This is a genomic window from Duganella sp. GW821-FHT07G03, assembly GCF_059418605.1.
Genome location: NZ_JBWKQE010000020.1, coordinates 56,643 through 111,894 on the forward strand (window position 1 = coordinate 56,643; position 55,252 = coordinate 111,894).

The window sequence follows — 55,252 nt, forward strand, 5'->3', positions numbered from 1 at the left end:
CGCGGCGGCGAATTCCCATTCCGCTTCGGTCGGCAAACGGGCGCCGGCCCAATGGGCGTAAGCATCCGCTTCAAACAGCGACAGATGCGTCACGGGCCGCGACAAGTCCAGCGGCTGCGCGCCATGCAGCGTGAATTCCCGCCACTGGCCCTGCTCGTCCTGCTGCCAGTAGATCGGACCATTCAGGTTCTGGCCGCGCACCCAATCCCAGCCCTCGGCCAGCCACAGCGCCGCGTTGAAGTAGCCGCCGGCGGCGACAAACTCGAGGTATTCGCCATTCGTCACCAGCCGCGACGCCAGCTCGAACGGCGCCACGTACTGCTTGTGGCGCGGCAGTTCGTTGTCGAAGCAAAAACCGCTGCCGTGGTGGCCGATGTCCGTCAACCCGCCCGCGAACGGCAGCCAGGCCATCACCGGTGCGGTCTTGGCCCGCGCCAGCGGCACGCCCATGTATTCGGGCAGCAGCGCGCTTTGCGCCAGCAGGTGCTTGACGTCGGTGAGCATCAGCTCCTGGTGCTGCTGCTCGTGTTCCAACCCGAGCGTGACCAGCATCGTCAGCTGCGCGCACCGTTCCGCATCAAGATCGCTGGCCAGCAGGCGGGCCACGCGGGCGTCGACGTCGGCGCGATAGGCGCGTACCTGCGCCATGGCCGGCCGGGTCAACAGGCCGCGCTGCGCGCGCGGATGCTTCTCGCCGATGCCGTTGTAGTAGGAGTTGAACAGCACCCGGAACGCCGGATGGAATGGCGCGAACCCTGCCTCCATGCGCTCCAGGATGAAGGTCTCGAAGAACCACGTGGTATGCGCCAGATGCCACTTGATCGGACTGGCGTCCGGCATCGACTGCGCGCCGCAATCCTCGTCGGTCAGCGGCTCGGCCAGCGCCAGCGAGCGGCGGCGCACCTTGTCATAGCGGGCGTGGAGGTCTTGCTGCGGCGGGCGCATGTCCATAGGCGTGATCGGCTTTCAGAGAGGTGCGACCCGGGCGTGGATGACGGCGAACCAGTTCGACGGATCGGTCCAGACCTGGGCCGTGTCGAAGCCGGCGCGTTCCAGCAGGCTGACGAAGGACTGCCGCGTGTACTTGTAGCTGTCCTCGGTGTGGATGCGCTCACCGCGCGCAAAATCGCGTTCGCCATCGGCCCAGCGCACGGTCAGCGCGGCGCGCGCTTCCAGGTGCATTTCGATGCGGCTGTCGGCCTCGTTGAAGAAGGCGCGGTGCTGCCACTGGGCGACATCGAAGTCGGCGCCGATCAGATGGTTCAGATGGCGCAGCATGTTCAGGTTGAAGGCCGCCGTGACGCCCAGCGCATCGTCGTAGGCCGCGTCCAGCACGGCGCTGTCCTTGACCAGGTCCACGCCGATCAGCAGGCCGCCGTCCGCGCCCGCGTTGGCGCGCAGGCCGCGCAGGAAGGCGACCGCCTGCTCCGGCGAGAAATTACCGATCGACGAACCAGGATAGAAGAACAGGCGGCGGCCTGGCCGCACGCTGTCCGGCAGCTCGAAGCCGTGGGAAAAGTCCAGCCCCAGCGCCGTCATCTCGATGTCCGGAAAGCGCTGCTGCAGGCGGCTCACCGCCTCGGTGAGGAAATCGCGCGAGATATCGACCGGCACGTACTGCGCCGGTTGCAGCAGCGGGAACAGGCTGGCGGCCTTGGCGCAATTGCCGGCGCCCAGGTCGATCAACGTGGCGCCGGCGCCGATCGCGCCCGCCATCTCCGCGCCGTGTTCGGCGAAGATGCCGGCCTCGGTGCGGGTCGGATAATATTCGGGCAGCTCGCAAATGGCCTCGAACAGCTTGGAACCGAGGCCGTCGTACAGGTATTTGGGCGATATGTGCGGCCGCGCGGCCAGCAAGCCGGCACTGATCTCGGCGACCACCCCGGCACTGCCGTGCACGCGCGGCCCCTGCGTCAGTTGCTGCTGCAGTTGCTGCTGCGGCGGCGTGTTGCTTGCATCGGTCGAAACAACACGGATCGCCGAGGAGCGGGACATCTGCATAGTTGCTCTGCCTTTAAAGGAGGTCATCCCATTCGCGGATAACATTTTTGTTATGATAGCCGAATATCCATTTTGCGGCGCCGGGCCCACAAAACTGTGCGGCTCTTCACATTCGTCGCAACAGAAGCACAAATCTTACAAAAAAGGCACACGACTATGACATTCTCCGCCATGCGCACGATCAAATCCCTGTTTGCCGCCGGCCTGATGCTGGCGGCCGCCCACTCCCAGGCGCAATCGGCCGACCATGTGTTCCGTGTGTCCGCCATCCCTGACGAAGCGCCGACCGAATTGCAGCGCAAGTTCAAGCCGCTGGGCGAATACCTGGAGAAGAAGATCGGCATGAAGGTTGAATTCACCCCGGTGACCGACTACGCCGCATCGGTCGAAGCGCTGATCAACAAGAAGGTCGACATGGTCTGGTTCGGCGGCTTCACCTTCGTGCAAGCCAAGGACCGCAGCAAGAACCAGATCACGCCGCTGGTGCAGCGCGCCGAGGACGAGAAATTCAAGTCGGTCTTCATCACCACCAACAAGGACATCAACAAGCTGGAAGACCTGAAGGGCCACACGCTGAGCTTCGGTTCGGAATCGTCGACCTCCGGCCACCTGATGCCGCGCTCCTACCTGCTGGCCGCCAAGATCAACCCGGACACCGACCTGAAACGCATCGCCTTCTCCGGCGCGCATGACGCCACCGTGGCCGCCGTTGCAGGCGGCAAGGTCGATGCCGGCGCGCTGAACATCTCGGTCTGGGAAAAACTGGTCGCCGAGAAGAAGGTCGATCCGGCCGTGGTCCGCGTGTTCTACACCACGCCGGGCTACTACGACTACAACTGGAGCGTGCGCACCGACATGAACGCGGACCTGAAGAAAAAACTGACCGACGCCTTCCTGGCGCTCGATCCGAAGAACCCGCAGGACAAGGTCATCATGGACCTGCAGCGCGCCACCAAGTTCATCCCGACCAAGGCCGAAAACTACACCGCGATCGAAGCGGCGGCACAAAACGCGGGCCTGCTGAAGAAGTAATCGATGTCCACTTACCACTTGCAGAACCTGACGGTGCGCCATCTCGGCGCATCGCGGGCGGCCGCACTGCATGCGATCTCGCTGACGATACAACAGGGCGAGCAACTGGCCCTGATCGGCCCATCCGGCGCCGGCAAGACCACCTTGCTGGCGACGCTGGCCTGCGCCCACCAGCCGTCTGAAGGCGGCTTCCAGGCCTTCGGCGTCGATCCGTGGGCACTGGGCCACGCCGAGCGCCACCGCCTGCGCGCGCAGCTGTTCCTGGCGCCGCAGACGCCGCCGCTGCCGCCGCGCCAGCGCGTGGTGACGGCGGTGCTGGCCGCGCGCCTGCCGCAATGGAGCTTGTGGCGCGCCCTGGTATCGCTGGTCAAGCCGGCCGACCCGGAGGCGGCGTGGCAGGCGCTGTCGCGCTTCAACCTGGGCGACAAACTGTATTCCCGCGTCGACCGCCTGTCCGGCGGCGAACGCCAACGCTGCGGCCTGGCGCGCCTGCTGCTGTCGCCGGCCAAGGCGCTGCTGGTGGACGAGCCGCTGTCCGCGCTCGACCCGGTGCTGTCCGAGCTGACGCTCACTACTCTGCGCGACGAGGCCAGGGCGCGCAACGCCACCCTGATTTGCAGCCTGCACCAGGTCGACCTGGCGCTGAGCCACTTCCCGCGCATCGTCGGCCTGCGCGACGGCCGCATCGAATTCGACCTGCCGCGCGCCCAGGTCACCGCTGACATGATCGCCGCGCTGTACCAGGGCGAACAACCCGCCGCCAGTCCCCGGCCGCTGGACGAGGCCATGGCCGTCAAGCTCGGCGTCGGCGCCTGTCTGTAATGGCGACGCTGAACGCCCATCCCGATCCGGCCTGGCGCGGCCGCGTCGTCGCCACCGTCGTCTGCCTGCTGATCCTGTGGCCGACGCTGGTGGTCACCGAATTCAAGCCGTGGGCGCTGTTCGACTGGCAGAGCCTGACCTCCACCGGCCGCTTCCTGGCCGGCTTCCTGGTGCCGGCGCACGGCGCCGAATTCCTCACCATGCTGCTGGAGCAGACCTGGCTGACCATCGCCATCGCCACCTCCGGCCTGGCGCTCGCGCTGCTGGGCGCCATCCCCGCCGCGCTGATCATCAGCGAGCAGCTGTCGATCTCGCGCCTGGGCACGGGCCGCATGCGGCCGTTGGCGCGCATCGTGCGGCAATCGGTGCGCTGGACCTTGGTGCTGCTGCGCAGCGTGCCGGAGCTGGTATGGGCGCTGCTGTTCGTGCGCATCATCGGCCTCGGGCCGACGGCCGGCGTGCTGGCCATCGCCCTCACCTATTGCGGCATGCTGGGCAAGGTCTACGCCGAGATCCTCGAATCGTCCGACGCCCACGCCAGCGACACGCTGCTGGCCAACGGCGGCGGGCGACTGGCCGCGCTGCTGTACGGCGCGCTGCCGGAAGCGGCGTCGGAACTGATGTCCTACACCGTCTACCGCTGGGAGTGCGCGATCCGCGGCTCGGTGGTGATGGGCTTTGTCGGCGCCGGCGGCCTCGGTCAGCGCATGGACGAATCGATGAAAATGCTGGCCGGCGCCGAAGTGTCGTCCATGCTGCTGGTGTTCGTGCTGCTGGTGGCGTTGGCCGACCAGTTTTCCAAGATCCTGCGGAGGCGCCTCGGATGAACCATCCCCTGATGCCCAAGCCGCCGCGCCGCGACTGGACCGTGCTGGCCATGCTGGCGATGGTGGCGGTGCTGATCATCGCCAGCTTCGCCTCGCTGCCGCTGAAGTGGCGCGAGTTCTTCACGCAGGAAGCGGTCAACAGCACGCTGGAGCTGCTGGCCGGCTTCGCGCCGCCCGACCTGTCCACGCCCTTCCTGCTCAAGACCGGCTGGGCCGCCGTCGAGACCATGGCCATGTCGGCGCTCGGCACGCTGCTGGCGGTGCTGGCCGGGCTGGCGTTCTCGCTGTCCGCGTCGGGCCGCTTCGGCCGCCCTGCGCGCGCCTTGATGCGCGCCCTGCTCAACGTGCTGCGCTCCATTCCCGAACTGGTGTGGGCCTCGATCCTGCTGATCGCCTGCGGCCTGGGGCCGTTCGGCGGCACGCTGGCGCTGGCCGCGCACACCGCCGGCGTGCTGGGACGACTGTTCGCCGACTCGCTGGAAAACGCCGCGCCGCTGCCGGAGCAAAGCCTGCGCACCAACGGCGCCTCCGCCGGCGCGGCCTTCTTCTACGCCACGCTGCCGCAAACGCTGCCGCAGATGCTGTCCTACACGCTGTACCGCTGGGAAAACAACATCCGCGCCGCCGCCATCCTCGGCGTGGTCGGCGCCGGCGGCCTGGGGCAGATGCTCAAGTACCACCTGTCGCTGTTCCAGATGCAGCAAGCCGCCACCGTCATCGTCGCCATGCTGCTGCTGGTCGCCCTGGTCGACGGCATCAGCTTCGCGCTGCGCCGCGTCCTCACCCGCTAACCCTGATAAGAACTTCATGCTCGAACTGCGCAACCTGTCCAAGTCCTATGCCAGCGGCCGTCCGGTGCTGTCCAACCTGTCCTGGAACTTCAAGGCCGGCGAATTCGTCTCCATCATGGGCGATTCCGGCGTCGGCAAATCGACGCTGCTGAACCTGATCGCCGGCCTCGATACGCCCGATGTGAGCCCGAACCCCGTACCGGGCGACTCGCCCATCATCGTCGACGGCGTGCCGATGTCCGGCCTGGACGACGACGCCGCCACAAAACTGCGGCGCGCGCGCATGGGCTTCATCTTCCAGGCCTTCCACGTGCTGCCGCACCTGACGCTGCTGCAAAATATCGCCCTGCCGCTGCTGTTGAACGGCCTGCCGACCGGGCGCGCGGCGGAAATGCTGGAGGCCGTGGGCCTCGGCGGCCGCGGCGACGATTTCCCCCACCAACTGTCCGGCGGCGAAATGCAGCGGGTGGCGATCGCCCGCGCGCTGGTGCACCGCCCGGCCCTGGTGCTGGCCGACGAACCGACCGGCAACCTCGATCCGGATACCGCCCACAGCATCCTGACCCTGCTCCGACGCGAAATCAAAGCCACCGGCGCCTGCGCGATCATGGTCACCCATTCGCAGGCGGCGGCCGAGATGACAGACAAAACCCTACAACTTTCAAAATCGGGCATACAAGAAACAACAATCGTCAACACGTTTAAGCAATAAACAAGATAATTTTTTTATCAAACCCTCCCATTCTGTTCTCCGCGTAGTATTATTGAAATTAACTTGCATGGTTATCAAGAATGTTGAGTTGCGTACCACATTCAGACCAAAAAAGTGTGGGCGCTGGCCTTGCCGGGAAACGTTAATATTTTTTTCACGTTTTGAGCAAAGGAGGAGCAATCATGAACGTACGGCAAAAAAAGCTGGAACTGATCGAAGCCATGAATCGCGCTCGGGCGCTGGAACCATCCAGTTTTGTTCCGAACAAGCTTCTTGATACTTTGATCGAAAAGATGAACCTGAAAAACGACGCAGAACTTTGCCGAGTTTTAGAGGTGCAGCCACCCATCATCAGCAAAATCCGACACCGGAAATTGGCCGTCGGGGCTACCATCTTGCTGCGTATGCATGAAAAGTCAGATATCAGCATACGGGAATTGAAGGATCTGTCGACCGCGTCTATGCATTGAGCAGCCCAGCTGATCTTGCCATGCCAGGCGCCGGCATGCGGTATCCGGCGCCCTCTAATGCACTAGCGTACAGCCCAAACCCCGCTGAACGCCGCATTGCCCCTCCTGTAGCGCCTCTTCCACACCATGCAATTTGATACTTAGCCACAAACAATCAGGCTTATACTGATTCGCAGGTCCCCTATCCCCGTACGGTTTCTTCATTTATCACGTTGTTCTGGCCGCCCTGGCCGGCATGTTCTTTTGCAGCCCAAAGGAAAACATCATGAAATGGTTCTACGATCTGAAAATCGCCACCAAGCTGGTCACCTCCTTCATGATCGTGCTGGGCCTGATGCTGGCCAACGGCATCATCTCCATCACCAACATGGGCACCATCAACGGCTCCACGCTGGACCTGTACACCAACTGGCTGCCCAGCGTGCGCGCGGTCACGGTGGTCAAGTCCGACCTGCTGGAGGTACGCCGCTGGGAGCTGTCGTCCTTCATCTACAACGACGGTCCGGCGCGCGTCAACATCAACACCCGCATGGCCAACGCCCTCGCCGCACTCGGCAAGGATGCTGCCACCTACGCGGCGCAAGTGTCCGAGCCTGAAGAGAAACGAGTGTACGCCGAGATGGTCAAATCGATGACGGCGTACCTGGCGTCGCACGTCAAGCTGATGGCCCTGCTGGACGCTGGCCCGGACAAGACCGAGGATGCCAAGGCGCTGCTGTCGGGCGACTCGGCGCGACAGCTTGGAGAATTGGGTACGCAGATCGATCAACTGGTCAAGATCAATCTTGACGGCGCCGACCACTCGGGCGAAACCGCGGCCAAGGTGTTTGCCAGTTCGCGCATGTGGACCATCGCCCTGCTGGCCGCCGCCGTCGTGGGCGGCATGGCGCTGGCGATGTGGGTGGCGCGCATCATCTCGCGTCCGCTGCGCACCGCGCTGGACGTGGCGCAGCAGGTAGCCAAGGGCGACCTGACGTCGTCGATCGAAGTCGAATCGGCCGACGAGACGGGACAGCTGATGCTCGCACTGCGCAATATGAACGACAACCTGCTGAAGATCGTCGGCCAGGTGCGGCACAGCACCGACGAAATCGCCACCGCCTGCGGCGAGATCGCCACCGGCAACCTGGACCTGTCGGCGCGCACCGAGCAGCAAGCCAGCTCGCTCGAAGAGACGGCCAGTTCGATGGAGGAGCTGACCTCCACCGTCAAGCACAACGCCGACAACGCGCGCCAGGCCAACCAGCTGGCGGCCACCGCCACCAGCGTCGCGGCCAAGGGCGGCGACGTGGTGTCGCAGGTGGTCGAGACCATGAATTCGATCCACGACTCCTCGCGCAAGATCGTCGACATCATCTCGGTCATCGACGGCATCGCCTTCCAGACCAATATCCTGGCGCTGAATGCGGCGGTCGAAGCGGCGCGCGCCGGTGAACAGGGGCGCGGCTTCGCGGTGGTGGCCAGCGAGGTGCGCAACCTGGCGCAACGTTCCGCCAGCGCCGCCAAGGAAATCAAGACCCTGATCGACAACTCGGTCGGCCAGGTCACCATCGGCAACCGCCTGGTGGGCGAAGCCGGCGCCACGATGACGGAAATCGTCGACAGCGTGCGGCGCGTCAGCGACATCATGGGCGAGATCAGCTCCGCCAGCCGCGAACAGACGCAGGGACTGGAGCAGATCAACCAGGCGGTGTCGCAAATGGACGCGGTCACGCAGCAGAACGCCGCGTTGGTGGAACAGGCGGCAGCGGCGGCAGGCAGCCTGCAGCAACAGGCTCAACACCTGACCGCTACGGTGCAGGTATTCAAGCTGCACGCGGAACCGGCTGCGCGGCCCGTGCTGGCGCGCGCCGGCCGCCAGCCGGCGCTGCTGGACGGCTAAGCGTATCGGCTCAGCACTTCTCGTACTTCCAGTTGCGGGCCTTGCCCTCGGCGATCCACTCGACCGCCTGCGCGCGCCGGCGCGCGCGGGTGGCCTCGGTCTTGGCCTCGGCGATCCATTCCGCGTAGTCGCGCTTCTTGCTCGGGCTGAAGGCGTCGAAGTGCCGCTGCGCCGCCGGCACCGCGCGCAGCGCTGCGGTGAAATCGTCGGGGATGAGCAGCGGGCGCGGTTCGGCGGGCTTGGCGCGGGCCGGCGCGGCGATGCCGTCGTCGTTCAGCTTCATCGCCTTCTTGATGTAGCCGGTCAGGACTTTCTTGGACGGCAGGTCCTTGAGCGTTTCGATGCGGCCGAACTGCCCCATCGCCTCGCGGTTGGCCTCATCGGCCATCAGCAGCTCGCCCTTCCAGAAGCCCAGCGCGCAGTGGGCCTTGAAGGCCGACATCCCGCACATCATGCCCTTGTACATGAAGTGAGGGAAACTCCATTTCATCGTCTCTTCGACCTCGGGGCAGGCCTCGTGCACGACGGCGCGCAGGTGCTTGAGGATGGGCTGCGCAAATTCGGCGGACTTGGCGATGTAGGCGTCGACCCGCGGATCGATGGTGGGCATGATGATGCTCGGCTGGTTGTTGTTTGCCTCAATATACCAAATACTCGGGCTGGCGCTTGGCGATTTCGCTTTCCAGCTGGTTGACGAAGGCGAAATTGGGCAGCGTCGGCGCGATACGGCGGCCGATGTCCCAACTACGCCACGCGCTGGGCGTATCGAAGCGCATGATCATCAGGTCGCCCATGTCCTTCCATGCTCCGCCCAGCACCGGATTGGCCTCCAGCACCTCGGCAAACAGCTGGTCGCATTCCTTGTACTGTTCCAGCCTGGCGCGGTTGTTGGCTTCCATGAGCTTGAGCACATAAGCCTTGCGCGGCGCCTGGTTGCGCAAGCCGGACAAGGTCGCCGCGGCGGGCGCAAAGTCTTCCTGCTTGCTGGCGCTGGTGGCGCTGAAGGTCAGGCTGACCGGGGTGCTGGCGCGTATCTGTTCCAGCTGCGCCGGGGTAAACGGCAGCATGGCCGCGCCGGTGGACAGCGTGCATTCCAACCGGCCGAGCATCGTGTCGAGCAGCTGGTCGGCGCGGTAATCGGCCGCGGTGTCGCAGGGATGCGCGGCGCGCAGCGCGGCCAGTTGCTCCGGCGTCTGCGCCGCCATGCGGTCCATCAGCGCCTCGATCGCGCCTTGCTCCGGCGCGGCCTGGCGGCGCGTGTAGCCTTGCAGCGTATAGGCCGGCGGCGTCGCGCCCTGCACCTGCGCCACGCTGACGTTGACCGTGCTGACGCCCATGGTCGTGTTGACGGTGAAGGTCAGGCTGTCGGGAATCACGCCGCCTTCGGCCAGCCTGGCCAGCACTTGCGGATGGACCGATTGCGTGTAGCGCAGCAGCTGCGCGAAGTGCGCCGCGTCGCGCGCGCCAACCTTGGCGCCTTGCTTGCTCCATTGGGCCAGCGGACTGCCCTCGCTGGAGAATTTCAGCGCATCGCCGCTGGTGGCGGCGTCGATGACGGTGGTGCTGTCCTCGGCCAGCGACAGCTCCTGTTCAAGGTCCACTTTGCGGGCCGGCTTCATTTCGGAATTGAGCTTGGCCAGCATGGCGTTCATGCCGACGCGGTTGCGCATTTCAAAGACCCGGAAACCGGCGGTGTCGAACAGCGAGTAGTCGACATAGGTTTTGCTCGCACCATCGAGTACCACGCGCCGCCGGTTCTTGAAATCGTATATCGTCGTCGCATTCTCTGACTTGGCGGTAATGTAGTCGTCGGCCAGGGTGACGTACAGTGTGGACTTGCTGTCGGCCGGCGACTTGGTGACGGACTTCAGCGGCTCGTGATGCACGGATGTCGTGACTTGCAGCGTAACGGCCGCCTGGCAGCTGGCGCCGCAGCCCATCGCCAACAGGATCAGCAACTGAATTCGATTCATAGGTACTCGTCAAATATTGGTAAAAAAGCCATGCTAGATGGGCTTATTATAAAAGACAACATTTTTTACATAAAACTCATGAGACCCCGCACCATGCCGACCTTACCGCTGTCCCTGGCCGCTGGCGGCGCCTTGCTGATGCTGGCCGGCTGCGCCGCCACCGGCAACGGCGCCGGCCCGTCCGCGGTCAAGCCCGAGCAGCTGAGCGGAGCGCTGAACCGCGTCAGCTGGGGCGTCAACCTGGCGACCTACCAGCAGGCCGAAAAACTCGGCTACGACACCTGGCTTGAGCAGCAGCTGCATCCCGCCGCCGCGCGGCTGCCGGCCGCCGCGCAGGCGCAGATCGAGGCCATGACCATCACCCGCAAAACGCTGGTGCAGCTGAACCAGGACCTGGACCAGCAGCGCAAGGACGCCGACAAGATCGCCGACGACGACCAGAAGAAAGCCGCGCAGCAGGCCTACCAGCAAGAGCTCAATCGTATCGCCAAGGAGGCCGCCACGCGCTCGCTGCTGCGCGACCTGTATTCATCCAACCAGTTGCAGGAGCAGATGACGTGGTTCTGGATGAACCACTTCAACGTCCACCAGGGCAAGAGCAACCTGCGCCTGCTGGTCGGCGACTACGAGGACACGGCGGTGCGCGCCCACGCGCTGGGCAAGTTCCGCGAGCTGCTGGGGGCCACGCTACGCCATCCGGCCATGATCCGCTACCTGGACAACGAGCAGAACGCCGCCGGCCATATCAACGAAAACTACGCGCGCGAGCTGATGGAGCTGCACACGCTGGGCGTGGACGGCGGCTACAGCCAGCGCGATGTGCAGGAACTGGCCCGCATCCTCACCGGCGTCGGCGTCAACCTCGGTCCCACCGCGCCCAACGTGAAGAAGGAACTGCAGGCGCAGTATCTGCGGCAAGGACTGTTTGAATTCAACCCGAACCGCCACGACTACGGCAACAAGGAATTCCTCGGCCAGACCGTCAAGGGACGCGGCCTGGCCGAAGTGGACGAAGCGCTGGACCGCCTGAGCCGCCACCCGGCCACCGCGCACTTCGTCAGCCGCAAGCTGGCGCTCTACTTCGTCGCCGACGAAGCGCCGCCGGCCCTGGTGGAACGCATGTCGGCCACCTTCCTGTCCACCGACGGCGACATCGCAGCCGTGCTGCGCACCCTGTTCACGTCGGCCGAATTCGCGCAGTCGCTGGGGCGCAAATTCAAGGACCCGGCGCATTACGTGGTGTCGGCCGTGCGCCTGGCCTACGACGACAAGGTGGTCCTCAACACCGGACCGATGCTGTACTGGCTCACGCGCATGGCCGAACCGCTGTACGGCCGCCAAACGCCGGACGGCTACCAGCTCACGCAATCCGGCTGGGCCAGTCCGGGCCAGATGACCACGCGCTTCGAGATCGCCAAGGCCATCGGCTCCGGCAGCGCGGGCCTGTTCAAGACCGACGGCCCGCAGGCGCAGGAGCGGGCCGCCTTCCCGCAACTGGCGAATGCGCTGTACTACCAGTCGCTGCAAAAAACCATCGCCCCCGCCACCCGCCAGGTGCTGGACCAGGCCACCTCGCCGCAGGAATGGAACACCTTCCTGCTATCGTCGCCCGAACTGATGCACCGCTAAGAAGTAGTTTCAAAATGCCGGCAGCGTCGTTGTGGCGCCTAGCCGTGCATTCGCACTGTCTTCGGCGCCACGCCTAGCTGCCGTCATTTTTAAACAACTTCTACGGAAAGAGCGCCATGAAACGCCGCACCCTGCTCAAATCCCTGTCCGCGCTGGCGCTGCCGGCGATGGCCGGCAATCTGTGGGCCGCTCCGGCCGGCAAGACCCGGCTGCTGTTTGTCTTCATGCGCGGCGGCTACGACGCCACCAGCCTGCTGGTGCCGATCTCCAGCCAGTACTACTACCAGGTACGGCCCAACATCGCCATCCCCAAGCCCAGCGCGGACCTCAATGCCGCGCTGCCGATAGACAGCGACTGGGGTCTGCACCCGGCCCTGCGCGACAGCATCTACCCGCTGTTCACGGCCGGCCAGGCGGCGTTCGTACCCTTCGCCGGCACCGAGGACATCTCGCGCAGCCACTTCGAAACCCAGGACAGCATCGAACTCGGACAGGCGCTGGACCGCACGCGCGACTATCGCTCCGGCTTCCTGAACCGGCTGGCGCAGACGCTGAGCGCCGACCGCGCCAGCGCCATCTCCTTCACCGACCAACTGCCGCTGATCATGCAGGGCGGCGTGCAGTTGCCGAACATGGCGCTGCGCTCCATCGCCAAGCCCTCGGTCGATGCGCGCCAGGCCAAGCTGATCTCCGCCATGTACGACGGCAGCGCCCTGTCGCAGCAGGTGCGCGACGGCTTCGCGGTGCGCGAGGACGTGATGAAGGAAATGATCGGCGAGATGGATGCGGCCAACCGCAATGCCATCTCCGCCAAGGGCTTCGAGCTGGAAGCGCGCCGCATCGCCAAGCTGATGAAGGACAAATACAACATCGGTTTCGTCGACGTCGGCGGCTGGGACACCCACGTCGGACAGGGCGGCGCCACCGGCTACCTGGCCGGGCGGCTGGACGAACTGGGTCGCGGCCTGGCCGGCTTCGCGCACGAGATGGGCGCGGACTGGAAGGACACGGTGGTGATCGTCGTCAGTGAATTCGGCCGCACCTTCCGCGAGAACGGCAACCGCGGCACCGACCACGGACACGGCACCGTCTACTGGGTGCTGGGCGGCGGCGTCCAGGGCGGCAAGGTGCGCGGCGAACAGGTGCGGCTGGAGCAGGCCACGCTGTTCCAGAACCGCGACTACCCGGTGCTCAACGAATACCGCGCCATGTTCGGCGGCCTGCTGGCGCGCATGTACGGCCTCAATGCCGCGCAGGTCGAGCAGATTTTCGGCGCCAAAGGGCGCGATATCGGCCTGCTTTGACGGCGGCGCGGGACGCCGTCAGACCAGCACCAGGCGGCGCTGCAAACGCTCCAGCGTGCGCATGAACAGTTCCGGCTCGCCGGCCGCGCGCGCCAGCACCAGCGCGCCCTGGATGCCGCCGACCGTGTCCTCGGCCAGCGCCTGCGCGGTGTCGGCGTCGCGGCCGGCGCGCTCCAGCGCATCGGCCAGCGCCGCCACCCACTCGGCAAAGTAGCCCTGCACCTTGAGGGTGAAACGGTCGCGCTCATGACCCAGCGCGAACACGCCCACCAGGCACACCTTGCGCCCCGACTCGAAGTAACGGCCGACCGCGACGAACATCCGCGCTATCCCCTGGGCCGCATCGTCGGCGCTGCGCAGCGGCTGGAACACCTGGTCGCGGAACCAGCCGTCGATCTCGGCCAGCACGGCGTCCGCCATCTCCTCCTTACCGCCGGGGAAAAAGTTATACATGCTTCCCTTGCCCAGCTTGGTGCCTTCGGAAATCCGGGACAGGCTGGCGCCTTCGAATCCGTAAGTCCGAAACACTTCCGCCAGCAGCGGGATCACGTCGCCGCGTTCGACCATCGTTCTTGCCATGACTACCTTCTTAACACATTCAAAAACCGAACTCGCTCAAGCCCGGATGATCGGCCGGACGCGGGCCGTTCAGGTCCCAATGGAACTTGCGCTCGGCCGCCGCGATCGGCGCTTCGTTGATGCTGGCCAGGCGGTGGCGCATCAAGCCGTCCTCGGCGAATTCCCAGTTCTCGTTGCCGTAGGCGCGATACCACTGGCCGGAGTCGTCATGGTATTCGTAGGCGAAGCGAACCGCAATGCGGTTGCCTTCAAATGCCCACAATTCCTTGATCAGCCGGTAGTCGAGTTCGCGCGTCCATTTGCGCGACAACAGGCCGACAATGGCGGCGCGGCCGGTGACGAATTCGGCGCGGTTGCGCCAGCGGCAGTCCTCGGTGTAGGCCAGCGCGACCTTTTCCGGGTTGCGGCTGTTCCAGCCGTCTTCGGCCAGGCGGACTTTCTGGATCGCGGTTTCACGGGTGAACGGCGGCAGCGGTGGTCGTGTCATGGGATTACCTCTTCAAGTTGTTTGTACCGATCGGTACAAATAAAGTGTAGTCCTCGCCTCGATCGATTGCAAGCTGATTTTTGTCGTGGGGCGGTCACAATGCGTGGTTATCATAACTTCAAGCCATTTTGATAACGGAGTAAGTCATGCGCATTCCTGCCCTGCTGGCCCTGGCGCTTGGCGCCGCCGCACTCGTTCCGGCCCACGCCGCCGATGCGTGGAAGCTCGCCGGCGTCGACAATTTCTACATGCACACGCCCACGCCCAATTCCTTCACCGGCCTGTATCGCAGCCAGGGCATGGCCACCGACGGCAAGCAATGGTTCTTCTCCTGGCAGTACGGCCTGGAACGCGCCAACGACAACTTCGACTCCGTGCAGCGCAATTCCTCGTTCACGCTGAGCGGCGGCCTGTCGCCCGGCATCCCTGGCGCGCTGCTGGCGCAGGGACTGAACCACATCGGCGACATCGATTATCACAACGGCGTCATCTACGCTGCGCTCGATTCCACCGCCGGCTACGCCAAGCCGCACGTGGCGCTGTTCAACGCCGCGGACCTGAGCTACACCGGCCAGACCTACGAGCTGGGCGGCACGCCCGCCAACCCGAACAAGGACCTGGCCAGCTGGGTCGCGGTGGACGCCAAGCGCGGCTTCGGCTACGGCAAGGAATGGCAGGAGGGGAACACCATCAACGTCTACAACCTCGGCGACTGGAGCTTCAGCCACACGCTGACACTGTCCGCGCCGCTGGGCCGCATCCAGGGCGCCAAAGTGATCGGCGACTGGCTGTACATGGCCTCGGACAACGACACGCAATCGATTTACCGCGGCAACCTGCTGACCGGCGCGGTGGAGGAAGTGCTGCGCCTGCCGCAGCCACTGGGAGATCTGGAAATGGAAGGATTGGCGCTGCGCGAAGGCGCCAACGGCGCGCTCGATATGTACATCGAACAGGTGGTCGACCCGGACCGCAGCGGCCAGTCGCTGACCAATCCCAACCTGCACCTGGCGCTGTACCACTACCAGCTGGCGCCGGTGCCGGAACCGGCCACGTATGCGCTGTTGCTGGCGGGCCTGGGCTTGCTGGCCGCGCGCCGCCGCCAACGCCACGGCGCCTAGGCCTATACGTTCAGGCGAACAGTTCCCGGCCCAACTGCCGGCCGCTCTCGGTCAGCAGCACGGTGCCGGCGACACCGCCCTCCTCCAGCCGCAGCTCGACCCAGCCGGCATCGACCAGCATGGTCAGCTGGCGGCGTAGCACCGACATCGGCCGCTCCGACTGCTTGCTCAATTTGGCCAGCGAGCAGGGCTTGTCCGGCCACTCCGCGTTGATGCGCCACAGCGCCTCCAGCACGCCGACCAGCGCGGCCATGACCTCTTCATCCATATCGCGCACCCGTGAGCTCAAAAACACAATTCTGCACTATACTCCGCTCAACAAGTCAGACTGGGATAAAGCATGCAGAAGACGAAACCCGAAGGACGCATCGAACCGTATCAACACGCCGCCGCAGGCTGGGGCGCGTTAAAACAGGTGGCGATTAATCTGGTGCGCGAAAAGGTCAGCGGCGGCAATTACAAGACGCTGCTCAAGCAAAACCAGCCGGACGGTTTCGACTGTCCCGGCTGCGCCTGGCCGGACCGCGAACACGCGTCCACCTTCGAGTTCTGCGAAAACGGCGTCAAGGCGGTGGCGGCCGAAGCCACCAGCAAGCGCGTGCGTCCCGACTTCTTCGCCGCCCACACCGTGGCCGAGCTGCTCACGCAATCCGACTACCAGCTCGAACAGCACGGCCGCCTGACCGACCCGCTGGTCTACGACAGCGCCAGCGACAAATACCTGCCTATCGCCTGGGACGACGCCTTCGCGCTGATCGCCCGCCACCTGAAGGCCCTGCCCGATCCGAACCAGGCCACGTTCTACGTCTCCGGCCGCACCGGCAACGAAGCGGCCTTCCTGTTCCAGCTGTTCGTGCGCATGTACGGCACCAACAACTTCCCCGATTGCTCCAATATGTGCCACGAGCCGACCAGCCGCGGCCTGCCGGGCACCGTCGGCGTCGGCAAGGGCACGGTCACGCTGGAGGATTTCGAACACGCCGACACGCTGCTGATCTTCGGCCAGAACCCGGCCACCAACCATCCGCGCATGCTGGGCGAGTTGCGCGACTGCGCCAAGCGCGGCGCCACCATCGTCTCGATCAACCCGTTGCGCGAGCGCGGCCTGGAACGCTTCACCAGCCCCGCGCATCCGATGGAGATGCTGACCAATTCCAGCACCAGCATCAGCAGCATGTTCGTGCAGCCTAAACTGAGCGGCGACTTCGCGCTGATCAAGGCCGTCGCCAAGCGCCTGGTCGAGCGCGACGACGCCGAACTGGCCGCCGGCCAGGCCTCGCTGCTGGACCGCGACTTCATCGCCGCCCACACCAGCGGCTACGCGGCCTTCGAACAGGACTTGCGCGCCCAGGACTGGGACCAGCTGCTGGCCGAATCCGGCGTGCCGCGCGCGCAGATCGACGAGCTGACCGAGATCTACATCAAAGGCCAGAAAGTCATCTGCACCTGGGGCATGGGCCTGACCCAGCACAAGGGCGCGGTGGCGACGATCCAGATGCTGTCCAACCTGATGATGATGCGCGGGAATATCGGCCGCCTCGGCGCCGGCCTGTGCCCGGTGCGCGGCCACTCCAATGTGCAGGGCGACCGCACCATGGGCATCGAGGAAAAGCCGACCAAGGCCTTCCTCGACCGCATGCAGCAGGTGTTCGCCTTCGAGCCGCCGCGCGCGCACGGCTACGACACGGTGGAAAGCATCCAGGCCATGCTGGACGGGAAAGTGAAAGTCTTCTTCGGCATGGGCGGCAACTTCGCCATGGCGACGCCGGACACGCCGCTGACCTTCGATGCGCTGCGCGCCTGCGACCTGACCGTGCATGTCGCCACCAAACTCAATCGCAGCCATCTGGTGCACGGCAAGGACGCGCTGATCCTGCCAACCTTGGGCCGCACCGAGATCGACCTGCAGGCCGGCGTGCCGCAGGGCGTGACGGTGGAGGATTCGATGAGCATGGTCCACCTGTCCTACGGCATGAACACGCCGGCATCCGCCAACCTGCTGTCCGAGACCATGATCACCGCCCGCATGGCGCACGCCACGCTGGGCAGCGCCAAGGTGGACTGGCTGGGCTACGGCGGCGACTACGCCCGCATCCGCGACGCCATCGAAACCGTGTTCGACGATTTCCACGATTTCAACGCGCGCGTGGCCAAGCCGGGCGGCTTCCATCTGAAGGTGGCCTCGCGCGAGCGCGAATGGCGCACCGCCAGCGGCAAGGCGCAGTTCGTGCCGCACGCGGTCGACACCGACACCCCCATCCACCGCGCCCGCGCCCTGCACGGCGAGCGTTTGATGACGCTGATGACGGCCCGTTCGCACGACCAGTACAACACCACCATCTACGGCATGGACGACCGCTATCGCGGCGTGTTCGGCCTGCGCCGCGTGGTGTTCATCAACGCGGCGGACCTGGCCCTGCTGGGCATGCGCAGCGGCCAGTGGGTCGACATGCTCGGCGTGTGGGACGACGGCGTGGAACGCCGCGCCGACCGCTTCCTGCTGGCGGAATACGACATTCCGCGCGGCTGCCTGGGCGCCTACTTCCCGGAGACCAACGGCCTGATCCCGCTGCACAGCACCGCCGACGGCGCCGGCACGCCGACCTCGAAATCGATCCCGGTGCTGCTGCAGCTGTCGGCGGAACAGTCGTCGGCTGAATAGTCAGGTATATTCGACGCAGCCGTCCTGGCGGCAGAAGCTCACCAGCTTGATGCCCGCCTCGGCGGCGATGTCGATCGCCAGCGTGCTGGGGGCGGAGATGGTCGCCAGCATCGGAATATGCATGCGCGCAGCCTTGCGCACCAGCTCATAACTGGCGCGGCTGGACATGAACACAAAGCCGCGCTGCATGTCCACGCCGTCGCGCGCCAGGTGGCCGATCAGCTTATCGAGCGCATTGTGGCGGCCCACATCCTCGCACACGCGCAGCACGGCGCCATCCGCCGCGCACCATGCGGCGGCATGCACGCCGCCGGTGGCGTGCATCAGCTCCTGATGTTTTCCCAGCTCCGCCGCCGCGCGCGCGATGGCCGGCGACAGCGTATCCGCATCATGCAGCGCCGCCGCCGCGATGCGCTCGGGCCGCAAATCCAACAGCTCCAGGCTCTCGATGCCGCACACGCCGCAACCGCTGCGGCCCGCCATCGAGCGGCGCTGCTGCTTGAGCTGCATGAAATCCTCTTGGGCGATGGTGAGGGCGACCTCGAAGCTGCGCGCGTGTTCCCGCAGTTCGATATCGAAGACGTCGGCGGCCTTGCCGACCAGGCCCTCGGTCAGTGCGAAGCCCAGCGCGAACGCTTCCAGCTCGCGCGGCGTGACCATCATGACGGCATGCGAAATGCCATTGACGACCAGCGCCACCGGGAGTTCCTCGGCAACGCGGTCGGTGGTGCGGCTGGCGTCTTGCGCCGCCAGGCCGCGACGGCGCAACACGGACCGCTCCTGCGATCCGCTTCGTTCCGTCTCGGTTTCAAACTTCATCACTGCCTCGCTGAATAAGCACAACGGCTTATTCTACACGGGGCGGCGCCGCCTCACGCAGCCAGCTGTTCGCCGGCCACGCCGTAATGGCGGGCGTAGCGGCCATCCAGGTTCGCCAACGGCAGCAGCAGGAACAGGTCGGCGCTTTCAAAATCAGGATCCCAGGCCGGCTCGCCGCAAATCCAGGCGCCCGAACGCACGTAGCCCTTCAGCAGCGGCGGTACTTGCGGCTTCTGCGCGGCTTCCAGTTTCGAGAACGGGAACGGCAGGTGCGGGGTGACGCGATATTCGGACGGCGCCAGGTGGGCGCCAGCGAGCGACTGATAGACGGCGACCGCATTGTGGCCGCCATCGGCCAGGCTGATGCTGGCGCAGCCGGCCAGGTAGTCGCAGTTCTCGCGGCGCATGTACTCGGCCAGGCCGGACCACAGCAGCATGATGACGCTGCCGCCACGGTAGTCGGGATGGATGCAGGCACGGCCCGCTTCCACCATGCGGCCACGCAGGTTGTTCAGGCGACCCAGGTCGAACTCGCCTTCGGAGTAGACGCGGCCCAGCTTGCGGGCGCGCGATGCGCTCAGCAGGCGGTAGGTGCCCACCACCCTGAGCGTGCTCGAATCACGCACGATCAGGTGATCGCAGTGTTCGTCGAATTCGTCGCTGTCCAGGCCATCTTCGCGGACCAGCGAACTCAATCCCATTGTTTCGATGAACACCTTGTAGCGCAGGCGCTGTACCTCGCGCAGCTCTTCCGGTGTGCTTGCCATACTGAGTACCAGCTTACCGGACGCTGCTCGCACGTCGGCTTGTATGATCGAGGTTTGCATGCTTCATCCTTTCTGTGGGAGACGAAGCAAGCGTAACGGTCGAATACTTCAGGAAAATGACATCGTGGTGTCAGTTCCGTGACATAAGCCGAAGTGTTGTTTTTTAATTAGGCTTTCTTTGGGCGGCCGGTCTTCAGTTGCGGCAGGCCTGCCAACACATTTTGCAGCGTGGCAAGGTCGATCTGGCTGATCAGGGCCACGCCGATACGCAGCAATTCGCTTTTCTTGATTTCGAAACCGGCCTTCAGGCAAGCCTTCTTGACCTGGCCGAGCACCGCATATTCCTGTTCCGGCATGGTGAAGCTGTCGCGCACCAGTTTTTCCTTGCGGGTTTTGTCCTTGGCGGCATCCACTGGCGCCGGCTTGGCGGCTGCGGCCTTAGGTGCGGCCTTAGGTGCGGCTTTAGGTGCGGCCTTAGGTGCTGGCTTGGCAGCGGCCTTTGGTGCGGCCTTAGGTGCCGGCTTGGCGGCTGGCTTGGCGGCGGCCTTAGGTGCTGCTTTCGGCGCGGCCTTGGCGGCGGCTGGCTTGGCGGCGGCTTTAGGTACGGCCTTCGCTGCGACTGGCTTGACTGCGGCTTTCGGTGCGGCCGGCTTGACTGCGGCCTTGGCCACCGGCTTGGCGGCAGCTTTGGCAGGTGCTTTCACAACAGGTTTTTTCGGCAGCGCAGGTTCTTTACCATTCAGCACGCCATTGACAGATTTGTTCATACCAACTCCATTTATTAATCAACAATATAAACAATATATATCATTTACGGTTTTTTTGCTTGTCCTAGCGCAAATGCAGAGCGACGCGGGCAAACAAAACGTCGGGATTGACGGGCTTACGCAAGAAATCTACAGCACCCAAAGCCAGCCCCTTGGCCTCGTCGTCGGACTGGCTTTTAGCCGTCAGGAACAGCACAGGGATGGCGTTGCTGTGCGCATCGGCCTTGAGGCGGCGGCACGTCTCGAAACCGTCCATGTCCGGCATCATGATGTCGAGCAGGATCAGGTCCACCGGCGAGGCGGCGACGATTTGCAGCGCCGTCGCGCCGCTGGTCGCGACCTTGGTGTTGTACTTGTCCTTCAGGAGATTGGACAGCAGCGTGATGTTGTCCGGCGTATCGTCGACAATCAGAATCGTCGGCCGGCTGATTTTTCCGTTCATGGCTCCTCCAGTTCTCGCACGACCGCCGCCAGCAGTTTTCCGGCGGCCTCGAATTCGTAATGCATCATATGCCCGGCCAGGCGAGTCATCGTCACCGGCGGCAGCAGCGTCGCCAGCGATGCCTGCACGCTGCCGAAATAATCCACGCTGTCGCCGCTGAAGTCCGCCAGCAGGCCGCGCAGTTCAGCCAGCGCCAGGTTCGGATCGACCAGGTCCGCGTCGGCGCGCGGCGGCAGCGGCGGGAGCGCCTTCATCGACACGCCCAGCCAGCGCGACAACACGCTGTACAGCCGCTGCGGATCGACCGGCTTGGTGATGTAGTCCTGCATGCCCTCCGCCATGCAGCGCGCCTCCACGCCGGCCAGCGCGCGCGAGGTCAGCGCGATCACCGGCAGCTCGCTGAAACGGCTGTCCTGGCGCAGCAGGCGCGTGGCTTCGTGGCCGTTCATCACCGGCATGCCCAGGTCCATCAGCACCAGGTCATAGGCGCCGGGATCGGCGGCCTGCAAGCGGTCCAGCGCCTCGCGGCCATTGGCCACCACGTCGACCACGATGCCCTGCAACTCCAGCAACTCCACCGTCACATCCTGGTTGTCCGGGCTATCCTCGGCCAGCAGAATGCGCGCCGCGCGGCGCGGCGAGGCCTGCAGCGTCAGGTCGCCCACCGGCCCGTGATGCACTGCCGCCTGCACCGCCACCGCCGCCACGTCGGACAGCGCGAACTGAAGCTCGAAATGGAAGCGCGACCCCTGATCCAGCTCGCTCTCGACTTCGATGCGCCCCCCCATCAGGCGCACCAGCTGCTGCGAAATCGACAGCCCAAGGCCGGTGCCGCCGTAGTGCCGCGTGGTCGAACCGTTGGCCTGGCTGAAGGCATGGAACAGCCTAGCCTTCTGCTGCTGGGTCATGCCGATGCCGGTGTCGCGCACACAGAAACGCAGCGTGGCCTTGCCTTCCCGGTCGTCGACACGACTGGCTTCGCAGCGCAGTTCCAGCTCGCCCTCGGCGGTGAATTTGACGGCGTTGTTGGCCAGGTTGACCAGCACCTGCCCCAGGCGCAGCGGGTCGCCCACCAGGTAGCGCGGCACCTCGGGCGCGCTCGAGACCAGGTAGCGCAGGTGCTTGTCGGCGGCGCGCTGCGCGGTCACGCTGGAGACATGGGCCAGCACATCCTCCAAGGCGAACGGGATCGCCTCCACCTCCAGCCGCCCCGCTTCGATCTTCGAGAAATCCAGGATGTCGTTGATGATGCCCAGCAGCGACAAGGCGGCGCGGTGGATCTTGCTGATGTAGTCGTGCTGCTTGGGCGACATCTCGGTGCGCAGCGCCAGGTAGGCCATGCCGATCACGGCGCTCATCGGGGTGCGGATTTCGTGGCTCATATTGGCCAGGAATTCGGACTTGGCGATGTTGGCCGCCTCCGCCGCCACGTTGGCGTTGACCAGTTTTTGCTCGCGCTCGCGGCGGTCGCTGATGTCGCGGATGAAGGCGCAGAACTCGAAGCTGTCCTGCCCCTCCGACTTGACCTGGGTGATCGCCAGCTCGATCGGGAACTCCTCGCCATTGCGGCGCAGCGCCACCACTTCGATGCGTGTGTCGAGCACCGGGGCGGCGCCGCCGCCGGCCATGTAGCGCTGCATGCCGCGCCGGTGGTCGTAGCGGTAGCGCGCCGGGATGATGGTCTTGTCCAGCGCCAGCCCCAGCGCCTCGTCGCGGCTCCAGCCGAAAATCCGCTCGGCCTGCGCGTTCCAGCCGACGATGCGGCCCGCCAGGTCCATGCGCACCACCGCGTCGAGCGCGGTGTCGAGGATGGTTTGCAGCTTGGCCTGGCTGTCGCCCAGCTGCTGCATGGAGCTGGTCAGCTCCCCGGTACGGGCGGCGATGCGCAATTCCAGCTCGCCGTTCAACTCGCGCAGCTCCTGCTCGGCGTCGCGCAGCCGGGTCAAGGTGTCGCGGAAGCGCAGCACGGCGCCGGACAGGCGGCCCACCTGGTCTTCGCGGCCGATGCCGGACAACTTGATGTCGGTCTCGCCGCGCGTCAGTTTTTCCAGGCCGGTTTGAATGTCGGCGAACGGCCGCGCCGCGCGCCGTCCGACCACCAGGATCGACAGCACGATGCCCAGCGCCAGCAGCAGGTTGGCGGCCACCGTGTTGTAGATCTGGCGCCGCAGGTCCTGGTCGATCTGCTGGCGCGAAAAGGCCAGGTCGATCGAGCCGACCGGATAGGTGCGGCGGGCGTCGGTAAAGCTGATGTCGCGATGCACCTTGATCGCCGCCACCGGTTCGCGCAGCGGCGAGACGTAGCTGGCCAGCTCCGCGCCGTTGGGCGCCAGCACCCGCAGCACCAGCACTTCCGGCGTGGCGCCCGAGGCGTCGACCACGCTGGAGACGGCCGCGCCGTTGATGTCGAACAGCGGCCGCGCCAGCGCCTGCGACAGCACCGCCGCCAGCCGTTCGGCGCGTTCGCGGATATTTTGTTCGGCTTCGCTCTTGAGCGTCTGCATCACGTAGGTGGTGTAGATGGCGGTGGACACGGCCACCGAGACGAAGATGCCGAAGCCCAGCCGCAGCAGGATGTCGCGGCGCCATGCGCTGCGCAGGCGCGCCAGCGGACCGCCGCTCAGCGCCGCAGCCGGCACCGCGTTCAGCTCCGGCTCCGGCGCATCAATGACGAACTCCTTCGGCCGCTTCCAGCTTGCGGTAGGCCGCGCTGTTGCGGGCTTCCTCGATGGCGTGCCAGATGCGTTCCGCCAGTTGCGGCCGCGCCGCCAGCATGCCGTGCGAGAGGATCAGGAAGTAGGGTTTTTCGATGATGGGGATGGGCAGTTCCTCCAGCTGCGGCGCCAGCGCCCCGTTCATCAGGCCGTGCGCGTCGCTGCCGCCGATGGCCGCCGCCGCCACCCGGCCGGCGATCACTTTGCGCGCCAGTTCGTCGGCGCGCTGGCTGCCCTCGTCCACTTCGACGTTCTGCGCGCGCAGCACGTCGCCCACCGAGTAGCCAAGCTGAAAACCGATGGCGCCGTCGAGGTTATGGAAGCTCTTGCCGTCCCATTCGACCTTGCTGCCTTTTTTGCGGACCACCATGTAGCTGTCAATGTGCATGCGTTTGCTCGCGTCGATCTGCTGGCCGCCGGGGTATTCGCCCAGCTCGCGCCGGTCCGGCTTGTAGCTGACGGCGAAGGCGCCGTCGACGGCGTTGGCTTTAAGTTCGGCCAGGCAGCGTTTCCACGGTATGCTCTGGTAATCGAAGCGGATGTCGAGCCGCTGCTCGACCATCTTGAGCAGCGCGAAATTCAGGCCGCCACCCTGCTCGGTGCGCCACGGGCGCACGTCCTGCTGCTCGAAGCACAGGATCACGGTTTCCTGCTTGCCGGCGGCGCCGGCCGCCGGGGATGCCGGCAGCACCAGCGCCAGCAGCGCGCAAACGCCCGCCCAGCTGCGATAGATGCCGTCCTTCGTCATAGCCCTCCCCAGAGTTTAGCCGATGGTGCGTATGCTGAAGTCTACCCCAACTTCATCCCACTGCTCCTGTTCCTTCTCCAGCCAGTAGGACAGGGTGGGATGGTCGCCGATCCATTCGCGGCGGATTTCCAGCTCGATGCGGCTCTTCATCCGCAACTTGATCAGCGTGAAGTCGATGTCCATGCGCGAGTGCATGAACAGCACCGCCAGCCGCAGCGCCACCACGGCTTTGACGAAATCCGGTTCCGCCAGCGCGTCGGCCACCTTGCGCAGATTGCCCTTGTGGGCGGCGATCAGGCGGGCCATGGTCTTCTGCTCGCGCGCCGTGAAGCCCGGCAGGTCGGCGTTCTCGATCATGTAGGCGGCGTGCTTGTGGTAGCCGGTGTGCGACACCACCATGCCCATTTCGTGCAGCAGCGCGCTCCAGTACAGGTGGCGGGTGTACTGGTCGCTGGTCGGCTTGGTCTGCACATACAGCGCCAGCGCGTCGTCGGCCACGCGGTTGGCGCGCCGTTCGTCGCAATGGAACTTGAGTACGCAGGCCTGCACCGATTGTTCGCGGCGGTCACGCTTGGTCGAGCGCAGGTGCAAGTCCCACATCACGCCCATGCGCAGGCCAGCCTCGATCGGCTGCACCACCGGGATGTCCAGCTCGCGCACCAGGCCGATCAGGATCGCCAGGCCGCCGATGATGGTGCTGGCGCGCTCCGGGCGCAGGCCCGCCATCTCGATCCGGCTGACGTGGCCGAATTCGATGAAGCGCTGTTTGAGCGCGGTGAGCGTGTCGAGATTGACTTCACGCCCAATGCCGTTCTTGACGATGATGTCGGCGATGGTGCGGGCGGTGCCGGAGGAGCCGTAGCACTGCCGCCAGTATTGCGGGTGGAAAGGCGGCGCCGCATCCTCGAAATGGCTGCGCGCCGACAGGATGGCCGCTTCGTAGGAGGCGGCGTCGACCCGGCCGCCGATGAAGAACGACAGGCTTTGCTTGACCGTGCCGACGCTGAACGACTCGACCCGCTCGATTTCCTGGCCGCGCCCCAGTATCAACTCGGTGGAGCCGCCGCCGATGTCGATCACCAGCCGCCGTTCGCCGGCCAGCGCCAGCGCGTTGGCCACGCCCATGTAGATCAGGCGCCCCTCCTCCTCGCCGGAGATGATCTCGATCGGATAGCCGATCGCCAGTTCGGCTTCGGGCAGGAAGCTGGCGGAATTGCGCGCCACCCGCATGGCCGACGTGGCCACCACGCGCACGCCATCGAGCTTGTAGGCGGCCAGCACGGCGCGGAAGTTTTTCAGGCAGGCCAGCGCGGTCTGCATGGCGGCGGGGGTCAGGTTGCCCTTGTCGTCCAGCCCTGCGGCCAGGCGGATCGGCTCGCGCACGGATTTCAGGACGCGGATCGCCTCCCCGTCATGCTTGCCGATGTGGAGGCGAAAACTGTTGGAACCCAGATCTACTGCTGCGTACATATTTGGAAGCCTCTCTCGGCAAACGGCAACGAAGGCTCGCGGGTGAATCAAACTAAACGATTTACATGATTATAATCACGATAGGCGCAGTTTGTTACCTGCTGATGACAGCGGCGCAGCAAATCAGGCTTCCAGCGCGCCGGCGCCGGTCTGCGCCTCGACCACGCGGTTGCGGCCGGCCTGTTTGGCCAGTTGCAGCGCCTCGTCGGCGCGCTTGAACAGGCTGACGGTGGTGTCGTCGGCGCGCAGGGTGGTCACGCCCAGGCTGGCGGTCATGTTGATGACGGCTTTTTCCGCCTTGACCGGCTGCGCGGCGACGGCGTTGCGGATACGCTCGGCCACCGTCAGCGCATCCTCCAGCGAGGTGCGCGGCAGCTGGATGGCGAACTCGGCGCCGCCCAGGCGGCCCATCAGGTCGCTGTCGCGCAGCTGCTTTTTGCAGACGTCGACCATGGCCTTGAGCACCAGGTCGCCCACCGGATGGCCGTAGTTGTCGTTGACGCGCTTGAAATGGTCGAGGTTCAGGACGATCAGCGCGGTCGGCATGCCGGGCCGGCGCGCCAGCGCGATCCACGGCGTCAGCGTCTGGTAGAAACCGCGCCGGTTGGGCACGTCGGTCAGGGCGTCGACCACTTCCAGCCGCGCCAGTTCGGCCTGCTGGCGCTCGCGGGTCAGCAACAGATAGCCGAAGGCGTTGCCCAGCATCATCATGTACAGGGCGGCGATGCCGACGCCCTGGATGATGGCCGGGCTGACCCAGCCCCAGCCGTCCGGCAGCAGCGCCGTCAGCAGGCCGCGCGCCATCACGGCCAGCGCCAGCAGCAGCGAGGACAGCACCAGATAGCGCCGCAGCAAGGTGCCGGCGCTCCAGCCCCGGCCCAGCGCGGCGGCGCCGGCGATGAAGAAGAATCCGATGATCAGCGAGGCGATGGCGATGCGTTCGGGCGCCGGCAGCTCCAGCAGCCAGGCGCCGGTGAACACGCCGATCGCCGCGCCCAGCGCCGGCAGCAGGTAGCGCCGCCAGACGCGGCGGCCGGCCTGCTCCCACAAGGCCGAGGCGTCCAGCGCGAAACCGGCGAACAGCAAGGCGTTGGCGAAGGGGATGGTCAGGAAGTCCGGCAGGGTGCCGCGCAGGAACAGCAGGCCCCAGGCCACGGCCTGGCACTGCTTGGCCATGCCCCAGGTGGCGGCGGCCGCAGGCAGGCCGTCGCGGCGCCGCTGCTGCTCAAAAAAGAACAGCGCCGCGCACAGGCTCAGATTGCCCAGCGCCAGCGCCAGTACCAAAGTTTTTATATCCATGACCTGGGGCGGGTCAGACCTCGTGCTCGACGTTGGTGCTGCCGTCGCCCATCTTGCTGGCCCAGGCCTGGGAGAAATAGGCCTTCTCGTCGTCGGTCGGCGCGTCGTGCCAGAACACGATCAGCGTGCCCTTGTGGTCGTGCAGCTGGCTGACTTTTTCGATAAAGGCCGGCTTGCCGGCCATGTCGGCCAGCGCCACCACGTAGCCGTACACGCGCAGCAGGCGCTCCATGCGGTCAGGTTCGGTAAAGCTGTTGGTGGCGGTAAGCGTGGGGTGGTCTAAAAACATCGTCTCTGTCTCCAAGGGGGCCGCCGGAGGGGCTGGCCTATGCTATCGCCAATGTACCTACAAATGTTGCTTCTGTAAATGCAATGTGGCTTACTGGCCGGCATGCTACTATAAATTGACATTGCAAATCCACAATATGACTGTACCCCCGTCCTCCCACCTGCCGCAAGTGCATACGCGCGGCGACAAGCGCTCGCTCGAATTCCAGCCCGGCATGGTCCAGAGCGAGATGCGGCTGTCGCGGCCGGACGAGCTGGTGCTCAGCTACGCGCGCGCGATGATGTGCTTTGTGCTGTTCCAGCCCAGGCCGGAGCACATCGTCATGGTCGGGCTGGGCGGCGGCTCGCTGGCCAAGTTCTGCTACCGCTACCTGCCGCACAGCCGCATCACGGTGCTCGAGCTGCGCGCCGACGTGATCGCGCTGCGCGAGCAGTTCGCCATCCCGCGCGACAACACCCGCTTCCGCATCATCCAGGCCGACGCCACCGAATACCTGGCCGGCCTGGCCGGCGCCGCCGACGTGCTGCTGGTGGACGGCTTCGACGCCGAAGGCCTGCCGCCGGCGCTGGGCAGCGCCGCCTTCTACGCCGACTGCCGCCGCGCGCTGCGGCCCGGCGGCGTGCTGGTGGCCAATATCTTCAGCTACGATCCGCAGTACGGCCCCATGCTGCGGCGCCTGCGCGAGACCTTCCAGGGCCGCATCTGCTGGTTCCGCGGCATCGCCGGCAACAACCGCATCCTGTTCGCGGTCAAGGGCGGCAAGCCGTCGCCGGCGCTGGCCATGCAGCAGAAGGTGGCGCGCAGCCACGGCCTGGGCTTCGCCCTGTTCAACCGCCTGCTGGCGCACTGGATCGTGCTGCGCCTGAGCTGGGGCGGCCCGGCTTGATCTAGCCGGTTTTTGCTTGGCGGCGGCGGGAAACTGCCACGCCGGCCACGGCAGCGCAGCAAAGCCAGAGGGTGCCCGGTTCGGGCACCGCGGCCACGGCGTGCAGACTCTCAACATCCCCCAGGCCGGTAAAGGGCGTTCCATTGTCGAAGCCGGCAACAGGGTCGAATTCGAACGGCGTGGTGCTGAACTTCATGCCGGGCAGGCCGGCGACGCGGCCATTGACGATGTTTAAGGTATCGCCCAGCTTGAAACTTGGCGGCGCCGTCAGGTAGGTGTTGATGTCGACCATGCTATAGAGCAGGTCGCCGTCGCCGATCACGCCGTCGCCATTGGTATCGGCGTAGAGGTCGGGCATGGTCAGGAAAACGCCGCTGCCCAGATCGACCTGCAGGCGTCCGAACAGGTCTTCCAGGGAGTACGTGCCGCTGACGCCATCGAACTGAATCGCCTCCAGGCTGAGGTCCGCCATTTCGGCAACCTCTGGGTCCAGATCTGCAGCAAGGGGGCCGGCCTTTTTCTTGCGTAAAGCAAAGGTTCTATTTTTGACGTCGCAGGCAAACGGGAAGGCCCGGATCGCCACGTCGGCGCCAAAGGTGCCGTCGGCCAGCAATTTGCCTTTGGCGAAAACGGGAAAACCGGCTGGCTGCGGCACCAGGACGTTGCCGTCGCGGTCTGTGATGCGGACCTCAAAGTTGGAAGGGTTGATGGTACGTTCCCGGACAACGCCGGCCTTGGACCCGCAAGGAATATCCCCGCCCGGGCCGGCCAATGCCGGTGTTGTGACGATCAATCCCGCCAACAAGGCTGCCGTCGGCAAGCACAAGCTACAGATGGTGTTCATGGTTTTTCTCCTCCTGATAATTCCACGGAATGTGGCTGTCCCAACATCACCTGGGACCCTGCATACTTCGTGCCACTGCAGACTTCGCAGGGGGGCCAGCGTCGCGCGCAAACCATCTGTCAAAATTCCCGACCATATTGCATCAACCGCAAGATTTATTTTTACCGTGGCTTGCATAAGACAATCCCTGCAGTCCAAGCGGCCCAAATAACTGTCGCAAAAGCATGAGTTATGACACACTAGATTGACCCGCCAGCCCTGCCGTCCCCACCCAGAAAGCGCCGCATGCCGCTGTTCTCCAAGTCACCGCCGTTTTCGCTGGCCGCGACGCTGACACTGGTCACCGGGATGGCGGTCACCGGCATGCTGTTCGTCGCGGTCAGCGCGCTGGAGTACGGCAAAATGGAGCTCAGTTTCCAGCAGCGCGCCCAAGTGCGGGCGGCCGCCATCCGCCGCGGCCTGGACGACACGCTGGAGCTGGTCACCATCCTCAACGACCTGGTCAAGTCGGTGGGCCCGGTCAGCCGCGAGCAGTTCGGCGATTTCACCCGGCCGCTGCTGGCGCGCTATCCTTTTGTGCAAGCTTTCAACTACCACCGCGTGCTGGACGACGACGCCGCGCGCCGCCAGGTCGCCGCGATGCAAGACCGCTATCCCGGCTACGCCATGTTCGACGGCCGCCACCTGCCGCTGTCGTCGCGCCCGCAGCATGCGATCGTCGACTACCTGGAGCCGCTGTCCGGCAACGAGGCGGCGTTCGGGCTGGACGTGATGTCGCTCGGTCCCATGTCCAACGTCATCAACCAGGCGGTGGCGGCCGGCGCCATCATGGCCACGCCGCTGCTGCGGCTGGAACAGGAACGGGGCAATCAGAAGGGCTTCGTGCTGCTGATGCCGGTCTACCGTCCCGGCGCACAAACGGCCACGGCGGCGCAGCGGCGCGCGGCCTGGATAGGCAACACCGGCGCCGTCATCCGCTCCACCGACCTGATCCAAAAAATCCTGTTTGGCGCCGACCTGCTGGACGACGCCTCGCTGGTGGTGCGGGTCTACGTCGGCGACGATGTCCGGCCGGACAACCTGATCTACAGCCTCGGCCAGCCGGGCGAGCAGACGGCGGCGGCCAAGCCCTTGCAGCGCTGGCTGGCCTTCGACTACCACGACCTCTACACCAGCACCTTCAGCGCGGCCGGCAAGGCCTGGCACGTGCAGGTGACGCCGTTGCCGCGCCCCTTCCTGGCCAGCCACCTGGGTTCGCTGTCGACCTTGATCGGCGGCCTGCTGTTCTCGCTGCTGACGGCGGCCTTCGTCAACTCGCTGGCGCTGCGCTCGGTGCGGGTACAGCGGCTGGTCGACGAGCGCACCAGCGCCCTGCAACTGAGCAATGAACGCCTGAACCAGGACGTCGCCGCCCGCAAGCGCACCGAGGAAGCCTTGCAGGAAAGCGAGCTGCGCTTCCGCCGCCTGCTGGCGCTGTCGTCCGACTGGTATTGGGAGCAGGACGAGCAATTCCGTTTCACCAGCATCACCGGCGGCTTCTTCGACAAGGGCAAGCAGGACCCGGACAGCTTCATGGGCAAGACGCGCTGGGAAAACCATCCCGACATGCTGCAGGCGCGCTGGGGCCAGGACCATATCGCGCTGCTGGAAGCGCACCTGCCCTTCCTCAACTTCGACTACGCGCTGCCCGGCACCGACGGCCAGCTGCACTGGTTCAGCATCAGCGGCGAGCCGCTGTTCGACAAGGATGGCGGGTTCAAGGGCTATCGCGGCACCGGCACCGACATCACCGAGCGCAAGCTGTCCGAGCAGCGCATCCACCACATCGCCCACCATGACGTGCTGACCGGCCTGCCCAACCGCGTGCTGCTGCAAGACCGGTTGACGCAGGCGGCCGCCTTCGCCAACCGCAGCGGCATCCCGCTGTGGGTGATGCTGATCGACCTCGACCGCTTCAAGTTCGTCAACGACAGCCTGGGCCACAAGGCCGGCGACCTGCTGCTCAAGACCGTGGCCCAGCGCCTGCAAGACAGCGTGCGCGAAAGCGATACCGTGGCGCGCATGTCCGGCGACGAGTTCGTCGCCATCCTGACCGAATACCCGGACGAGGCGCTGTCGCTGGACGTCACGCAGCGCATCATGCGGGCGGTGGCGCAGCCGGTGCTGCTGGAGGGGAAGGAGTTCTTCGTCACCTGCTCGATCGGGGTGGCGGTCTACGATCCGGACGGCACGCCGGCGCAGCGCCTGATCGAGCACGCGGACATCGCCATGTACCGCGCCAAGAAGCTGGGCCGCAACAACACCCAGTTCTATCAACCGGCCATGAACGAGGAGGCGCTGGAGCGGGTGCGCATCGAGACGGCGCTGCGCAGCGCGCTGGAGCGTGATGAATTCGTGCTGCACTACCAGCCGCAGGTGGACTTGCGCAGCGGCCGCATCGTCGGCATGGAGGCGCTGATACGCTGGCAGCATCCCGAGCTGGGCATGGTGGCGCCCTACCGCTTCATCGGCCTGGCCGAGGAGACCGGCCTGATCGTGCCGATCGGCGCCTGGGTGCTGGCCACCGCCTGCGCGCAGGCCAAGGCCTGGCAGGATGCCGGGTTTGGTCCGCTGCGGATCGCCGTCAACCTGTCTCCGCGCCAATTCGGCGAGCCTAACCTGCTGGCGTCGATCGCGCAGGTGCTGGAGCAGACCGGCCTGCCACCGTCCTGCCTGGATATCGAGTTGACCGAGGGCTTGTTCATGAACGACGTGGCGCTGGCGGTGGAGTTGCTGCACAAGCTCAAGGCGCTGGGGCTGGCCTTGTCGATCGACGATTTCGGCACGGGTTATTCAAGCTTTTCCTACCTGCGCAAGTTCCCGATCGACGTGCTGAAGATAGACCGTTCCTTCGTCAGCGACATCGGCGCCGACGACGAGGCGGCCATCGTGGTCTCCATCATCGCGCTGGCGCACAACCTCAAGCTGCGGGTGATCGCGGAAGGCGTGGAGAGCGAGGCGCAGCTGGACTACCTGCGGCGCAATGGCTGCGATGAAATCCAGGGCTATTACTTCAGCCAGCCGGTGCCGGTGGCGGCTTTTGAGCAGATGCTGGTCGAGGGCAGAAATCTGCTACTCGCTCATGCGACCTGATCATCGCTTGATCGGGGAAACAGATTCTATTTTGAGGAGAACGTGCCGATCGTTGAGATCAGCGTGGCGCCGCAACTTGTCTTGTCGCCATCGTATGCCACCGCTTTGCCATTGACAGTGTGCTTTGCATTGCCGCTCACGATCGTGCAATTTTGATGGCCATAGATAGGACAAGTGCACTTATCGCCAACTAGCGCCACAGGCTTGCCGCTAACGGTGATATGGGGCGCGCCGCTTTCTGCAACTTGGCCGCCGTGTGAGGTAGTATCCCCCAACCGAATGACATTTGGCATTTAACCCTCCTTATCTGAAATAACCAACGGCTTTGCCGCGCCAATAGGCCGTCGGCGCAGACTGGAGGAAATCTTGTCCCATAACGCGAGAGCTTCTGCGTCAGACATACTGGAATTTATCGGTTTTCCAGGTTGACCATGGCCGGTATCAAACTCCAGTATCAGGCTTGGAAGATAGACATCATCTTGCTTACCCAAAGACTCCCACATGAAGCCCTGCAGAGTACTGCCATTGGGTTCATCAACACGCTCCAGTACTTCTTCGCCAGGTATGTCGGTCAGACTTCGTGGCCCTTCACGCAAAACGTGAAATCGACTTCTATACTTTTGCTTTACATCGTTTGCAGAATCCCGTTGCAACAGAGTCTTCCCTGGATCGATACCCGCCATCGTCGTGAACGCAATGGCAATGTCCGGGTGTTCATTCAGGCCTAAAAATATCCCCGTGTATTCGGCTTGGTCCGCAGTGAGAGGTTCAACTAGCATTCCACGATCAAAGCAAAATCCTTCGTGCTCTGGAATTTCATGCTCGCCTCTCCACCTTAACTGTTCTATGATTTTTTCAAGTTCTGCCACATCTTCGTCTAATCGGTTTTCGGCATTGAACTCATAGGTCACTTCGTGCGAACGAACGAAGGCTCGGATCGACACAACTTGCTCAACAGTTTTTTTTCTATTTTCGTATCCGTCCAACCAATTGCGATTAAAAACTAATACTCGTCCACGCATCTCATTGTTCTTGATTTCTTTAACCCGCTCCAACGATACTCCACCCCTATTGTTTTTTTGTTCTTTAAGCTGAGTTTCCTGAGTGTTCAGACGGCTCAGAAATTCCTCATCGGTTTCGCCCCATGAAGCGATCTCCCAGCCTGACAATGAAGCACCTCGATACGAGATCACCGCGCTATTAGGCACGTCAAGCAGAAAACGTCCTACACACACTGTCTTCATCTTCAAGAGTTTGATACGCTCTTCCATTTTTCTGACCTTGACATTGTGGTTTGCCCAAGCCATAGCTAACATGCAGCAAGCTATCGCGCATACTAGCCAAGACCGATTATTAAGAGAGAAAATTTTCATGCATTTTGTACTAACTTGACAATCAAATGCAGGGTCAAGGAAAGCATGCCCGGGCTACTGTAGCTATCTTGATGAGAGTAGCCTTGTGTACGAAACACTTGTCTAATCTTCCCTTCCGGACCGGCGCCAGACTGTGCAGGGACAGTTCCATCACCTGGGGTATCCTGTACTGCCGGTCGCAGTCCAACAATGGTGCCGACCTCAGTCTCTACATTTCGTCCTCCCCCAACCGCATAGCTATGTGGCTTGGCACCATTCAATTGATCAGCCGAAAAGTTAAAGGATGGGGAACTCACTACCCACCTACAGGCCCCAAACGAAAGTTTGGTTCTATCATCAGCGTAGAACGCAAATGTGTTTGGATGGTAGTAGTCACCCAATACCTCCATATGAAACCGCTTTGCCTGGCTTATAGCCGATTTAATTGTACGCAGCAACCCGCTCTTGAATTTCTTAGCAGGGTCGGCAAACGCAGGATCAATCATTCGATACCACGAGGTAAAATCCGCATACAAATCATAGGGGTCGTTCACAGGAAGCGCCTCGACCTCACTTTTCTTCTGAGCCGATTTGACCTCAACGAAGAGCCAAGGCCTGGGATAGAGATGATTCGGAAGCAGCTCTAGAGGGCCAGCAGCTGTGGATAAAACCGGAGTGGTTTCTGCGATAGTTTGACCTGCAATCTCCGCGAATTTATCTGCTTTCATGTTGTCGATGAAGCCGTTGCTAGGACTGCTAGATTCAGTGCCACAGGCTAAGCGACGATAACAGGCCGGTGCGCCCAGCGCGGGCATCACACCATGTATGACTCCAGTGATCTGCGAAGGTATTTTCTTTGCGCAGGCTCGAGCAATAAGTCCGCCCATCGAATGCGTTACCAGGAGAACGCCACTGCATTCCCGCTTCCTCTCAGTCCAATAAGCAATGATGCCTTCAATGCGAGTCTTGAGCGCTTCGGCAGAAAACTCGTTCGATTTCAGCCAGTTGTATCCAAAGGCGTAAACAGGGTAATGAAACTGAGCAAACTTCTTCATTTCCTCATCGGTCAATGCTGCGCCGATGCCTTCTTTGCCGATACCCCACCTCGACCGGTCATACACGTTCAACTGGCTCCAACTATCTTCCAAAGAGGGATTTCCCCAAACAGACCAATACGTCGTGTTCAGGTTTTGCTGCAAAGTAGTAAGCAATGGACCATAGCTGCTCGCGTGAATCTCCCCCCATCCGCGCTCCTTTGCTATTTTTTCGTCCCACACAAAATATGGAGATGGCATTCCTATCGGAATAGATCCATTCGGATCCACCTCTAAAGTGTTTGGATCCAATATCTTCTGACGAACCGCCGGGCTGCGAGTCTTCCACTTTTTCGCCTCGCCCAATCCTTCACTTGTTCCATTCGGTGGCCTCCAAGCGGCTTCCCCTGGCTTGAGCTCCCCGTTTTTCTTGACAGCAGGATTAGTATTGGCACGCAAATTACTTCCCATAATTCCTGCAACAACAATAACCGGCATGACTTTCAATGGCGGCACCGGCAGACGCCCGCGAGTTTTGTTTCCCTTGGGGGATAGTGGAGCAAAAGCCCGAAGATTTCCCTCGTTGTCTTCGTACGGGGTGAGCAGAGGTCGTGTGGGCTCGCTCTTGTTTCCAGACGTCGCCATGAGATTTTCCTAATTGAGACTATGCGTCTTCGGGATAGATAAGCACTTCGATATCGCCGAATTCTTGCGCAGTGGCGAGCTGAGTACGTCCTTGGTCATCAGTTACGCCTTCGATGATCCGACCATCGGGCATCGTAAGTTTATAGCGGCGCCCCTTTACCGGTTCGCCCGTTTGCGAATGATAGAGAATGATGCGCTCGTCAGTTTCAATCGTTGTGCTCGGGAATTTGATCTCGCTGACATCGCCATCGCCACCTGTGCTATGCGTGAAAGTAGACGATTTGATGGTATGTGCGCCTTTACTCTGCTGCGTAATGGTGCCGGCACCGTAATTAACTTGTGCCCCTTTGCTTGCCAACTTGATTTCGGGCGATAGCAATTCGATTCCTTGTCCCGCGCTAATGCAAATCCGTCCCGTCGCCGTCAGATTGATATCACCATGATGAGCTTGGACAAGGACATTTCCACTTGCGGCAACTAACTTCATCCCGAGGGCATGAGCAAGAACGCTAACGCCTCTTAATGCCCGGACTAGAACATTTTTCCCTGCAGAGAGGTTCGCATCACCGGCGCTAAGCATGTCCAGTTTTTTCTGCGCGGCGACCGCGATGTTTTTCTCACTTGTGAAGAGCATGCCATCAGCTGCGTTAGCGCCGAGGATCGCTTGCTTGCTACCAACACGCCAGTTCCGTAACTTGTCAATGAGCTCAGAAAGGTGCTGCCCATCTTTGTCATCGGAAGAATGAGTTTGTGCAACTGATGCCAGTTGTTGGGCGATGCTGTTTAAGACATCTGCGATTCCAACTAAATCGTCTCGTTCTAAATGATCTTTTGGGGCTACCTGGGCAGTTAGGAGTATTCCGTTGTTGGCACGAATAGAAATCGATTCATTACTAGTTAGTTCCGCCCCCTCTCCTCGTGGTCGCCCAACACCATCACTTCTTGCTGAGGTGAGGAATCCCAAATTGAGTTGGGTTTGCGCATGATCGCTTTTCAGCTGAGCACTAATCTGCCCCGCCGTATCATCAAAGCGCAGCTGGTTCCCTCGACTGCTCTTAATCTCTCGACTGCGAATCCCCGACAGATAGCGATTGCCAGGCAACTCCCCAACGGCGCTCAGCGCTGGCGGCTGCGCTTGCTGGTTGTAGAGCTGGCCGACGATCACCGGCTTGTCCGGGTCGCCTCCAATGAAGTTGACCAGCACTTCAGTGCCAATGCGCGGCAGGCCGATGGTGCCGCATTGTTCGAGGCTGCCGGGGCCGTTGCCCGCCCAGTTCGACGCCACGCGCACCCAGGCCGAATCCCTATCGGAATCGGATGCGCCGGTGCCGGCGGCCTGCTCGTGGTCCACCTCACGCGTACCAGGAAAGCGAATCTTCACCCGCCCCATCTGGTCGCAATGCACCTCCTCCCCTTCAGGCCCAACAACGATCGCGCTCTGCATCAGCGCCTGCGGCAGATCCGTGCGCGGATCGTAAGCCGGCAAGATGATCACCCCACGCCGCACCGCCGTGAACTGGATATGTATGCGCAGCGGCCCCGATGCTACCTTGTCCGCCACGTCCCTCTGCATCTGCAACTCCTGCGCGCCCTGCATCCAGCGGCTGCGGGCGAACAGGCGCTCCACGCGCGCCGCCAGCGCCTTGGGCAGGTTGTTCTGCGCGTTCACCTGCAAGGCCGTGACGACAAAATCCCGCTCCTCGGCCGGATGCTGGTCCACCTCCGGATGCTCAGACAGCGTGAAGTACTCCCCCGCGCACAGATCGCGCACGCTGCCTTCGCCGTGGAAGCATTTCGTCTCATAGTCGTACCGGTTCATACGCAGCTTGCCCAGGCGGCACAGGTCCTCGTTGTCGCTCCCCGCGTGCGGCGCCAGGATTTGATAGTCGTCCAGGCTCGCGGCCAGCTCGTTGCCGCTCACGCCCTGGTTCACGCCGCTGCTGGCGTCCATCATCATGAAGTCGCGGCCTTGCGAGTTGCGATAGTCCCAGCTGTGCCGCGTCACCGTGCCCGGTTGCAGGCTGCGCACCGCGCTCCAGGAGGTGATCGTGTCGCGCTGCTCGGTCGCGGCGTCGCGGTGATAGCGGATGGTGCCGGCGGCGTTCTGGCGCAGGCTGTCGGCGTTGTTGAACAGCACCAGCGTATGCACCGGATACTCGCCGCCCTCCGCGCGCACGAACCAGCCGATGCCGCGCCGCTTCAGCAGGCGCCGGATGAAGGCCGCGTCCGATTCGTTGTGCTGCATGGTGAACTCGCGCTGCGGATATTCGCGCTGGTGGAAGCATTCGTCCACCTCGTGCTTGAAACAGGTGCCGAGGATGGGGCTCTTCTGCCGCCATTCGTTCAGGATGCGCTGGACGATCTCCACCTCGTCCATGTTGCGGAACACGCGCGTGTTGGTGCGCTTCTCCAATATCGACAGCGCGTCGCGCAGCACCAGCTGGTAGCTGGCCAGGCCGCCGTCGCTGTCGCCCGAGCTGGCCTCGGTGACGATGCCGCAGACGCTGCGCAAGTCGCCCACATCGGTGACGAACTCCAGCGCGGCCGGCACGGCGATCATTTGCTTCAGCGGCAGATACGCGTCGGACGATACGCACAGCACGCGATACTCGATGCCGCCGCACAAGGTCTCCGAGCCGAACACCCGTTGCGGCAGCAGCATGTCGTCGTTGATGCCGCCCGGCAGATCCAGTCGCAGGCGCAGCGGCCGGTTGCTGGCCACCAGTTCCTTGGCCAGGCCCATGAAGCTGAAGAAATCATTATCGCCTTCCACAATCGCTCCCCCGGCAAGGCAGCAGTCTTTCCTTCTCGACTGCCACCACGGATGTGCCGCTCAGGTTGGCGATCATGTCACTATCGTGGATTCCCCTTTTGACATACAGCAATCAACAACAGCTTTGCGCCCGATTTAAAGGCGATGGCTAGCGCTATTCTTCATGCAGGTCGATCTCGGCCCGCTCCTTCTCGCTCATGCCCAGCCAACGGCGATGCAGCATGCGCTCCAGCGGCTGGCCCACGAAAAACAGCAGCAGCACCAGGATCAGGCCGATGCCGGCGATCCGCCACGCGCCCATGCCGCAGGTGATGCCGATGCCAGCCGTCACCCAGATCGAGGCCGCCGTGGTCAAGCCCTTGATCTTCGAGGTCTCATGGTGGAACACGATCACGCCGGCGCCCAGGAAGCCGATGCCGGTGATGACGCCCTGGATGGCCCGGCTCAGCGCATCGTGGCTGAACTCACCGGACACCGAGACGAACTCCATGCTGGCCGTGGTGACCAGCGCCGCGCCCAAGGCGACCAGGCCCAGGGTTTTCATGCCGGTGGGCTTGCCGCGCAGATTGCGTTCGAGGCCGATGACGCAACCGAATAGCATCGCAATCACCAGCCTGCCCGCCACGCTCCAATAATCAATCATGCGATGCCTGTTCAGGCCCCTTCTGCTTGCGGCGCCGCTTCTTGGGCGCCAGCATGGTGCCGGTGCAGCCCGGCGCGCCGCAGCGGCAGGCGAAGGAGCGCTTGATGGCCGGCGTGTGGCGGCCATCGTAGATCAGCGGATAGGAATAGCTGAGCTCCTCCCCGCACTTGATGTCGTGCAGCGCATAGATGTAGATGCGGCCCTCGTCCTCGATGGCCTGGCAGTTGGGCTCGCACGAGTGGTTGATGTAGCGCGCCTCGTTGCCCTGGTCGCCGCCGTCGATGACGTTGCCGTTGGCCAGGCTGAAGAAGAAGGTGTGGTTGTGCGGCATGTCCTGCTCGGCCGCGCGCTCCAGCGCCACCGACCACGAAATCTCGCGGCCGGTGTATTCGATCACGCATTCGCTGACCGCGATATCGCGGTTGGCGAACACGCCCCGGCCATGCACCGGCGAGATCCTGACCACATAGGCCAGTTGGTCGGACAATTCCGCAGGACTTTCCAGGACGTTTTCAGTGAGCATAGGTACGGGTAAGGTTAAGTGGCATCGTCGCCAGGCGGCTTGAACAGGTCTTCCAGGTCGGCGCGGCTGGTGGGCTTGCGCACCACGTCGCGCCGGCCGGTGAATTCATCCTCGATATGATCGCGATAATAGCTCCAGGCGGCGGCCGAGGTCGACAGCTTGCGCCACACCTCGTTGCCCACGCCCGAATACTCGATGGCGCGGCCGTCGTCGAACTCCACCCGCAGCATGCGATCGCGCGCATCGTACCCGATGGCGCGCAGCTTGCCGGCATTGATGCGTTTCATTTCCATACAGCCTCCTCAGGCCTTGCGAGCTCCATGCACCATTTGACGGGCCTGCTTGCGCAGCAGGGCCTGGTCCCAGCGCTGTTTCTGCTCTTCGGTTTCCGGCGCCAGCGTCGGCACCTCGACCGGTTTGCGGCTCTCATCGACCGCCACCATCGTAAAGTAGCAGCTATTGGCGTGGCGCACCAGACGCTGTTGAATGTTTTCCGTCACCACGCGGATGCCGACCTCCATCGAGGTGCGGCCGGTGTAGTTGATCGACGCCAGGAACGTCACCAGTTCGCCCACGTGTATCGGTTGCAGGAACATCACCTGGTCCACCGACAGCGTCACCACATAGCTGCCCGAATAGCGGCTGGCGCAGGCGTAGGCCACGCTGTCGAGGTACTTGAGGATGGTGCCCCCGTGGACGTTGCCGGAAAAATTGGCCATGTCCGGGGTCATCAGGACGGTCATGCTCAGTTCGTGCGCGGTCCAGCTCATCGGTTTTTCCATTGCATACTCCCTAGTTGTTTTCTCCATGCTATCCGCTAAGCTTGTCATTCGCAAATAGTTATCAAAAACAACTGGTGGACTGTAACGATTAAATTGGGAGCGAAGGACGCGCGGGCGGCGCGCAGGGCAAGGCGCAAAGCGCAGCGATAGCTAGCTATCGCGAGCATTTGCAACGGTGCAGCGGGGACTCGTGGGGCAAGGCCCCGCACCCGCGCAACGGTTCGCCCCTGCAAGGGCGAACTCCTGCCGCCATGCGCGTCGCCTGCGCGGCAGGCGCTACCGATTTAATCGTTACAGTTCACCAACTTTATCGTATGCTTTGCGCTTCACGTCCTAAGGAGCACTCATGAAATGGAAAGTCCTGGCCGCCAGCATCATGCTCGGCGCGGCCGCCACCGCCCAGGCCGTTACGGCCGACGAGGTGCACACCTTCACGCTGGCCAACGGCATGAAGTTCATCGTGCTGGAATCGCACACCATCCCCAACGCCAATATGTACACGTTCTGGAAGGTCGGTTCGCGCAATGAAGCGCCCGGCATCACCGGCCTGTCGCACTTCTTCGAACACATGATGTTCAACGGCTCGAAGCACTTCGGCCCGAAAATGTTCGACCGCACCATGGAAGCCAAGGGCGGCTCCAACAACGCCTACACCAGCAACGACCTGACGGTGTACCAGGACTGGTTCCCGGCCTCGTCGCTGGAGACCATCTTCACGCTGGAGAGCGACCGTATCGCCCACCTGAGCATCGACCCGAAGATGGTGGCCAGCGAGCGCGGCGTGGTGCTGTCCGAGCGCAGCACCGGCCTGGAGAACTCCAACATCCGCGCGCTGCGCGAGGAAATCAACGGCGTCGCCTTCCAGGCCCACCCGTACTCGTGGCCGGTGATCGGCCACGAATCCGACATCAAGGCCTGGACCCAGGACGACCTGCAACGCTACTTCACCACCTACTACGCGCCCAACAACGCGGTGTCGGTGATCGTCGGCGACGTCAAGACCGACGACGTCAGAAAGCTGGCCACCAAGTACTTCGGCGGCATCCCGAAACGCGCGCTGCCGCCGGCGGTGCGCACCGTGGAGCCTGAACAGAAAGGCGAACGCCGCGTGTTCGTCGCCAAGGAATCGGCCACCTCGGCCAACCTGGTGGTGGCCTACAAGGTCCCGGCCGCCAACAGCGCCGACTACTACGCGCTGGAAGTGCTGCAAAGCATACTGGGCGACGGCAAGACCTCGCGCCTGTACAAGACGCTGGTCGAGCAGCAGCTCGCCACCCAGGTCAGCGCCAGCAGCATGGACGGCTTCGATCCGGGCCTGCTCTACCTGTCGGCCGTGGCCACCGCCAAGACCGAACCGGCGCAGCTGGAAAAAGCCCTACTGGCCGAGGTCGACAACGTCGTGAAGAACGGCGTGACGGCGGACGAGCTGCAAAAGGTCAAGAACCAGAAGCTGCTGAACCTGTACCGCGAGCAGGAAACCATCAACGGCAAGGCCCAGCAGCTGGGCAACTACGAGGTGTTCTTCGGCGACTACACGAAAATGTTCGACGCCCCGGCCGCCTACGAAAAACTGACGACCGCCGATATCCAGGCCGTCGCCGCCAAATACCTGAAAAAATCGCAGCGCACCGTCGGCGTGCTGGCCGCGAAGGAGGATTGATACATGAGCATCAAAGTGAACATCAAAGCAACCGCAATGGCCGCCGCCGTGCTGGCCGCCATCGGCGCCGCGCCGCTGACCGGCGCCGCAGCAGCTGAATTTCGCCTGCCATCGTTCGACACCCTCACCCTGCCCAACGGCCTGACCGTGTACCTGATGGAGCGCCATGAAGTGCCGCTGATCTCGGTGCGCGCCGTGGTCAAGGCCGGCGCCGTCAACGACGCCACGCAGCCCGGCCTGTCCAACCTGACCGGCGACGCCCTGCTGTTGGGCAGCAAGGCCCACAACAAGACCGCCATCGACCAGGCCTTCGACTTCCGCGGCGCCCGCCTGGCAGGCGGCGCCGGCACCGAGGCCAGCACCGTGCAGGCGAACTTCGCCCGCGCCGACAGCGCCACGCTGCTGCCGCTGTTTGCCGAGATCATCCAGCAACCAAGCTTCGACGAGGCCGAGCTGGCCAAGCTGCGCGACCGCAAGGTCAACGGCCTGAAGCAGGCCAAGGAAGCGCCGCGCAATGTGGTGGGCAACTACTACCGCGCCATGCTGTTCGGCGAGACGCCATATGCGATCCCGGCCAGCGGCACGGTCAGCAGCGTGGGCGCGCTCAAGCAGGCTGACGTGCAGGGCTACTACCAGCACTACTACCGTCCGGACAACGCCGCCATCATCGTGGTCGGCGATTTCCAGGCGGCCGAGATGCGCAAGCAGATCGAATCGCTGTTCGGCGCCTGGCAGGCCAGCGGCCCGGCGCTGCCGCAGCAGGACAACGGCAAGGTGCAGGCCGACAAGGCGCGCGTGTGGCTGGTCAACAAACCGGACGCGATCGAGACCACCTTCCTGATCGGCGGCGTCGGCATCGCCCGCAACGACCCGGACTATGTGCCGCTGCAAGTGCTCAACACCATCGTCGGCGGCCGCTTCACCTCGTGGCTGAACGACGAGCTGCGCGTCAATTCGGGCCTGACCTACGGCGCCCGCAGCGAGTTCGCCACCCTGTCGCAGACCGGCACGTTCGCCATCTCCAGCTTCACCGCGCTGCCCAAGACCGAAGCGGCGCTGGCGTTGGCGCACAAGACCTACCAGCGTTTGTGGGACAAAGGCATCGACCAGGCCACGCTGGAATCGGCCAAGGCTTACGTCAAGGGCCAGTTCCCGCCGCGCTACGAGACCAGCGAGCAGCTGGCCGGTTTGCTGGGCGATATGTACGCGTCCAAGGTCGGCCGCGAGCAGATCGACAACTTCATGAAGGATGTCGACAGCCTGACGCCGGAACGCGCCAAGGCGTTGGTGGACAAGCACTTCCCGCGCAAGAACCTGCAGACGGTGCTGGTGGGGAAAGCCGAGGCCATCCGCGAGATCGCCAAGACCTACGGCGAGGTGACCGAGCTGCAAATCGGCGCGGACGGCTTCCAGCCGCGCTAAGCCAGTTTGGACATGGCGCCGGCCGGGTCCAGCTGGCGCGCCAGTTGTTCGACGTCGCCCGCAGTGCCGGGGATGGCGTCGACCACCAGCGCCAGCTGGTCCCATGCGGCCGTGCTGGCGCCGGCCTTCAGCGCCTGCTCGGCCAGGTGCGCCAGGCCGGACAGGCGGTCGGCACCCACGGTGCCGGCCAGGCCTCGCAGCGTGTGCAGCAAGGGCATCGCCTCGTCGAGATTCCTGTCGGCGCAGGCCGCCTGCAGCTGGGCCGCCATATTGCCCGCCTCCGCCGCAAAACTGCGCAACGCCATCAGATACACCGAATGCAGGCCGCCCAACCGCTTCAGCGCGGCGGCGCTGTTGATGCCGGCTTCCGCCAGCGGCGCCGCGCCGGCCGTATCGGCGGCCGCGGCTTCCATGGCCGCCCCTACCGGAGCGCGCCCGCTGCGCGCGTGCTTGCGTATCACCGCAATCAACTGCACCAGGTCGAACGGCTTGCCGATGTGGTCGACCATGCCCGCGTCCAGCGCGGCGACGCGGTCGGCCGGCATGGCGTTGGCCGTCATCGCCACGATGGGCGGCGCCTGCGCGCCCAGCCTGCGCTGGATCGCCAAGGTCGCTTCGTAGCCATCCATCTCCGGCATCTGGATGTCCATCAGGATCAGGTCCGGCAGCGTACCGGGGCGCGACACGGCGGCCAGCGCCATCTGGCCGGAACTGGCCACCTCGACTTCCGCGCCATCGTTGCCGAGCAGTTCGCTGGCGACTTGCTGGTTGGCCGGATTGTCGTCCACCAGCAGCAAATGCAGGCCCTCCAGCCGCCGCAGCGACGGCAGCGCCACGGCGGCCAGCGGCGCCCGCTTTTCCATGCGCGCCTCGGCCACCGCGTCGAACAACATCGACGCCGTGACCGGCTTGACCACGAAGCCATCCAGCACCGGTTCCATTTCCAGATGGCGCTGGGCCAGCAGTTCGCGGTCGTGCGCGGTCACCATGACGATCAGCGGCAGCTTGCCGTGCGGCGCCAGCTTGCGGATCTCGCAGCTGGTTTCCCAACCGTCGAAGGCCGGCATGCGCCAGTCGATGAACACCACGTCGTAGGCGCGCTGCTGGGCCATGCGCGCCGCCACGGCGGCCAGCGCCTCGCGGCCGCCCTCGGCCACGTCGACCTGCCAGCCGAACGAGGCCGCCATTTCGCTCAGCACCATGCGCGCCACCGGGTTGTCGTCCACCACCAGGCAGGCCAGGTCCTGCAACAACGGATGCTCGGGCGACGTCGACGCCATGTCCAGCGCCTCGGCCGGTGTGGTGGCGACGCCGCAATCGACGGTGAATTCGAACACGCTGCCCTTGCCCAATTCGCTGGTCACGCTCAGTTCGCCGCCCATCAGGCGCACCAGGCGCTGGCTGATCGCCAGGCCCAGGCCGGTGCCGCCGAAGCGGCGCGCGGTCGAGGCCTCGGCCTGCGAGAAGCCGTCGAAGATGCGCCGGCTCTGCTCCGCCGAGATGCCGATGCCGCTGTCGCGGATGGCGAACGCCACCGACAGCGTGGTGGCGCTGCGCGCCAGCAGCCGGGCCGCCAGCACCACCTCGCCCTGCTCGGTGAATTTGATGGCGTTGCCGGCCAGGTTGAGCAGGATCTGCTGCAGGCGCAAGGCGTCGCCCACCACCAGCGCCGGCAGTTGCGGATCGATGCGGAACAGCACTTCGATGTTCTTGTTGCCGACGTTGGCCGACAGGATCACCGCCAGGTCGCGCCACAGCTTGTCGAGCCGGAACGGGTGCGGATCGAGCGCCAGCTTGCCGGCCTCCACCTTGGAAAAATCGAGGATGTCGTTGAGCAGTCCCAGCAAGGCGCTGGCGGCCGCCTGGGCCTTGGCCGCGTAGTCCTGCTGGCGTTCGCTCATCTCGGTTTGCTGCAGCAGTTGCAGCATGCCCAGCACGGCGTTCATCGGCGAGCGGATTTCATGGCTCATGTTGGCGACGAACTCGGACTTGGCGCGGCCGGCCTTGTCGGCCTCCTCCTTCGCCAGCAGCAGCGCGTCGTGCGCGGCGCGCGCCTCGGTGTGGTCGGTGCTGCTGCCCACCCAGCCCAGCACCGCGCCGTCGCCGTCCTTTTGCGGCAGCGCGTGGTTGTCGAACACCCGCCAGGCGCCGTCGGCGCGGCGCAAGCGGCAATCGCAGCGGAAGGCGTCGCCGGCGGCCCTGGCGCGCCGCCACTCGGCCAGCAGCGCAGGACGGTCTTCCGGATGCAGCACCGGCGCCCCGTCGCCGGCCGCGATCAGCAGCGCCGACGGCACGCCGCTGAAGCGCTCCCAATGGTGGCTCATGAAATCGAGGCGGATCTGCGGCGTGACGGTCCACACCATTTGCGGCAGACCCTCGGTCAGCGAGCGCCAGCGCGATTCCGACGCCGTCAGCCGCGCCATCGACGCTTGCAGCGCGCGGTCGGCCTCCACCAGCTGCTGCACCGACTGGTATTGCTTGCGCATGGCAAACCAGACGCCGGCCAACAGCGCCGCCGCGATGGCCACCAGCACCGCCAGGAACAGCATGGCGTTGCGCACCTCCCGGCGCCACGGCGCCAGGAAATCCTCGCTGGCCAGCCCCACCGCCACATAGATCGGATAGCTGCCGATGCGCGCCAGGCTGACCGTGCGTTCGCGGTTGTCGCGTTCGCTGAGGATGGTGTAGGTGTCGCCCTTGTGCTTGCCATCGAGGATGGACTGGGTTTGCGGCGAGACCTCGATGGTGCTGCCGATCGGCATGCCCTCGACCTGGGGATGGCGGTGCAGCACGCGGCGGCGGTCGTCCAGCAGCAAGATGGAACCGTTGGCGCCGACGTTCAGCGACGAGAACAGCTCGGTCAGGCGCGAACTGTTCATCAGCACGTAGGCGGTGCCGCCGAAGCTGCCGTCCGCCATGGTCAGCGGGTAGACCAGCGGCAGCACCCATTCACCGCTGATGCGCGACTTGACCGGCACGCCGATAATCAGATCGTGCTCGACCTTGGCGCGCGGGAAGAATTCGCGCACGGACAGGTCTTGCGGATGGGCTGGATCGACCTGTTCGCCATAGATCACGCGGCCGGCGGCGTCGGAGCCGCGCACCGCCTGCGCGTTCGGGATGCGTTCGCGCAGGGTGCGCAGGTAGGCGCTGAACTGCGCGTCGTCGAAGCGTCCGGCGGCGTGCATGGCGCGGAACTCGACGCCGGCGCGGCGCATCGCCAGGTCGACCTCTTCGAAATGGGAGTGCAGGAAGTTTTCCAGCGAGACCGACAGGTTGTGCGCCGTCTCGGCCGCATTGGCGTAGTAGCGCGCCTGGCTCACTTGCAGCACATGGCCGACGAACAGGGACACCAGCAGCAGCACCGCGGCCACCGCCGCAACGAGTACGCCGAACAGTTGACGGGATTGCTGCAGCGTGTGCACTTTCATGGCGGCTGGCGGTCTCTTCTTGTTTTAATGCCTCTACATTAACGCAAAAAAAACGCCCCGGAGGAGCGTTTTTGGGTCTTACAAGCCTTGCTTGGCGATATCGGCCAGCGACTCGCGGCCCTTGTCGCTGATATCGTAGCCGCCTTCGGCGCGTGGCACGATGTGGGACTTCTTGCCGAGGAATTGGGCGACGTCGGCGTCGAGGACGCTGGCCGGATCGGCCTCGACGGCGCGCAAGCCCAGCACGCAACGGCGCAGGAACAGGATTTCCTCGCCCTTGTCGGTGAGCGAAATGCGGCCGTTCTTGGCGATGGTGAACAGCTTGATGCCGGTCAGGCGCTTGGTGTTGCGTCCGACGCAGGCGCTGACGCGCTCGCCCTTGATGCCGCGCTTCACTTCATCGAGTGCGTTGTATTCGTCTTGCGTTAATTTCTCGTTCTTCATTGCCATTTTATCCATAAGAGACTGCTGCGGCCCTCATGGTACGCGCCCGGCGCAGCGACGGCAAGACAATGCGCCTTGCCGACGCCTCCGACACGCGATCGGAGGCGGCATGGCCGCCTCAAAACGAGAATAAAGTGTGGTTCAAAACGCTCGTATCGCCAGCCAGATCAGGCCGATGGTGGCAAATGCCGCTACACAAATCAGGGCTTGAACACGCTTCGCGCTGAAGGCGACGCTACGACGGCCGAGGTAGATCTTGTTGTGTAAGGAATTGCCCATGATGCTCTCCGTGAGAGGGTGAATCGGTGACATGACTTAATTATAGAAACTCTTTGATTCCCCTAGTGTGACGGTCAGCACAAAGTTTAAAATATGTATCCGTTGAGCAACAACTATCACACTTTCTCACGGGGTAACACGGTCAGGTTTTGATCGGAGCTTGCTTGGGTTGCGGCTCTTCGATGGGCGCCTGGTCGGGCAGCGGCATATTGTCCGGCGGCGGATCTTTTTCCGGCTGCGGCGGCGGCATATCGGGCTCGGGCGTGGTGTGGGCGCGGATGTTCATGGGACTGTCCTCCTTGAAGTGGAAATAAGCTGTTCAAGAGGCAGATTAGGAGAAGCGGCGGATAAACAAGTGGCCGAGTGCCGGCCAGCGTGCGTTGCCGCACGCTGGCCGTCGCTTCACCGGTGTTAGATGGGAAATATTTGCGCGGCGATCTGGTCCCAGTTGTCGCGCGGAGCGCTGGTCGGGACTTGCTGCATGCAGAACATGACGTCGGAATCCGGCCGGACCAGCATGCAGGCCGTCAGCTGGCGCCGCAATGTGGACGGGCTGATGTCGCCGATCGCGCCGTAGGATTCGAGCAGCGCCTTGAGCAGCACGGGGCTGCCTTGCGCCATGAAGATCATCGGCGTCAACAGCTCGAAGCGGTCGCTGTTGCCGACGATCGCGTCGCCGAAATCCAGCAGGCCGGTCAGCTTCCAGCAGCCCTCTTCCTGCTTCGCCATCAGGTTCCACGGATGGATGTCCATGTGGATGAAGCGCAGCGTTCCCTGTTGCGCAAAGTCCTGCGCCGCAGCGATATACGGCAGCACCTGGTCCTGCAAACCCTCGGGCATCATCCGGCGTTGATGCCGCGCCATGCAACCATCCACCAGACCTTGCACATACGACGGCCAATCCACCTTGATCGCAATATCGTCATCGAACGTCACGGCGCGCAATTCGCGCAAAACTTGCCCGGTCTGCAGCATGATCGCGCGTTTCTGTTCGATCGCCAGCGTCGGCCACACATCCGCAAGCACAACGCCGTCCAGGCGCGTCGTTATCACGAAGACCCAGTCATCGACTTCGCCACTGCCGATCAAGCCCGGCGTTTGCAAGGACAGCTTGCCTTCCAGTAGCGGGGCAACCAGTATTTCCTTGTCGCCCTGCCGGCGCCAATTGGGCGGCACCAGCTTGACGATCACATCCTTCAGGCCGAACAGGGCGTTCGATCCTTGCGGGATTTTCTCCCACGGACCGTCCGCCAGGCCGAACGCCTGCCGCAGATGGTCGAGCACCGGCAGCCAGGACGTCAGCGGCGTATTTTCGATGAAGTCGCGGCAGGCGGCGTTGTCGACGCCTCGCGGCAGGCAATTGAGCAAGGCTTTCATTTGATGCGGAAGATCACGTCCACGGTCTGGGTCCATTGCAGCGTCTGGATCGACAGGAAATCTTTTTCCGCCGAGTTGGCTGCGGTGCCGCGCGTACGATTGTTGTAGAAGTCCACCGGCAGCAGCCCAACGGCGTTGGTCAGGTTGCGCAGCTGGCCGGACGAGATGGCCGTCACCGCGCCCACCTTCTTGCCGAAGCCGGCCGCCATGGCCTCGGCGCGCCGCCGCGCGTCCTTGATCGCCGCGGCGGTCAGGTCCTGCTCGGTCTGGAGGCGGTCGCTCTTGCCGAAACCGGTGCTCATGTGGTCGATATTCGGCTTGCCCAGCAGGCCCTGCATGATGGCGCGCCACTTGGTCAGGTCGCGCACGACCACGTGCACGGCGCTGCGGATCTCATATTCGGGCGACGCGCTCGGATCGGGATTGGCGGACTTGCGCATTTCCTTGCGCATGTCGCGAAAGCTCACCTCGGCCTCGGTATCCTTGCCGGGATCACCGCCCTGCTCGGCCAGCAAGGCCTGCACTTCCGCCACGCGCGCCTGCACCACGGCCACGGCGGCGTTGGTGTCGGCGTCGAAGGCGCTGATGTCGAAATCGATCTCGCCCATGTCCGGCATGACCCGCAGGAAGCCTTCGCCGCCGACGTGGATGAAGGGATAATCCGGCAGGTTGGAAGCGTGTGCGGCCAACGGCAACAGGGCAAGGGCAAGTGCGAGTTTCTTCAGCATTGAGTGGCTTTCAAGAGTGAAAGCTGGAGTATCCAATACTTTTTACTATTTAACAACTTGCAAAAAGTGGGGACATACCCATTTGCCACTCCAACAACAATCACTCAGGGGAAGAACATGCTGGCTCCAAGACGTCCGCGCTCGGTGCATGACAACCGCCCGGTCGCGGTACAAGTGGTCAAGCAGGAAAAATCGGGCGCCGTCGATAAGCATGTGCTGATTGTCGAAACGCCCAAGCTCAAGCCCGCGCCGCCGAAAACGAAATAAACTATTTAGCTTTGTTGATCTCGGCGATCAGCAGGAAGGCTTCGTGGTGGATGGCCTGCTCGGCGGCCTTGAATTCCTGGTTGGCTTTGACGAAGGACGGCTTCTTCAGCTCGGCCTTTTCCTTGGCGCTCGGCGTCGGGTCGGCGGGATACAGGCGCGGCGGACCGTTGTAGGTCTGGGCCAGCACTTTCTGGCCGTAGCTGGACTGGTAGTACTGGGTCATCTCGACCGCCGTCTCGGTGCTGAGCAGGCGCGCCACCGGCAGCGCCATGCGGCTGTAGATGGTTTCGGCTGGCAGCTTGTCGAGCTTGGCCATCATCAGCTCGCGCTGGGCCGGGCTGGGGTACTTGCTCATGCCGGCGGTGGTGCGCAGCATTTTCTCGGCCTGCATGGAGGCCAGCAGGTCGTGCGCGGCCTTGACCTGGGTGGCGTCCGGCGCGGCGGGGGCCGCGGCATTGGCCAACATGGCGCTCATCAGCAAACTGGTTGCGGCCAGCATTTTTATTGATTTCATGTCTGCTCCTTGGATGGTGGTGTTGGCATGCATGATATTGCTAAAGTCGCAAACATGGCCACTTAATTGATGCGTAGAATGTCGGCTCACACAGACTACGAGGTCCCACCATGCAGCACACGCCACTAAACGACGACGAATACGATGCGCTGGACGCGATGCAGGACGTGTCCTGGTTGGAAGGCTTCCTGACCGCCATCGTCATCGGCCCGAGCAAACCGGCGCCGGAAAGCTGGCTGCCGGCGGCCTTGAAAAATCCCGCCGCCGAGCCGCTGGCGCTGCGCCACTACCACTACATGCAAACCTGGATGAGCAAGGACCCGGCCAGCTTCGAGCCGATCTACGAATGCGGCGGCAACTGGGGTCCCGAGCAATGGTGCGAAGGTTTCGCGGCCGGCATGCAGGTGGACGCGGCGGCCTGGGCGCCGCTGCAGGCGGCCCATCCGGAATGGCTGGCGCCGTTCCAGCGCGAAGGCGCGGGCGAAGACGAAACATGGGCCGACGCGGTGACGCCATCGGTCATCCAGATCAACGCCTACTGGCATCCGCCGAAAGGCCCGAAAGTCGGCCGCAACGATCCCTGCCCTTGCGGCAGCGGCAAGAAGTACAAGAAGTGCTGCGGCGACGCCGCTTAAACGTGGAACTCGAAGAACTCGCGCCAGTCGTCCGAGGCTTGCGCGAGTAATTGTTCGCGCTCGTCCGGCGTGGCGTTATGCCAGTACGGCATCCAGAGCCAGGTCCACCAATACTCGAGGCTGCCTTGAAGGCTTCCGTAGATCGCCGCGTCGATCTCGGGAAAGGCAAGCCACGGCGCCGGTGGACGCAGGCGCATGGCGTCCAGCGCCCGAAGCAATGCTATGGAGTTGGTCGCCAGCTCAATGACGCTGCCGCCAAACTCCGGCCGCGCCGCGTGGCGCGTGATGCAGCCCGCATCGTTGGCGTGCGCGGCCAGCAAGTTCAGTAGGCTTGGCAGGTCGTCGTCCGTTACCACGAACTGGCAGTGATAGACCTTGCCGTGGCGGCTGTCGACCAGCTCCTTGAACGGATAGTCTGCAAGCCCTACAACGACGGGCAGGTCAACCAATGGTATCGGTCTGCTGGGAGGCGATCAGCACGGCGCCGCAGGAGGTCTTCATCCCTTCCACGGCGGTGCTGATGCCCATGATGGTGTGCGTGACCGCGCCTTCGACGATGGTCTGCGTGCCCCGGCACTTGGGGCAGCTGACCTTGTGGCCGACGCCGGCCACCGGCTTGCCCATCACGATCACGTCCTGATGGCCTTCCAGTACCGTGCCGTGGTGCGACGTCTTGTCGCCCAGCCTGATAATTGCTTTCCCGCCCATATCGCCTCGCACTGATTCAATGCGGCGATCATAGCATTGCTATTTTCGCTATGTCGCACGGAAGCAGAAAACCTGGACGAAAAAAAAGCTTCCTCCCGGAAGCTTTTTTTCTCTACTGCTATTCGTGGCGGAGAGGGTGGGATTCGAACCCACGGTACGATTTAACGTACGCTTGATTTCGAGTCAAGTACATTCGACCACTCTGCCACCTCTCCTGGTGGTACATTTTTCTTACAGCAGCGTTTTGTGGCGGAGAGGGTGGGATTCGAACCCACGGTACGATTTAACGTACGCTTGATTTCGAGTCAAGTACATTCGACCACTCTCTGCCACCTCTCCGTTTTCCCACCTGCTGCTGCGAGAAGGCAAGATTATAGCAGGCCGCCGGGAAAAAGGAAGGGCTATTTTACGCCTTCAGGTGAGTCAATCCACCCATGTACGGACGCAGCACCGCCGGAATCTCCACCGAGCCGTCGGCCTGCTGGTAATTCTCCAGCACCGCGACCAAGGTGCGGCCGACCGCCAGGCCCGAACCGTTGAGCGTGTGCAGCAGTTCCGGCTTGCCCTGGGCGTTGCGGAAGCGCGCCTGCATGCGGCGCGCCTGGAAGGCTTCGCAGTTCGACAGCGACGAGATTTCACGGTAGGTGTTCTGCGCCGGCAGCCACACTTCCAGGTCGTAGGTCTTGGTGGCGCCGAAGCCCATGTCGCCGGTGCACAGCGACATCACGCGGTACGGCAGACCCAGACGCTGCAAGATGGTTTCCGCATGGCCGACCATTTCGTCCAGCACCGCGTACGAGGTGTCCGGATGCACCACCTGCACCATCTCGACCTTGTCGAACTGGTGCTGGCGGATCATGCCGCGGGTGTCGCGGCCGTAGCTGCCCGCTTCCGAGCGGAAGCATGGGGTGTGCGCGGTCATCTTCAGCGGCAGCGTGTCGGCCGCCACGATCTCGTCGCGCACCAGGTTGGTCAGCGTGACTTCCGAGGTCGGGATCAGGTAGAAGTTCTCGCCCTCGCCTTCCGCGCCGCCTTTTTTCACCGAGAACAGGTCGGCTTCAAACTTCGGCAGCTGGCCGGTGCCGCGCAGCGAATCGGCGTTGACCATGTACGGGGTGTAGCACTCGGTGTAGCCGTGCTCGTCGGTGTGGGTGTTCAGCATGAACTGCGCCAGCGCGCGGTGCAGACGGGCGATGCCGCCTTTCATGACCGAGAAGCGCGAGCCGGTCAGCTTGGTCGCCACATCGAAATCCAGGCCCAGCGGGGAGCCGACATCGACGTGATCCTTGACTTCGAATTCGAACGTGCGTGGCGTGCCGACCTTGCGCACTTCAACGTTGCCGCTTTCATCCGTGCCGACCGGGACCGATTCGTGCGGCACGTTCGGGATCGCCTGCATGAAATCGCCCAGCTTGGCCTGCACTGCCGACAGCGCCGTTTCGTTGGCCTTGAGCTCGTCGCCCAGGCCGGCCACTTCCGCCATCAGGGCGGTGGTGTCTTCGCCCTTGCCCTTCATCATGCCGATCAGCTTGGACTGCGAGTTGCGCTTGCCCTGCAGCTCTTCGGTGCGCGTCTGGATCGCTTTGCGTTCGGCTTCGAGGGCGTTGAAACCGTCCACGTCGAGCTGGAACTTGCGGGTCGCCAGGCGCGCGGCGACGTTGGCTATATCTTTACGGAGAAGTTGGATATCAATCATGGGGAACAAGTGCCGTGGTATCGAAAACGACAATTGTACCAAGAGGATGCCACTTCCCTGCGAGTTTTGAACAGCCCGCCGGCTGCGGGGATTACAGTGCAGCTTTTTCGGCGGCGGTCAGGCGCTTGGCGGTCACGGTCACGACTTGCATTTTGGCGGTCGAGACGGCGACTTTGGCGGCTGGGGCGACCGGGGCGACAGCGGTGTCGGCGGCGGTGGCGAAGGTCGTGGCGGCGGCCAGTACGGTAGCGGCGACGAAGATGATTTCCATGTTTTTAGCGATGTTCATGATGTACTCCTTCAGGTGGTTGGTTTCGCGTTGTTTTGTAACGCTGCTTGGTATGGTTGTACTGTACCTAAAGGCCCTACGCGTCGCCATCGGGATGCGACGAAGCGCCGGAAACGGCGCCTGAAGTGCTAAAAACGGGTCGGAAACGAAAGAATCAGGAGAGATTCAGGCGGCGCTGCGCAGCACGGCCGGCCGGTCGGCATGCCGGTGCACCAGCTCGCCCAGGGTGGCGATGGCGGCCTGGGTGCGCGGTCCCCAGGGATTGCCGCAGTTGAGGCGCAGATAGTTGCGGAACTTGCCCGTGGCGGAGAACAGCTGTCCCGGCATAGACGCCACGCCGGCCGCCACGGCGTCGCCGTGCAGGGCCAGGGCGTCGACCTGCTCCGGCAGGCTGACCCACACCACGAAGCCGCCCTGCGGCTCGGACACCGTGCACTGGTGGGGAAAAGTCTCGCAGATCGCGTCCGACATGCGGGCGATGCGCTGCGACAGCGCGCGCCGCATCTTGCGCACCTGGTTCTCATAGGCGCTGCCGGTCAGGAAATCGGCCAGCACGGCCTGGAAGAAGTGGCTGGTGGCGCCGCTGGAGATCATCTTCTGCACCACGATGTCCTGCGCATAGCGCCCCGCCACCACGTAGCCGACCCGCGAACCGGGACTGATGGCCTTGGAAAACGAGGCGCACAGCATCACGTGGCCGCTGGTGTCGTAGGCCTTGACCGGCCACGGCCGCTCCGGCGTGAAGCACAGGTCGCCGTAGACGTCGTCCTCGATCAGCGGAATATCGTGCTGCGACAGCAGATTGGCCAGCCGCTTCTTGTTCGCCTCCGGCATGATGCAGCCAAGCGGATTATTGGCGTTCGGGATCAGCAGCACCGCCTGCACCAGGCCGGCGTTCATCGCCAGCTCCAGCGCGTCGATCGACGGCCCGGTCTTCGGATGGGTGGGTATCTCCAGCGCCTTCATGCCCAGCGACTCGATCAGCTGCAGCAGCACGAAATAGGTGGCCGACTCGATCGCGATGGTGTCGCCGGCCTTGGCCACCGCCCGCAGGCACAGGCTGAGCGCCTCGGTGCAGGAGCCGGTGACGACGATCTCGTTCAGGTCCAGGTGGCCCCAGTCCAGCGCGCGGCGGGCGATCTGGCGGATGAACTCCGGATGGTTGGTGTCGTAGCAGCTGACCGTGCTCAGCAGCCCGGGATCGCGCCGCGCCACGGCCGCCACGGTTTTCTGCATGCGCTTCATCGGCAGCAGTTCCTGCAGCGGCCAGGCCGAGCCCATCTGCACCAGGCCGGGGTCCTCGTTGGCCCTCAGCACCCGCATCAGCAGGTTGTTGATGCCGACATAGGCCGGTTCCTGCAAGTGCTCGGCGTCGGTCATCACCACGCTCATGCGCGGGCGATGGCGCACGTAGTAGCCGGCCTGCGGCTTGGCGTCGACCAGGCCGCGGTCCTCCATCAGCCGCAGCGCCTGCATCACGGTGCTGACCGACAGGCGCTTCTGCTGCGCCAGGTGGCGGATCGACGGCAGCCGGTCGCCCGGCGCAAACACGCGGCTGGCGATCAGCCCGCCCAGTTCGTT

Annotated in this window: 54 protein-coding genes and 2 tRNA genes (2 of these 56 only partly in view); 17 read left to right on the plus strand and 39 right to left on the minus strand. The window is 63.8% G+C overall.

The window, feature by feature from the left end:
• Both egtB and egtD read right to left on the minus strand, forming a co-directional pair.
• Window positions 1-951: the 5' portion of an ergothioneine biosynthesis protein EgtB gene (gene egtB, locus AC07OK_RS22520; RefSeq protein WP_494692378.1), read on the minus strand. It extends 303 nt beyond the left edge of the window; the window shows 951 of its 1,254 coding nt (coding positions 1-951); the start codon lies at window positions 949-951; the stop codon falls past the left edge of the window.
• 15 nt (window positions 952-966) lie between these two features.
• Window positions 967-2,001, minus strand: a complete 1,035-nt coding sequence (gene egtD / locus AC07OK_RS22525; RefSeq protein WP_494692379.1) for an L-histidine N(alpha)-methyltransferase — start codon at window positions 1,999-2,001, stop codon at window positions 967-969.
• 156 nt (window positions 2,002-2,157) lie between these two features.
• On the opposite strand from egtD, the gene AC07OK_RS22530 reads away from it, so the two are divergent.
• From AC07OK_RS22530 to AC07OK_RS22560, 7 genes are all read left to right on the plus strand, one after another.
• The gene (locus tag AC07OK_RS22530) at window positions 2,158-3,033 is read left to right on the plus strand and encodes a putative selenate ABC transporter substrate-binding protein (protein ID WP_494692380.1); all 876 of its coding nucleotides are present in this window, start codon (window positions 2,158-2,160) and stop codon (window positions 3,031-3,033) included.
• A gap of 3 nt (window positions 3,034-3,036) precedes the next feature.
• Window positions 3,037-3,855 carry a phosphonate ABC transporter ATP-binding protein gene (locus AC07OK_RS22535; protein ID WP_494692381.1) on the plus strand — a complete coding sequence of 273 codons (819 nt, stop codon included), beginning with the start codon at window positions 3,037-3,039 and terminating at the stop codon, window positions 3,853-3,855.
• Window positions 3,855-4,682, plus strand: coding sequence for a PhnE/PtxC family ABC transporter permease (locus AC07OK_RS22540; RefSeq protein ID WP_494692382.1), 828 nt, complete (start codon window positions 3,855-3,857; stop codon window positions 4,680-4,682). The genes AC07OK_RS22535 and AC07OK_RS22540 overlap by 1 nt, the downstream gene beginning before the upstream one ends.
• Complete coding sequence (gene phnE, locus AC07OK_RS22545; RefSeq protein WP_494692383.1) at window positions 4,679-5,473, plus strand: phosphonate ABC transporter, permease protein PhnE; 795 nt, start codon at window positions 4,679-4,681, stop codon at window positions 5,471-5,473. The genes AC07OK_RS22540 and phnE overlap by 4 nt, the downstream gene beginning before the upstream one ends.
• Window positions 5,474-5,489: 16 nt before the next feature.
• Window positions 5,490-6,185, plus strand: a complete 696-nt coding sequence (locus AC07OK_RS22550) for an ABC transporter ATP-binding protein (protein ID WP_494692384.1) — start codon at window positions 5,490-5,492, stop codon at window positions 6,183-6,185.
• A 182-nt stretch (window positions 6,186-6,367) separates the two neighbouring features.
• Entirely contained in the window at window positions 6,368-6,655 is a 288-nt protein-coding gene (locus AC07OK_RS22555) for a hypothetical protein (RefSeq protein ID WP_008447145.1), read from the plus strand.
• Between the two features lie 265 nt (window positions 6,656-6,920).
• Window positions 6,921-8,537: a methyl-accepting chemotaxis protein gene (locus AC07OK_RS22560; RefSeq protein ID WP_494692385.1), complete on the plus strand. Its 1,617-nt coding sequence runs from the start codon at window positions 6,921-6,923 to the stop codon at window positions 8,535-8,537.
• Between the two features lie 10 nt (window positions 8,538-8,547).
• Here AC07OK_RS22560 and AC07OK_RS22565 read toward each other — a convergent pair whose 3' ends face one another.
• Both AC07OK_RS22565 and AC07OK_RS22570 read right to left on the minus strand, forming a co-directional pair.
• Window positions 8,548-9,147, minus strand: coding sequence for a YdeI/OmpD-associated family protein (locus AC07OK_RS22565; protein ID WP_494692386.1), 600 nt, complete (start codon window positions 9,145-9,147; stop codon window positions 8,548-8,550).
• Between the two features lie 28 nt (window positions 9,148-9,175).
• Complete coding sequence (locus AC07OK_RS22570; RefSeq protein ID WP_494692387.1) at window positions 9,176-10,510, minus strand: hypothetical protein; 1,335 nt, start codon at window positions 10,508-10,510, stop codon at window positions 9,176-9,178.
• A 93-nt stretch (window positions 10,511-10,603) separates the two neighbouring features.
• Here AC07OK_RS22570 and AC07OK_RS22575 point away from each other — a divergent pair, with 93 nt between their 5' ends.
• Window positions 10,604-12,139 (plus strand): DUF1800 domain-containing protein, encoded by a 1,536-nt coding sequence (locus tag AC07OK_RS22575; RefSeq protein ID WP_494692388.1) that lies wholly within the window; start codon window positions 10,604-10,606, stop codon window positions 12,137-12,139.
• A 116-nt stretch (window positions 12,140-12,255) separates the two neighbouring features.
• Window positions 12,256-13,443 (plus strand): DUF1501 domain-containing protein, encoded by a 1,188-nt coding sequence (locus AC07OK_RS22580; protein ID WP_494692389.1) that lies wholly within the window; start codon window positions 12,256-12,258, stop codon window positions 13,441-13,443.
• An 18-nt stretch (window positions 13,444-13,461) separates the two neighbouring features.
• Here the strand turns inward: AC07OK_RS22580 and AC07OK_RS22585 are convergent, their stop codons facing one another.
• Entirely contained in the window at window positions 13,462-14,022 is a 561-nt protein-coding gene (locus AC07OK_RS22585; protein WP_494692390.1) for a TetR/AcrR family transcriptional regulator, read from the minus strand.
• Window positions 14,023-14,041: 19 nt separating this feature from the next.
• Window positions 14,042-14,509, minus strand: a complete 468-nt coding sequence (locus AC07OK_RS22590) for a nuclear transport factor 2 family protein (RefSeq protein WP_494692391.1) — start codon at window positions 14,507-14,509, stop codon at window positions 14,042-14,044.
• Window positions 14,510-14,655: 146 nt separating this feature from the next.
• Between AC07OK_RS22590 and AC07OK_RS22595 the strand changes: the two genes are divergently transcribed.
• A complete protein-coding gene (locus AC07OK_RS22595) occupies window positions 14,656-15,630 on the plus strand; it encodes a PEP-CTERM sorting domain-containing protein (protein ID WP_494692392.1) in 975 nt (324 codons plus the stop codon).
• 10 nt (window positions 15,631-15,640) lie between these two features.
• Here the strand turns inward: AC07OK_RS22595 and AC07OK_RS22600 are convergent, their stop codons facing one another.
• Window positions 15,641-15,898: an ArsR family transcriptional regulator gene (locus tag AC07OK_RS22600; RefSeq protein ID WP_494692393.1), complete on the minus strand. Its 258-nt coding sequence runs from the start codon at window positions 15,896-15,898 to the stop codon at window positions 15,641-15,643.
• Window positions 15,899-15,970: 72 nt separating this feature from the next.
• On the opposite strand from AC07OK_RS22600, the gene AC07OK_RS22605 reads away from it, so the two are divergent.
• The gene (locus AC07OK_RS22605; protein ID WP_494692394.1) at window positions 15,971-18,292 is read left to right on the plus strand and encodes an FdhF/YdeP family oxidoreductase; all 2,322 of its coding nucleotides are present in this window, start codon (window positions 15,971-15,973) and stop codon (window positions 18,290-18,292) included.
• Here AC07OK_RS22605 and fdhD read toward each other — a convergent pair whose 3' ends face one another.
• From fdhD to AC07OK_RS22650, 9 genes are all read right to left on the minus strand, one after another.
• The gene (gene fdhD / locus AC07OK_RS22610; RefSeq protein WP_494692395.1) at window positions 18,293-19,111 is read right to left on the minus strand and encodes a formate dehydrogenase accessory sulfurtransferase FdhD; all 819 of its coding nucleotides are present in this window, start codon (window positions 19,109-19,111) and stop codon (window positions 18,293-18,295) included.
• 53 nt (window positions 19,112-19,164) lie between these two features.
• Window positions 19,165-19,938: a GNAT family N-acetyltransferase gene (locus AC07OK_RS22615; protein WP_494692396.1), complete on the minus strand. Its 774-nt coding sequence runs from the start codon at window positions 19,936-19,938 to the stop codon at window positions 19,165-19,167.
• Between the two features lie 107 nt (window positions 19,939-20,045).
• On the minus strand, window positions 20,046-20,645 hold the full coding sequence (locus tag AC07OK_RS22620) for a hypothetical protein (protein ID WP_494692397.1): 600 nt from the start codon (window positions 20,643-20,645) through the stop codon (window positions 20,046-20,048).
• A 64-nt stretch (window positions 20,646-20,709) separates the two neighbouring features.
• Complete coding sequence (locus tag AC07OK_RS22625; RefSeq protein ID WP_494692398.1) at window positions 20,710-21,087, minus strand: response regulator; 378 nt, start codon at window positions 21,085-21,087, stop codon at window positions 20,710-20,712.
• Window positions 21,084-23,726, minus strand: coding sequence for an ATP-binding protein (locus AC07OK_RS22630; RefSeq protein ID WP_494692399.1), 2,643 nt, complete (start codon window positions 23,724-23,726; stop codon window positions 21,084-21,086). Before AC07OK_RS22630 ends, AC07OK_RS22625 begins: the two co-directional genes overlap by 4 nt.
• Window positions 23,727-23,751: 25 nt before the next feature.
• On the minus strand, window positions 23,752-24,549 hold the full coding sequence (locus tag AC07OK_RS22635; RefSeq protein WP_494692400.1) for a substrate-binding periplasmic protein: 798 nt from the start codon (window positions 24,547-24,549) through the stop codon (window positions 23,752-23,754).
• Window positions 24,550-24,564: 15 nt separating this feature from the next.
• A complete protein-coding gene (locus tag AC07OK_RS22640; RefSeq protein WP_494692401.1) occupies window positions 24,565-26,019 on the minus strand; it encodes a Ppx/GppA phosphatase family protein in 1,455 nt (484 codons plus the stop codon).
• Window positions 26,020-26,142: 123 nt separating this feature from the next.
• Window positions 26,143-27,318, minus strand: coding sequence for a GGDEF domain-containing protein (locus tag AC07OK_RS22645; protein ID WP_494692402.1), 1,176 nt, complete (start codon window positions 27,316-27,318; stop codon window positions 26,143-26,145).
• A 13-nt stretch (window positions 27,319-27,331) separates the two neighbouring features.
• Window positions 27,332-27,607: a hypothetical protein gene (locus AC07OK_RS22650; RefSeq protein WP_020705967.1), complete on the minus strand. Its 276-nt coding sequence runs from the start codon at window positions 27,605-27,607 to the stop codon at window positions 27,332-27,334.
• Between the two features lie 136 nt (window positions 27,608-27,743).
• Here AC07OK_RS22650 and AC07OK_RS22655 point away from each other — a divergent pair, with 136 nt between their 5' ends.
• A complete protein-coding gene (locus AC07OK_RS22655) occupies window positions 27,744-28,493 on the plus strand; it encodes a spermine/spermidine synthase domain-containing protein (RefSeq protein WP_494692403.1) in 750 nt (249 codons plus the stop codon).
• 1 nt (window position 28,494) lies between these two features.
• On the opposite strand, the gene AC07OK_RS22660 is transcribed toward AC07OK_RS22655, so the two are convergent.
• Complete coding sequence (locus tag AC07OK_RS22660) at window positions 28,495-29,337, minus strand: PEP-CTERM sorting domain-containing protein (protein WP_494692404.1); 843 nt, start codon at window positions 29,335-29,337, stop codon at window positions 28,495-28,497.
• Between the two features lie 285 nt (window positions 29,338-29,622).
• Here AC07OK_RS22660 and AC07OK_RS22665 point away from each other — a divergent pair, with 285 nt between their 5' ends.
• On the plus strand, window positions 29,623-32,469 hold the full coding sequence (locus AC07OK_RS22665; protein WP_494692405.1) for a bifunctional diguanylate cyclase/phosphodiesterase: 2,847 nt from the start codon (window positions 29,623-29,625) through the stop codon (window positions 32,467-32,469).
• A 26-nt stretch (window positions 32,470-32,495) separates the two neighbouring features.
• On the opposite strand, the gene AC07OK_RS22670 is transcribed toward AC07OK_RS22665, so the two are convergent.
• The 8 genes from AC07OK_RS22670 to AC07OK_RS22705 all read right to left on the minus strand — a co-directional run bounded on the left by AC07OK_RS22670 (window position 32,496) and on the right by AC07OK_RS22705 (window position 40,221).
• Window positions 32,496-32,762 carry a PAAR domain-containing protein gene (locus AC07OK_RS22670; RefSeq protein ID WP_494692406.1) on the minus strand — a complete coding sequence of 89 codons (267 nt, stop codon included), beginning with the start codon at window positions 32,760-32,762 and terminating at the stop codon, window positions 32,496-32,498.
• Window positions 32,763-33,740 (minus strand): T6SS immunity protein Tli4 family protein, encoded by a 978-nt coding sequence (locus AC07OK_RS22675; RefSeq protein ID WP_494692407.1) that lies wholly within the window; start codon window positions 33,738-33,740, stop codon window positions 32,763-32,765.
• A 98-nt stretch (window positions 33,741-33,838) separates the two neighbouring features.
• Complete coding sequence (locus AC07OK_RS22680; protein WP_494692408.1) at window positions 33,839-35,500, minus strand: esterase/lipase family protein; 1,662 nt, start codon at window positions 35,498-35,500, stop codon at window positions 33,839-33,841.
• Window positions 35,501-35,519: 19 nt separating this feature from the next.
• Complete coding sequence (locus AC07OK_RS22685) at window positions 35,520-38,243, minus strand: type VI secretion system Vgr family protein (protein ID WP_494692451.1); 2,724 nt, start codon at window positions 38,241-38,243, stop codon at window positions 35,520-35,522.
• Window positions 38,244-38,427: 184 nt separating this feature from the next.
• On the minus strand, window positions 38,428-38,916 hold the full coding sequence (locus AC07OK_RS22690) for an MgtC/SapB family protein (protein WP_494692409.1): 489 nt from the start codon (window positions 38,914-38,916) through the stop codon (window positions 38,428-38,430).
• The gene (locus tag AC07OK_RS22695) at window positions 38,909-39,439 is read right to left on the minus strand and encodes an SET domain-containing protein (RefSeq protein WP_494692410.1); all 531 of its coding nucleotides are present in this window, start codon (window positions 39,437-39,439) and stop codon (window positions 38,909-38,911) included. The genes AC07OK_RS22690 and AC07OK_RS22695 overlap by 8 nt, the downstream gene beginning before the upstream one ends.
• 14 nt (window positions 39,440-39,453) lie before the next feature.
• On the minus strand, window positions 39,454-39,732 hold the full coding sequence (locus AC07OK_RS22700) for a KTSC domain-containing protein (RefSeq protein ID WP_494692411.1): 279 nt from the start codon (window positions 39,730-39,732) through the stop codon (window positions 39,454-39,456).
• 9 nt (window positions 39,733-39,741) lie between these two features.
• The gene (locus tag AC07OK_RS22705) at window positions 39,742-40,221 is read right to left on the minus strand and encodes an acyl-CoA thioesterase (protein WP_494692412.1); all 480 of its coding nucleotides are present in this window, start codon (window positions 40,219-40,221) and stop codon (window positions 39,742-39,744) included.
• 346 nt (window positions 40,222-40,567) lie between these two features.
• Between AC07OK_RS22705 and AC07OK_RS22710 the strand changes: the two genes are divergently transcribed.
• Together AC07OK_RS22710 and AC07OK_RS22715 are read left to right on the plus strand one after the other, a co-directional pair.
• Complete coding sequence (locus AC07OK_RS22710; protein WP_494692413.1) at window positions 40,568-41,881, plus strand: M16 family metallopeptidase; 1,314 nt, start codon at window positions 40,568-40,570, stop codon at window positions 41,879-41,881.
• Window positions 41,882-41,884: 3 nt separating this feature from the next.
• The gene (locus AC07OK_RS22715) at window positions 41,885-43,303 is read left to right on the plus strand and encodes a M16 family metallopeptidase (RefSeq protein ID WP_494692414.1); all 1,419 of its coding nucleotides are present in this window, start codon (window positions 41,885-41,887) and stop codon (window positions 43,301-43,303) included.
• Here AC07OK_RS22715 and AC07OK_RS22720 read toward each other — a convergent pair.
• From AC07OK_RS22720 to AC07OK_RS22745, 6 genes are all read right to left on the minus strand, one after another.
• Window positions 43,300-46,734: a response regulator gene (locus AC07OK_RS22720; RefSeq protein WP_494692415.1), complete on the minus strand. Its 3,435-nt coding sequence runs from the start codon at window positions 46,732-46,734 to the stop codon at window positions 43,300-43,302. The two genes, AC07OK_RS22715 and AC07OK_RS22720, sit on opposite strands and share 4 nt — an antisense overlap.
• A gap of 78 nt (window positions 46,735-46,812) precedes the next feature.
• Window positions 46,813-47,178 (minus strand): hypothetical protein, encoded by a 366-nt coding sequence (locus AC07OK_RS22725; RefSeq protein WP_020705951.1) that lies wholly within the window; start codon window positions 47,176-47,178, stop codon window positions 46,813-46,815.
• Between the two features lie 141 nt (window positions 47,179-47,319).
• Window positions 47,320-47,457, minus strand: a complete 138-nt coding sequence (locus AC07OK_RS22730) for a hypothetical protein (RefSeq protein WP_175001208.1) — start codon at window positions 47,455-47,457, stop codon at window positions 47,320-47,322.
• A 142-nt stretch (window positions 47,458-47,599) separates the two neighbouring features.
• Window positions 47,600-47,743, minus strand: coding sequence for a hypothetical protein (locus tag AC07OK_RS22735; protein WP_199538447.1), 144 nt, complete (start codon window positions 47,741-47,743; stop codon window positions 47,600-47,602).
• Between the two features lie 125 nt (window positions 47,744-47,868).
• Window positions 47,869-48,834: a phosphotransferase family protein gene (locus tag AC07OK_RS22740; RefSeq protein WP_494692416.1), complete on the minus strand. Its 966-nt coding sequence runs from the start codon at window positions 48,832-48,834 to the stop codon at window positions 47,869-47,871.
• Window positions 48,831-49,562: an SIMPL domain-containing protein gene (locus tag AC07OK_RS22745; RefSeq protein ID WP_494692417.1), complete on the minus strand. Its 732-nt coding sequence runs from the start codon at window positions 49,560-49,562 to the stop codon at window positions 48,831-48,833. Before AC07OK_RS22745 ends, AC07OK_RS22740 begins: the two co-directional genes overlap by 4 nt.
• A gap of 117 nt (window positions 49,563-49,679) precedes the next feature.
• Here AC07OK_RS22745 and AC07OK_RS22750 point away from each other — a divergent pair, with 117 nt between their 5' ends.
• Window positions 49,680-49,829: a hypothetical protein gene (locus AC07OK_RS22750; RefSeq protein WP_217943834.1), complete on the plus strand. Its 150-nt coding sequence runs from the start codon at window positions 49,680-49,682 to the stop codon at window positions 49,827-49,829.
• A 1-nt stretch (window position 49,830) separates the two neighbouring features.
• On the opposite strand, the gene AC07OK_RS22755 is transcribed toward AC07OK_RS22750, so the two are convergent.
• Window positions 49,831-50,343: a hypothetical protein gene (locus tag AC07OK_RS22755; RefSeq protein ID WP_494692418.1), complete on the minus strand. Its 513-nt coding sequence runs from the start codon at window positions 50,341-50,343 to the stop codon at window positions 49,831-49,833.
• Window positions 50,344-50,453: 110 nt separating this feature from the next.
• On the opposite strand from AC07OK_RS22755, the gene AC07OK_RS22760 reads away from it, so the two are divergent.
• Window positions 50,454-50,978 carry a UPF0149 family protein gene (locus tag AC07OK_RS22760; RefSeq protein WP_494692419.1) on the plus strand — a complete coding sequence of 175 codons (525 nt, stop codon included), beginning with the start codon at window positions 50,454-50,456 and terminating at the stop codon, window positions 50,976-50,978.
• On the opposite strand, the gene AC07OK_RS22765 is transcribed toward AC07OK_RS22760, so the two are convergent.
• The 7 genes from AC07OK_RS22765 to AC07OK_RS22795 all read right to left on the minus strand — a co-directional run.
• Complete coding sequence (locus AC07OK_RS22765) at window positions 50,975-51,427, minus strand: hypothetical protein (protein WP_494692420.1); 453 nt, start codon at window positions 51,425-51,427, stop codon at window positions 50,975-50,977. The genes AC07OK_RS22760 and AC07OK_RS22765 overlap by 4 nt on opposite strands.
• Window positions 51,420-51,686: a PAAR domain-containing protein gene (locus AC07OK_RS22770; RefSeq protein ID WP_494692421.1), complete on the minus strand. Its 267-nt coding sequence runs from the start codon at window positions 51,684-51,686 to the stop codon at window positions 51,420-51,422. Before AC07OK_RS22770 ends, AC07OK_RS22765 begins: the two co-directional genes overlap by 8 nt.
• A gap of 125 nt (window positions 51,687-51,811) precedes the next feature.
• Window positions 51,812-51,901: transfer RNA gene (locus AC07OK_RS22775), tRNA-Ser, on the minus strand.
• A 32-nt stretch (window positions 51,902-51,933) separates the two neighbouring features.
• Window positions 51,934-52,025: transfer RNA gene (locus tag AC07OK_RS22780), tRNA-Ser, on the minus strand.
• 67 nt (window positions 52,026-52,092) lie between these two features.
• Complete coding sequence (gene serS / locus AC07OK_RS22785) at window positions 52,093-53,382, minus strand: serine--tRNA ligase (RefSeq protein WP_494692422.1); 1,290 nt, start codon at window positions 53,380-53,382, stop codon at window positions 52,093-52,095.
• 91 nt (window positions 53,383-53,473) lie between these two features.
• Window positions 53,474-53,671, minus strand: coding sequence for a hypothetical protein (locus AC07OK_RS22790; RefSeq protein ID WP_217943838.1), 198 nt, complete (start codon window positions 53,669-53,671; stop codon window positions 53,474-53,476).
• A gap of 165 nt (window positions 53,672-53,836) precedes the next feature.
• Window positions 53,837-55,252, minus strand: partial view of an aminotransferase-like domain-containing protein gene (locus AC07OK_RS22795; RefSeq protein WP_494692423.1) — the 3' portion only. It continues 36 nt past the right edge of the window; only the last 1,416 of its 1,452 coding nucleotides appear in the window; the start codon falls outside the window, past its right edge; it ends in the stop codon at window positions 53,837-53,839.

Coding starts and splice junctions, on each gene's coding strand:
- egtD (WP_494692379.1), bottom strand. CDS start 2,001: ATGCAGATGTCCCGCTCCTCGGCGATCCGTGTTGTTTCGACCGATGCA.
- AC07OK_RS22530 (WP_494692380.1), top strand. CDS start 2,158: ATGACATTCTCCGCCATGCGCACGATCAAATCCCTGTTTGCCGCCGGC.
- AC07OK_RS22535 (WP_494692381.1), top strand. CDS start 3,037: ATGTCCACTTACCACTTGCAGAACCTGACGGTGCGCCATCTCGGCGCA.
- AC07OK_RS22540 (WP_494692382.1), top strand. CDS start 3,855: ATGGCGACGCTGAACGCCCATCCCGATCCGGCCTGGCGCGGCCGCGTC.
- phnE (WP_494692383.1), top strand. CDS start 4,679: ATGAACCATCCCCTGATGCCCAAGCCGCCGCGCCGCGACTGGACCGTG.
- AC07OK_RS22550 (WP_494692384.1), top strand. CDS start 5,490: ATGCTCGAACTGCGCAACCTGTCCAAGTCCTATGCCAGCGGCCGTCCG.
- AC07OK_RS22555 (WP_008447145.1), top strand. CDS start 6,368: ATGAACGTACGGCAAAAAAAGCTGGAACTGATCGAAGCCATGAATCGC.
- AC07OK_RS22560 (WP_494692385.1), top strand. CDS start 6,921: ATGAAATGGTTCTACGATCTGAAAATCGCCACCAAGCTGGTCACCTCC.
- AC07OK_RS22565 (WP_494692386.1), bottom strand. CDS start 9,147: ATGCCCACCATCGATCCGCGGGTCGACGCCTACATCGCCAAGTCCGCC.
- AC07OK_RS22570 (WP_494692387.1), bottom strand. CDS start 10,510: ATGAATCGAATTCAGTTGCTGATCCTGTTGGCGATGGGCTGCGGCGCC.
- AC07OK_RS22575 (WP_494692388.1), top strand. CDS start 10,604: ATGCCGACCTTACCGCTGTCCCTGGCCGCTGGCGGCGCCTTGCTGATG.
- AC07OK_RS22580 (WP_494692389.1), top strand. CDS start 12,256: ATGAAACGCCGCACCCTGCTCAAATCCCTGTCCGCGCTGGCGCTGCCG.
- AC07OK_RS22585 (WP_494692390.1), bottom strand. CDS start 14,022: ATGGCAAGAACGATGGTCGAACGCGGCGACGTGATCCCGCTGCTGGCG.
- AC07OK_RS22590 (WP_494692391.1), bottom strand. CDS start 14,509: ATGACACGACCACCGCTGCCGCCGTTCACCCGTGAAACCGCGATCCAG.
- AC07OK_RS22595 (WP_494692392.1), top strand. CDS start 14,656: ATGCGCATTCCTGCCCTGCTGGCCCTGGCGCTTGGCGCCGCCGCACTC.
- AC07OK_RS22600 (WP_494692393.1), bottom strand. CDS start 15,898: ATGGATGAAGAGGTCATGGCCGCGCTGGTCGGCGTGCTGGAGGCGCTG.
- AC07OK_RS22605 (WP_494692394.1), top strand. CDS start 15,971: ATGCAGAAGACGAAACCCGAAGGACGCATCGAACCGTATCAACACGCC.
- fdhD (WP_494692395.1), bottom strand. CDS start 19,111: ATGAAGTTTGAAACCGAGACGGAACGAAGCGGATCGCAGGAGCGGTCC.
- AC07OK_RS22615 (WP_494692396.1), bottom strand. CDS start 19,938: ATGCAAACCTCGATCATACAAGCCGACGTGCGAGCAGCGTCCGGTAAG.
- AC07OK_RS22620 (WP_494692397.1), bottom strand. CDS start 20,645: ATGAACAAATCTGTCAATGGCGTGCTGAATGGTAAAGAACCTGCGCTG.
- AC07OK_RS22625 (WP_494692398.1), bottom strand. CDS start 21,087: ATGAACGGAAAAATCAGCCGGCCGACGATTCTGATTGTCGACGATACG.
- AC07OK_RS22635 (WP_494692400.1), bottom strand. CDS start 24,549: ATGACGAAGGACGGCATCTATCGCAGCTGGGCGGGCGTTTGCGCGCTG.
- AC07OK_RS22640 (WP_494692401.1), bottom strand. CDS start 26,019: ATGTACGCAGCAGTAGATCTGGGTTCCAACAGTTTTCGCCTCCACATC.
- AC07OK_RS22645 (WP_494692402.1), bottom strand. CDS start 27,318: ATGGATATAAAAACTTTGGTACTGGCGCTGGCGCTGGGCAATCTGAGC.
- AC07OK_RS22650 (WP_020705967.1), bottom strand. CDS start 27,607: ATGTTTTTAGACCACCCCACGCTTACCGCCACCAACAGCTTTACCGAA.
- AC07OK_RS22655 (WP_494692403.1), top strand. CDS start 27,744: ATGACTGTACCCCCGTCCTCCCACCTGCCGCAAGTGCATACGCGCGGC.
- AC07OK_RS22660 (WP_494692404.1), bottom strand. CDS start 29,337: ATGAACACCATCTGTAGCTTGTGCTTGCCGACGGCAGCCTTGTTGGCG.
- AC07OK_RS22665 (WP_494692405.1), top strand. CDS start 29,623: ATGCCGCTGTTCTCCAAGTCACCGCCGTTTTCGCTGGCCGCGACGCTG.
- AC07OK_RS22670 (WP_494692406.1), bottom strand. CDS start 32,762: ATGCCAAATGTCATTCGGTTGGGGGATACTACCTCACACGGCGGCCAA.
- AC07OK_RS22675 (WP_494692407.1), bottom strand. CDS start 33,740: ATGGAAGAGCGTATCAAACTCTTGAAGATGAAGACAGTGTGTGTAGGA.
- AC07OK_RS22680 (WP_494692408.1), bottom strand. CDS start 35,500: ATGGCGACGTCTGGAAACAAGAGCGAGCCCACACGACCTCTGCTCACC.
- AC07OK_RS22685 (WP_494692451.1), bottom strand. CDS start 38,243: ATGGGCCTGGCCAAGGAACTGGTGGCCAGCAACCGGCCGCTGCGCCTG.
- AC07OK_RS22690 (WP_494692409.1), bottom strand. CDS start 38,916: ATGATTGATTATTGGAGCGTGGCGGGCAGGCTGGTGATTGCGATGCTA.
- AC07OK_RS22695 (WP_494692410.1), bottom strand. CDS start 39,439: ATGCTCACTGAAAACGTCCTGGAAAGTCCTGCGGAATTGTCCGACCAA.
- AC07OK_RS22700 (WP_494692411.1), bottom strand. CDS start 39,732: ATGGAAATGAAACGCATCAATGCCGGCAAGCTGCGCGCCATCGGGTAC.
- AC07OK_RS22705 (WP_494692412.1), bottom strand. CDS start 40,221: ATGGAAAAACCGATGAGCTGGACCGCGCACGAACTGAGCATGACCGTC.
- AC07OK_RS22710 (WP_494692413.1), top strand. CDS start 40,568: ATGAAATGGAAAGTCCTGGCCGCCAGCATCATGCTCGGCGCGGCCGCC.
- AC07OK_RS22715 (WP_494692414.1), top strand. CDS start 41,885: ATGAGCATCAAAGTGAACATCAAAGCAACCGCAATGGCCGCCGCCGTG.
- AC07OK_RS22720 (WP_494692415.1), bottom strand. CDS start 46,734: ATGAAAGTGCACACGCTGCAGCAATCCCGTCAACTGTTCGGCGTACTC.
- AC07OK_RS22725 (WP_020705951.1), bottom strand. CDS start 47,178: ATGAAGAACGAGAAATTAACGCAAGACGAATACAACGCACTCGATGAA.
- AC07OK_RS22730 (WP_175001208.1), bottom strand. CDS start 47,457: ATGGGCAATTCCTTACACAACAAGATCTACCTCGGCCGTCGTAGCGTC.
- AC07OK_RS22735 (WP_199538447.1), bottom strand. CDS start 47,743: ATGAACATCCGCGCCCACACCACGCCCGAGCCCGATATGCCGCCGCCG.
- AC07OK_RS22740 (WP_494692416.1), bottom strand. CDS start 48,834: ATGAAAGCCTTGCTCAATTGCCTGCCGCGAGGCGTCGACAACGCCGCC.
- AC07OK_RS22745 (WP_494692417.1), bottom strand. CDS start 49,562: ATGCTGAAGAAACTCGCACTTGCCCTTGCCCTGTTGCCGTTGGCCGCA.
- AC07OK_RS22750 (WP_217943834.1), top strand. CDS start 49,680: ATGCTGGCTCCAAGACGTCCGCGCTCGGTGCATGACAACCGCCCGGTC.
- AC07OK_RS22755 (WP_494692418.1), bottom strand. CDS start 50,343: ATGAAATCAATAAAAATGCTGGCCGCAACCAGTTTGCTGATGAGCGCC.
- AC07OK_RS22760 (WP_494692419.1), top strand. CDS start 50,454: ATGCAGCACACGCCACTAAACGACGACGAATACGATGCGCTGGACGCG.
- AC07OK_RS22770 (WP_494692421.1), bottom strand. CDS start 51,686: ATGGGCGGGAAAGCAATTATCAGGCTGGGCGACAAGACGTCGCACCAC.
- serS (WP_494692422.1), bottom strand. CDS start 53,382: ATGATTGATATCCAACTTCTCCGTAAAGATATAGCCAACGTCGCCGCG.
- AC07OK_RS22790 (WP_217943838.1), bottom strand. CDS start 53,671: ATGAACATCGCTAAAAACATGGAAATCATCTTCGTCGCCGCTACCGTA.